The organism is Variovorax sp. V35, assembly GCF_041154465.1.
Lineage (GTDB): Bacteria > Pseudomonadota > Gammaproteobacteria > Burkholderiales > Burkholderiaceae_C > Variovorax > Variovorax boronicumulans.
In genome coordinates, this window is sequence record NZ_AP028666.1 from 56,293 (window position 1) to 110,231 (window position 53,939).

The 53,939-nt window shown below is 69.2% G+C and carries 56 protein-coding genes (2 of these 56 only partly in view); 29 read left to right on the top strand and 27 right to left on the bottom strand.

Annotated features, from left to right (window positions below):
- The 7 genes from mnmG to ACAM42_RS00285 all read left to right on the top strand — a co-directional run.
- Positions 1–448, top strand: partial view of a tRNA uridine-5-carboxymethylaminomethyl(34) synthesis enzyme MnmG gene (gene mnmG / locus ACAM42_RS00255; RefSeq protein ID WP_159279061.1) — the 3' end only. It extends 1,538 nt beyond the left edge of the window; 448 of the gene's 1,986 nt are visible here — the last part of the coding sequence; its start codon lies off the left edge, out of view; its stop codon occupies positions 446–448.
- Complete coding sequence (rsmG, locus tag ACAM42_RS00260; protein WP_369630772.1) at positions 445–1,089, top strand: 16S rRNA (guanine(527)-N(7))-methyltransferase RsmG; 645 nt, start codon at positions 445–447, stop codon at positions 1,087–1,089. Before mnmG ends, rsmG begins: the two co-directional genes overlap by 4 nt.
- A gap of 114 nt (positions 1,090–1,203) precedes the next feature.
- Complete coding sequence (locus ACAM42_RS00265; RefSeq protein WP_095743039.1) at positions 1,204–1,818, top strand: LysE family transporter; 615 nt, start codon at positions 1,204–1,206, stop codon at positions 1,816–1,818.
- A 29-nt stretch (positions 1,819–1,847) separates the two neighbouring features.
- Positions 1,848–2,768 (top strand): ParA family protein, encoded by a 921-nt coding sequence (locus tag ACAM42_RS00270; protein WP_369630773.1) that lies wholly within the window; start codon positions 1,848–1,850, stop codon positions 2,766–2,768.
- A gap of 48 nt (positions 2,769–2,816) precedes the next feature.
- Entirely contained in the window at positions 2,817–3,362 is a 546-nt protein-coding gene (locus ACAM42_RS00275; protein WP_369630774.1) for an RBBP9/YdeN family alpha/beta hydrolase, read from the top strand.
- On the top strand, positions 3,362–4,315 hold the full coding sequence (locus tag ACAM42_RS00280) for a ParB/RepB/Spo0J family partition protein (protein ID WP_062473760.1): 954 nt from the start codon (positions 3,362–3,364) through the stop codon (positions 4,313–4,315). Before ACAM42_RS00275 ends, ACAM42_RS00280 begins: the two co-directional genes overlap by 1 nt.
- A 131-nt stretch (positions 4,316–4,446) precedes the next feature.
- Positions 4,447–5,346 carry a CsgG/HfaB family protein gene (locus tag ACAM42_RS00285; protein ID WP_369630775.1) on the top strand — a complete coding sequence of 300 codons (900 nt, stop codon included), beginning with the start codon at positions 4,447–4,449 and terminating at the stop codon, positions 5,344–5,346.
- An 87-nt stretch (positions 5,347–5,433) separates the two neighbouring features.
- Here ACAM42_RS00285 and ACAM42_RS00290 read toward each other — a convergent pair whose 3' ends face one another.
- A complete protein-coding gene (locus ACAM42_RS00290; RefSeq protein ID WP_070061438.1) occupies positions 5,434–6,858 on the bottom strand; it encodes an FAD-binding oxidoreductase in 1,425 nt (474 codons plus the stop codon).
- A 76-nt stretch (positions 6,859–6,934) separates the two neighbouring features.
- On the opposite strand from ACAM42_RS00290, the gene ACAM42_RS00295 reads away from it, so the two are divergent.
- From ACAM42_RS00295 to ACAM42_RS00310, 4 genes are all read left to right on the top strand, one after another.
- Positions 6,935–7,435, top strand: a complete 501-nt coding sequence (locus ACAM42_RS00295) for a DinB family protein (protein ID WP_369630776.1) — start codon at positions 6,935–6,937, stop codon at positions 7,433–7,435.
- Positions 7,436–7,449: 14 nt separating this feature from the next.
- Positions 7,450–8,049, top strand: a complete 600-nt coding sequence (locus tag ACAM42_RS00300) for a cob(I)yrinic acid a,c-diamide adenosyltransferase (RefSeq protein WP_369630777.1) — start codon at positions 7,450–7,452, stop codon at positions 8,047–8,049.
- Entirely contained in the window at positions 8,046–8,402 is a 357-nt protein-coding gene (locus tag ACAM42_RS00305; RefSeq protein ID WP_307582518.1) for a hypothetical protein, read from the top strand. The genes ACAM42_RS00300 and ACAM42_RS00305 overlap by 4 nt, the downstream gene beginning before the upstream one ends.
- A gap of 303 nt (positions 8,403–8,705) precedes the next feature.
- Positions 8,706–9,230 (top strand): class IV adenylate cyclase, encoded by a 525-nt coding sequence (locus ACAM42_RS00310; RefSeq protein ID WP_369630778.1) that lies wholly within the window; start codon positions 8,706–8,708, stop codon positions 9,228–9,230.
- Here ACAM42_RS00310 and ACAM42_RS00315 read toward each other — a convergent pair.
- Positions 9,197–9,574, bottom strand: coding sequence for a MerR family transcriptional regulator (locus ACAM42_RS00315; RefSeq protein WP_095743046.1), 378 nt, complete (start codon positions 9,572–9,574; stop codon positions 9,197–9,199). The genes ACAM42_RS00310 and ACAM42_RS00315 overlap by 34 nt on opposite strands.
- Before the next feature lie 96 nt (positions 9,575–9,670).
- Between ACAM42_RS00315 and ACAM42_RS00320 the strand changes: the two genes are divergently transcribed.
- Positions 9,671–10,132 carry a hypothetical protein gene (locus ACAM42_RS00320; RefSeq protein WP_369630779.1) on the top strand — a complete coding sequence of 154 codons (462 nt, stop codon included), beginning with the start codon at positions 9,671–9,673 and terminating at the stop codon, positions 10,130–10,132.
- Here ACAM42_RS00320 and ACAM42_RS00325 read toward each other — a convergent pair.
- A complete protein-coding gene (locus ACAM42_RS00325; RefSeq protein ID WP_369630780.1) occupies positions 10,110–10,754 on the bottom strand; it encodes a GDSL-type esterase/lipase family protein in 645 nt (214 codons plus the stop codon). The two genes, ACAM42_RS00320 and ACAM42_RS00325, sit on opposite strands and share 23 nt — an antisense overlap.
- 162 nt (positions 10,755–10,916) lie before the next feature.
- Between ACAM42_RS00325 and ACAM42_RS00330 the strand changes: the two genes are divergently transcribed.
- The 7 genes from ACAM42_RS00330 (at position 10,917) to ACAM42_RS00360 (ending at position 17,793) form a co-directional block, all read left to right on the top strand.
- On the top strand, positions 10,917–12,107 hold the full coding sequence (locus ACAM42_RS00330; protein WP_369630781.1) for an ABC transporter substrate-binding protein: 1,191 nt from the start codon (positions 10,917–10,919) through the stop codon (positions 12,105–12,107).
- The gene (locus tag ACAM42_RS00335) at positions 12,108–13,937 is read left to right on the top strand and encodes an ABC transporter permease (protein WP_369630782.1); all 1,830 of its coding nucleotides are present in this window, start codon (positions 12,108–12,110) and stop codon (positions 13,935–13,937) included.
- 14 nt (positions 13,938–13,951) lie between these two features.
- Positions 13,952–14,527, top strand: coding sequence for an OsmC family protein (locus tag ACAM42_RS00340; protein ID WP_369630783.1), 576 nt, complete (start codon positions 13,952–13,954; stop codon positions 14,525–14,527).
- The gene (locus ACAM42_RS00345) at positions 14,508–15,359 is read left to right on the top strand and encodes an ABC transporter ATP-binding protein (protein ID WP_369630784.1); all 852 of its coding nucleotides are present in this window, start codon (positions 14,508–14,510) and stop codon (positions 15,357–15,359) included. The genes ACAM42_RS00340 and ACAM42_RS00345 overlap by 20 nt, the downstream gene beginning before the upstream one ends.
- On the top strand, positions 15,356–16,201 hold the full coding sequence (locus ACAM42_RS00350; protein WP_369630785.1) for an ABC transporter ATP-binding protein: 846 nt from the start codon (positions 15,356–15,358) through the stop codon (positions 16,199–16,201). The genes ACAM42_RS00345 and ACAM42_RS00350 overlap by 4 nt, the downstream gene beginning before the upstream one ends.
- 37 nt (positions 16,202–16,238) lie before the next feature.
- Positions 16,239–17,132 (top strand): VOC family protein, encoded by an 894-nt coding sequence (locus ACAM42_RS00355; RefSeq protein ID WP_070061427.1) that lies wholly within the window; start codon positions 16,239–16,241, stop codon positions 17,130–17,132.
- A gap of 199 nt (positions 17,133–17,331) precedes the next feature.
- Entirely contained in the window at positions 17,332–17,793 is a 462-nt protein-coding gene (locus tag ACAM42_RS00360) for an RcnB family protein (protein ID WP_369630786.1), read from the top strand.
- A 90-nt stretch (positions 17,794–17,883) separates the two neighbouring features.
- On the opposite strand, the gene ACAM42_RS00365 is transcribed toward ACAM42_RS00360, so the two are convergent.
- Together ACAM42_RS00365 and ACAM42_RS00370 are read right to left on the bottom strand one after the other, a co-directional pair.
- On the bottom strand, positions 17,884–18,150 hold the full coding sequence (locus ACAM42_RS00365; RefSeq protein WP_062473728.1) for a hypothetical protein: 267 nt from the start codon (positions 18,148–18,150) through the stop codon (positions 17,884–17,886).
- Between the two features lie 113 nt (positions 18,151–18,263).
- Entirely contained in the window at positions 18,264–19,208 is a 945-nt protein-coding gene (locus ACAM42_RS00370; protein ID WP_062473726.1) for a CysB family HTH-type transcriptional regulator, read from the bottom strand.
- Positions 19,209–19,386: 178 nt separating this feature from the next.
- On the opposite strand from ACAM42_RS00370, the gene ACAM42_RS00375 reads away from it, so the two are divergent.
- From ACAM42_RS00375 to ACAM42_RS00385, 3 genes are all read left to right on the top strand, one after another.
- The gene (locus tag ACAM42_RS00375) at positions 19,387–19,989 is read left to right on the top strand and encodes a TetR/AcrR family transcriptional regulator (RefSeq protein WP_354346048.1); all 603 of its coding nucleotides are present in this window, start codon (positions 19,387–19,389) and stop codon (positions 19,987–19,989) included.
- A gap of 218 nt (positions 19,990–20,207) precedes the next feature.
- Positions 20,208–21,107 (top strand): alpha/beta fold hydrolase, encoded by a 900-nt coding sequence (locus ACAM42_RS00380; protein ID WP_095948451.1) that lies wholly within the window; start codon positions 20,208–20,210, stop codon positions 21,105–21,107.
- 90 nt (positions 21,108–21,197) lie between these two features.
- Positions 21,198–24,113 carry an SEL1-like repeat protein gene (locus tag ACAM42_RS00385; RefSeq protein WP_369630787.1) on the top strand — a complete coding sequence of 972 codons (2,916 nt, stop codon included), beginning with the start codon at positions 21,198–21,200 and terminating at the stop codon, positions 24,111–24,113.
- Positions 24,114–24,137: 24 nt separating this feature from the next.
- On the opposite strand, the gene minE is transcribed toward ACAM42_RS00385, so the two are convergent.
- The 5 genes from minE to ACAM42_RS00410 form a co-directional block, all read right to left on the bottom strand.
- Positions 24,138–24,410, bottom strand: a complete 273-nt coding sequence (minE, locus tag ACAM42_RS00390; protein WP_056574726.1) for a cell division topological specificity factor MinE — start codon at positions 24,408–24,410, stop codon at positions 24,138–24,140.
- Positions 24,411–24,412: 2 nt separating this feature from the next.
- Complete coding sequence (minD, locus tag ACAM42_RS00395; RefSeq protein ID WP_095747381.1) at positions 24,413–25,228, bottom strand: septum site-determining protein MinD; 816 nt, start codon at positions 25,226–25,228, stop codon at positions 24,413–24,415.
- 68 nt (positions 25,229–25,296) lie between these two features.
- Positions 25,297–26,073, bottom strand: a complete 777-nt coding sequence (gene minC, locus ACAM42_RS00400) for a septum site-determining protein MinC (RefSeq protein ID WP_139704732.1) — start codon at positions 26,071–26,073, stop codon at positions 25,297–25,299.
- A gap of 131 nt (positions 26,074–26,204) precedes the next feature.
- Complete coding sequence (locus ACAM42_RS00405; protein ID WP_062481812.1) at positions 26,205–27,491, bottom strand: solute carrier family 23 protein; 1,287 nt, start codon at positions 27,489–27,491, stop codon at positions 26,205–26,207.
- 159 nt (positions 27,492–27,650) lie between these two features.
- The gene (locus ACAM42_RS00410; protein WP_095948453.1) at positions 27,651–28,073 is read right to left on the bottom strand and encodes a hotdog fold thioesterase; all 423 of its coding nucleotides are present in this window, start codon (positions 28,071–28,073) and stop codon (positions 27,651–27,653) included.
- 87 nt (positions 28,074–28,160) lie between these two features.
- On the opposite strand from ACAM42_RS00410, the gene ACAM42_RS00415 reads away from it, so the two are divergent.
- Positions 28,161–29,495 (top strand): hypothetical protein, encoded by a 1,335-nt coding sequence (locus tag ACAM42_RS00415; RefSeq protein ID WP_369630788.1) that lies wholly within the window; start codon positions 28,161–28,163, stop codon positions 29,493–29,495.
- Positions 29,496–29,651: 156 nt separating this feature from the next.
- Here the strand turns inward: ACAM42_RS00415 and ACAM42_RS00420 are convergent, their stop codons facing one another.
- The 3 genes from ACAM42_RS00420 to ACAM42_RS00430 all read right to left on the bottom strand — a co-directional run bounded on the left by ACAM42_RS00420 (position 29,652) and on the right by ACAM42_RS00430 (position 32,857).
- The gene (locus ACAM42_RS00420; protein ID WP_139140391.1) at positions 29,652–30,995 is read right to left on the bottom strand and encodes a tripartite tricarboxylate transporter permease; all 1,344 of its coding nucleotides are present in this window, start codon (positions 30,993–30,995) and stop codon (positions 29,652–29,654) included.
- A gap of 41 nt (positions 30,996–31,036) precedes the next feature.
- Complete coding sequence (locus tag ACAM42_RS00425; RefSeq protein ID WP_095743059.1) at positions 31,037–31,492, bottom strand: hypothetical protein; 456 nt, start codon at positions 31,490–31,492, stop codon at positions 31,037–31,039.
- 78 nt (positions 31,493–31,570) lie between these two features.
- On the bottom strand, positions 31,571–32,857 hold the full coding sequence (locus tag ACAM42_RS00430) for a hydroxymethylglutaryl-CoA reductase, degradative (protein ID WP_369630789.1): 1,287 nt from the start codon (positions 32,855–32,857) through the stop codon (positions 31,571–31,573).
- A 137-nt stretch (positions 32,858–32,994) separates the two neighbouring features.
- Here ACAM42_RS00430 and ACAM42_RS00435 point away from each other — a divergent pair, with 137 nt between their 5' ends.
- Positions 32,995–34,383: a PLP-dependent aminotransferase family protein gene (locus ACAM42_RS00435; protein WP_062481803.1), complete on the top strand. Its 1,389-nt coding sequence runs from the start codon at positions 32,995–32,997 to the stop codon at positions 34,381–34,383.
- A 1-nt stretch (position 34,384) separates the two neighbouring features.
- On the opposite strand, the gene ACAM42_RS00440 is transcribed toward ACAM42_RS00435, so the two are convergent.
- The 5 genes from ACAM42_RS00440 to ACAM42_RS00460 all read right to left on the bottom strand — a co-directional run bounded on the left by ACAM42_RS00440 (position 34,385) and on the right by ACAM42_RS00460 (position 40,169).
- The gene (locus ACAM42_RS00440) at positions 34,385–35,170 is read right to left on the bottom strand and encodes a crotonase/enoyl-CoA hydratase family protein (RefSeq protein ID WP_369630790.1); all 786 of its coding nucleotides are present in this window, start codon (positions 35,168–35,170) and stop codon (positions 34,385–34,387) included.
- An 82-nt stretch (positions 35,171–35,252) separates the two neighbouring features.
- Entirely contained in the window at positions 35,253–37,061 is a 1,809-nt protein-coding gene (locus ACAM42_RS00445) for a feruloyl-CoA synthase (protein ID WP_369630791.1), read from the bottom strand.
- A 1-nt stretch (position 37,062) separates the two neighbouring features.
- Positions 37,063–38,010, bottom strand: a complete 948-nt coding sequence (locus ACAM42_RS00450; RefSeq protein ID WP_369630792.1) for a 3-hydroxyacyl-CoA dehydrogenase NAD-binding domain-containing protein — start codon at positions 38,008–38,010, stop codon at positions 37,063–37,065.
- Positions 38,007–39,215: an ABC transporter substrate-binding protein gene (locus tag ACAM42_RS00455; RefSeq protein ID WP_369630793.1), complete on the bottom strand. Its 1,209-nt coding sequence runs from the start codon at positions 39,213–39,215 to the stop codon at positions 38,007–38,009. Before ACAM42_RS00455 ends, ACAM42_RS00450 begins: the two co-directional genes overlap by 4 nt.
- 33 nt (positions 39,216–39,248) lie before the next feature.
- Complete coding sequence (locus ACAM42_RS00460) at positions 39,249–40,169, bottom strand: 3-keto-5-aminohexanoate cleavage protein (RefSeq protein WP_070061411.1); 921 nt, start codon at positions 40,167–40,169, stop codon at positions 39,249–39,251.
- A 169-nt stretch (positions 40,170–40,338) separates the two neighbouring features.
- Between ACAM42_RS00460 and ACAM42_RS00465 the strand changes: the two genes are divergently transcribed.
- Positions 40,339–40,719, top strand: a complete 381-nt coding sequence (locus ACAM42_RS00465) for a DUF1090 domain-containing protein (protein WP_307582556.1) — start codon at positions 40,339–40,341, stop codon at positions 40,717–40,719.
- A 14-nt stretch (positions 40,720–40,733) separates the two neighbouring features.
- Positions 40,734–41,444, top strand: a complete 711-nt coding sequence (locus tag ACAM42_RS00470; RefSeq protein ID WP_062470280.1) for a Crp/Fnr family transcriptional regulator — start codon at positions 40,734–40,736, stop codon at positions 41,442–41,444.
- Positions 41,445–41,484: 40 nt separating this feature from the next.
- Here the strand turns inward: ACAM42_RS00470 and ACAM42_RS00475 are convergent, their stop codons facing one another.
- Positions 41,485–43,299 carry an NAD(P)-binding domain-containing protein gene (locus ACAM42_RS00475; RefSeq protein WP_369630794.1) on the bottom strand — a complete coding sequence of 605 codons (1,815 nt, stop codon included), beginning with the start codon at positions 43,297–43,299 and terminating at the stop codon, positions 41,485–41,487.
- Between the two features lie 231 nt (positions 43,300–43,530).
- On the opposite strand from ACAM42_RS00475, the gene ACAM42_RS00480 reads away from it, so the two are divergent.
- Positions 43,531–44,178: a TetR/AcrR family transcriptional regulator gene (locus tag ACAM42_RS00480; protein ID WP_369630795.1), complete on the top strand. Its 648-nt coding sequence runs from the start codon at positions 43,531–43,533 to the stop codon at positions 44,176–44,178.
- Positions 44,175–45,389, top strand: a complete 1,215-nt coding sequence (locus ACAM42_RS00485) for a glycosyltransferase (protein ID WP_369630796.1) — start codon at positions 44,175–44,177, stop codon at positions 45,387–45,389. The genes ACAM42_RS00480 and ACAM42_RS00485 overlap by 4 nt, the downstream gene beginning before the upstream one ends.
- Here ACAM42_RS00485 and ACAM42_RS00490 read toward each other — a convergent pair.
- From ACAM42_RS00490 to ACAM42_RS00500, 3 genes are all read right to left on the bottom strand, one after another.
- Positions 45,386–47,338, bottom strand: coding sequence for a sigma-54-dependent Fis family transcriptional regulator (locus ACAM42_RS00490; RefSeq protein WP_369630797.1), 1,953 nt, complete (start codon positions 47,336–47,338; stop codon positions 45,386–45,388). The genes ACAM42_RS00485 and ACAM42_RS00490 overlap by 4 nt on opposite strands.
- A 161-nt stretch (positions 47,339–47,499) precedes the next feature.
- Positions 47,500–47,724: a 4-oxalocrotonate tautomerase family protein gene (locus tag ACAM42_RS00495; protein WP_139703453.1), complete on the bottom strand. Its 225-nt coding sequence runs from the start codon at positions 47,722–47,724 to the stop codon at positions 47,500–47,502.
- Positions 47,725–47,755: 31 nt separating this feature from the next.
- Positions 47,756–48,496, bottom strand: coding sequence for an SDR family NAD(P)-dependent oxidoreductase (locus tag ACAM42_RS00500; RefSeq protein WP_369630798.1), 741 nt, complete (start codon positions 48,494–48,496; stop codon positions 47,756–47,758).
- A 107-nt stretch (positions 48,497–48,603) separates the two neighbouring features.
- Here ACAM42_RS00500 and ACAM42_RS00505 point away from each other — a divergent pair, with 107 nt between their 5' ends.
- On the top strand, positions 48,604–49,515 hold the full coding sequence (locus tag ACAM42_RS00505) for a LysR substrate-binding domain-containing protein (RefSeq protein ID WP_369630799.1): 912 nt from the start codon (positions 48,604–48,606) through the stop codon (positions 49,513–49,515).
- A gap of 16 nt (positions 49,516–49,531) precedes the next feature.
- Here the strand turns inward: ACAM42_RS00505 and ACAM42_RS00510 are convergent, their stop codons facing one another.
- The 5 genes from ACAM42_RS00510 to ACAM42_RS00530 form a co-directional block, all read right to left on the bottom strand.
- On the bottom strand, positions 49,532–50,233 hold the full coding sequence (locus ACAM42_RS00510; protein ID WP_369630800.1) for an ABC transporter ATP-binding protein: 702 nt from the start codon (positions 50,231–50,233) through the stop codon (positions 49,532–49,534).
- Positions 50,233–50,985 carry an ABC transporter ATP-binding protein gene (locus ACAM42_RS00515; protein WP_369630801.1) on the bottom strand — a complete coding sequence of 251 codons (753 nt, stop codon included), beginning with the start codon at positions 50,983–50,985 and terminating at the stop codon, positions 50,233–50,235. The genes ACAM42_RS00510 and ACAM42_RS00515 overlap by 1 nt, the downstream gene beginning before the upstream one ends.
- Complete coding sequence (locus ACAM42_RS00520) at positions 50,982–51,965, bottom strand: branched-chain amino acid ABC transporter permease (protein ID WP_369630802.1); 984 nt, start codon at positions 51,963–51,965, stop codon at positions 50,982–50,984. Before ACAM42_RS00520 ends, ACAM42_RS00515 begins: the two co-directional genes overlap by 4 nt.
- Positions 51,962–52,834 (bottom strand): branched-chain amino acid ABC transporter permease, encoded by an 873-nt coding sequence (locus tag ACAM42_RS00525; RefSeq protein ID WP_062470301.1) that lies wholly within the window; start codon positions 52,832–52,834, stop codon positions 51,962–51,964. Before ACAM42_RS00525 ends, ACAM42_RS00520 begins: the two co-directional genes overlap by 4 nt.
- Before the next feature lie 106 nt (positions 52,835–52,940).
- Positions 52,941–53,939: the 3' portion of an ABC transporter substrate-binding protein gene (locus ACAM42_RS00530; RefSeq protein ID WP_139703460.1), read on the bottom strand. It continues 177 nt past the right edge of the window; only the last 999 of its 1,176 coding nucleotides appear in the window; its start codon lies off the right edge, out of view — the gene reads right to left on this strand; its stop codon occupies positions 52,941–52,943.

Here is a 53,939-nt window from a genome sequence, read left to right on the forward strand (position 1 = left end):
CAACCTGGCCGACCTGCTGCGCCGGCCCGACGTGAACTACGAAACCCTGATGTCGCTGGACGGCGGCAAGTACGGCCCGTCGTCGGCGCTGAGCGCTTCCGAGATCGAGCAGATCGAGATCTCGGCCAAGTACTCCGGCTACATCGAGCGCCAGCACGACGAAGTGGAGCGCGCCGCCCACTTCGAGAACCTGAAGCTGCCGGCCGACTTCGACTACGGCCAGGTCAAGGCCCTGAGCTTCGAGGTGCGCCAGAAGCTGGACAAGCACCGGCCCGAGACGCTTGGGCTGGCATCGCGCATCTCGGGCGTCACGCCCGCCGCGATCTCGCTGCTGATGATTCACCTGCGCAAGGGCGGGCACAAGGCCTTCGCCCGCGACGCCGCCGATACCGCCACAGCCACAGAAACCACCGAAGCTGCTGCCACCGAGCCGCACACCGCACCATGAGCGCGACGCCCCTCGACACGCTGCGCGCAGGCGCAGCCGCCCTGGGCGTGGCCCTGTCCGACATGCAGGGCGAACAGCTGCTGGCCTACGGCACGCTGATGCTCAAGTGGAACAAGGTCTACAACCTGACGGCCGTGCGCGACCCGGCCGGCGTCATGACGCACCACCTGCTCGACAGCCTCGCGGCCGTCGCACCGCTGCAGCGCGAGTGGGCAGGGAAGGGCAGGCTGCTCGACGTCGGCTCCGGCGGCGGCCTGCCGGGTGTGGTGATCGCCATCATGCGGCCCGACATCGAGGTCAGCTGCCTCGATGCCGTCGCCAAGAAGGCGGCCTTTGTGCAGCAGGTGGCGGCCGAGCTGGAGCTGCCGAACCTGCGTGGCCTGCACGCGCGGGTCGAATCGCTGGCCGGCAGCTACGAGGTGATCAGCTCGCGCGCCTTCGCGTCGCTGCCCGATTTCTTCAACGGCTCGGTGCATCTGTTGGCACCGGGCGGCGTCTGGCTGGCCATGAAGGGCAAGGTGCCGACCGACGAGCTGGCCGTCTTGCCGGCGGGCGTCGCAGTGTTTCACGTGGAACAACTGACGGTGCCGGGCCTGGACGCCGAGCGCTGCATCGTCTGGGCGCGCAAAGAGGCCGCCTGATTTCGTAAAAGATGCGACGGCGCCGGCAAAAGCCGGTGCCGGAGCAATCTTCCCGGCGCTGGCCTGCCTTAGACTCGAAGCCTCCCCCTGGCTCTCTTTTTCGAGGCAAATCCCATGTTCGGCATCGCTGACTACGGCGCATTCGTCGCCGCCATCGTCCTGTTCCTTCTGATTCCCGGTCCGGGCAATCTGGCGCTGATCACCTCGACCAGCAAAGGTGGCATTCGCGGCGGCCTGGCAGCGACCTTCGGCGTGATCCTGGGAGACCAGGTCCTGATGTGGGCAGCGGTGGCGGGTGTGTCGGCCGTGCTGGCCGCCTACCCGGCCGCCTTCAAGGCCGTGCAGTGGCTGGGCGCCGCCTACCTGGCGTGGCTCGGTCTCAAGATGCTCCTGGCCAAGCCCGGCGCGGCACCGATCCTGAACATCCGCCCGAGCCATTTCCTGCGCCAGGCGCTGACGATCACCTTGCTGAACCCCAAGGCGATCGTGTTCTACATGGCCTTCTTCCCGCTGTTCGTCGATCCGGCGCGCCACCAGGGTGTCATCACCTTCGGTGCCATGGCCGTGACCATCGCCGCGCTGACCTTCCTGTACGGCCTGACCTCGACGCTGCTCACGCACTTCCTGGCCGAGCGCATCCGCGCCAATCCCCGCATCTCGGCCACGCTCGAAAAGCTGGCCGGCACCTTCCTGATTGCCTTCGGCATCAAGCTCGCGATCTCGCGCTGACCGACCCCGACGACCCGCACTGACGACACATGGCCAAGATTTTCTGCATCGCCAACCAGAAGGGCGGCGTCGGCAAGACCACCACCACCGTCAATCTCGCCGCCGGCCTGGCCAAGGTGGGCCAGCGGGTGCTGATGATCGACCTCGACCCCCAGGGCAACGCCACCATGGGCTCGGGCATCGACAAGCGCCAGCTGGAGCTCACGGTGTACGACGTGCTGCTCGAATCGGCCTCGGTGGCCGAGGCGCGGGTGAAGTCCGACAAGCTCGTGGAGGCCGAAGCCAGCTACGACGTGCTGGGCGCCAACCGTGAGCTGGCCGGTGCCGAAGTCGAAATGGTGGCGCTCGACCGCCGCGAAAAACGCCTGCGCACCGCGCTGGCCGCGGTCGGTGCCGAGTACGACTTCGTGCTGATCGACTGCCCGCCGAGCCTGAGCCTGCTGACGCTCAACGGCCTGTGCGCGGCCCACGGCGTGATCGTGCCGATGCAGTGCGAGTACTTTGCGCTCGAAGGGCTCACGGACCTGGTCAACACCATCAAGCAGGTGCACGCCAACCTCAACAAGAACCTGCAGATCATCGGCCTGCTGCGCGTGATGTTCGATCCGCGCATCACGCTGCAGCAGCAGGTGAGCGAGCAGCTCAAGTCCCACTTCGGCGACAAGGTGTTCGACACCGTGATCCCGCGCAATGTGCGCCTGGCCGAAGCACCGAGCTACGGCCTGCCGGGCGTGGTGTTCGACCCGTCCGCCCGCGGTAGCCAGGCCTTCATCGCCTTCGCGGAAGAGCTGGTCGCCAAGATGCCGCCCGCGAGCGCCTTTGCCTCGGGTGCGGTGGCACCGCCGGTCACGCCCGCACCACGCGTGGTGCCCGACCTGCCGATTCCCGACGATGTGCTGGCCGCTGCGCCTTCTACCTCTGTCGCCGATACCGACCAAAACCCCGTCTGACGCCCGCCCGAAGGGCGGCAGGCGCTATCAAGTTCGTAGCAATCAGCCATGAGTGAACCCCGCATCCTGCTGCTGCCCGGATGGCAGAACAGCGGCCCCGGCCATTGGCAGACCCGCTGGGAGTCGGTCTACGGCGACCACCGCGTCGACCAGCACGAATGGATGCGCCCGCTGCGCGGCGACTGGTCGATCCGCCTCGAAGAAGAAGTGCTGGCCGCGCCGGGCCAAGTGGTGTTGGCTGCCCACAGCCTCGGCTGCATCCTCACCGCAGCCTGGGCGGCCCACTCGCGCAACACGCACAAGGTGCGCGGCGCGCTGCTGGTGGCGCCCGGCGACCTGGAGCGCGACGACCTGCGCCAATTGATTCCCGGCTGGGCGCCCATCGTGCGCCAGCCGCTGCCGTTTCCGGCCGTGCTCATCGCCGCCAACGACGACCCGTACTGCGAAGCCTCGCGCTCGAAGCAGCTGGCCAGCGACTGGGGCGCACGCTTCATCGATGCCGGCACCGGCGGCCACCTGAACGCCGAATCCGGCCTGGGCGACTGGCCCGAAGGCCGGAAACTCCTGAACGACCTCTCGAAAGACACGCACTGATGGCGACCAAGAAACCCAAGGGCCTGGGCCGCGGCCTCGAAGCGCTGCTCGGCCCGACGGCCGCACCCTCCGCCGATCCGCTCGGCAATGGCGGCGACCGCGCCACGGAAGAGGGCGGCGCCCCGCAGAACCCCAACACCCTGAAGCTCGACCAGATGGTGGCCGGCGTCTACCAGCCGCGCACCCGCATGGACGAGGGCGCGCTGTACGAGCTGGCCGAGAGCATCAAGGTGCAGGGCATCATGCAGCCGATCCTGGTGCGCCGGCTCGATGCCGAATCGGCCGCGGCCAAGAACGCCGAGTACGAAATCATCGCGGGCGAGCGGCGCTTCCGTGCCGCCCGGCTCGCCGGCCTGGACACCGTGCCGGTGCTGGTGCGCGACGTGCCCAACGAGGCCGCGGCGGCCATGTCGCTCATCGAGAACATCCAGCGCGAAGACCTCAACCCGCTGGAAGAGGCCCAAGGCCTGCAACGCCTGGTGACCGAGTTTGGGCTCACTCACGAAATGGCGGCCCAGGCTGTCGGTCGGTCGCGCAGCGCCGCCAGCAACCTGCTGCGCCTGCTGAACCTCGCCGAGCCCGCCCAACTGATGCTGATGGCCGGCGACATCGACATGGGCCATGCGCGTGCGCTGCTGTCGCTCGACCGCGGCACGCAGATCACCGCCGCCAACCAGATCGCCGCCAAGAAGATGTCGGTGCGCGAAGCCGAGGCGCTGGTGAAGAAGCTCGCGGCCGAGTTCACGCTCACGCCCTCGCGGCGCGGCAATGCCGGCGAGAAGTCGCGCGACCTGCAGCGCGTGGAAGAAGAGCTGGCCGACCTGCTGACGGCCGAGGTCGAGGTGCGCATCAAGAAGCGCACGAAGCGCGGCGAAAGCGGGGAGCTGGCGATTCACTTCGGCTCCATCGAAGCACTCAACGGGCTCATCGAGCGCATCCGCCGAACGGCCTAGTTCGGCTTGCGTTGCGAAGACGGACCCCAGCGTTCGTTTGATTGATTCCTGCAATCCTTTGCGCGTATCCTCGATCGCGGTTTTTCTTTCAGCCCTGCAAGACCACCACCATCGAAACGAGGGAGTCGACCATGCCGTTCTTCGCCACCAAGTTCCCGCTCGCCGCAGTCGCCGTCGGCGCACTGCTGCTCACGGGCTGCGCCACCACCGACATGCAGATGGGCAGCCCCTCGGCCAAGACCATGGCCACCGGCAGCGCCGCCGGCGGTGCCACCTCGGGCGAGAGCAGCCAGCTCGAGCGCTGCGAATCGCCGCTCGGGACCGTGTCGCTGGTCGAGAACGTCAACGCCGGCTGGTACACGATCCTCACGGGCGAGTACCGCCTGCCGCCTACTGCAAATCTGTTGCGTTTGCTGGTGCAGCAATCGAACTGCTTCGTGGTGGTCGAGCGCGGTGCAGCCGGCATGAACGCGATGACGCGTGAACGCGCGCTGCAGCAGTCGGGCGAGATGCGCGGCGGCAGCAACTTCGGTCGCGGCCAGATGGTGGCCTCCGACTACGGCCTGTCGCCGGAGATCGTGTTCAGCAACAGCGATGCCGGCGGCATCGGCGGCGCGCTCGGCGGCCTCGTGGGCGGCGGCCGTGGCCGTGCCATCGCAGCCGTCGGCGGCAGCCTGCAGACCAAGGAAGCCAGCGCCTTGCTGACGCTCATCGACAACCGCTCGGGCGTGCAGGTCGCAGCAGCCGAGGGCAGCGCCTCCAAGACCGACTTCGGCGCCTTCGGCGGCCTGGCCGGCCGCAGTGGCGCCGGTGGCCTCGGCGGCTACACCAACACGGCGCAGGGCAAGGTGATTGCGGCCGCCTTCATGGACGCCTTCAACCAGATGGTTCGCTCGCTGCGCAACTACAAGGCGCAGACGGTGCGCGGCCAGGGCCTGGGCGGCGGTGGCCGCTTGGGTGTGGATGGGGGCGCTGCGCCTTCGCAGACCTACGTGCCGCCGGAGCCGGCACCGGCACGTCGCCGCAGGTAGGAACAGGACGCGGGCCTTCGGGCCACGAAAAAGCCCGGTGCTCTTGCGAGCCGCCGGGCTTTTTCATTGATGCGTGATCGCGAGGGATCAGAGGCTGAAGATCTTGCCCGGGTTCATGATGTTCTTCGGATCGAGCGCGCGCTTGATCGTGCGCATCATGTCGATCGCGCCCACGCCGGCTTCGGTCACCAGGAAGTCCATCTTGTGCAGCCCCACGCCGTGCTCGCCCGTGCAGGTGCCTTCGAGCGCCAGCGCACGGCTCACCAGCGCGTGGTTCAGTTCTTCGGCCTTCACGCGCTCTTCGGGGATGTTCGGGTCGAGCAGGTAGCCGAAGTGGAAGTTGCCGTCGCCCACGTGGCCGACGAGGAAGTAGGGGATGCCGCTGGCATCGGCTTCGGCCACCGAGTCGAGCAGGCAGTCGGCCAGGCGCGAGATCGGCACGCAGGTGTCGGTCGAGATCACGCGGCAGCCCGGGCGCGACTGCACGGCTGCGAAGTAGCTGTTGTGCCGCGCGGTCCACAGGCGCGTGCGTTCTTCCGGCGTGCTGGCCCATTCGAAGGCGTTGCCGCCGTGGCCGCTCGCGAGTTCCTGCACCGTCTCGGCCTGCTCTTTCACACCCGCGGGCGAGCCGTGGAATTCCATCAGCAGCATCGGCTCTTCGCGCAGGTTCAACTTGGCGTAGGCGTTCACCATGCGCACCGTGTTCACGTCGATGAGCTCCACGCGCGCGATCGGCACGCCCAGCTGGATCGTCTCGATGGTGGTGCGCACCGCGGCCTCGATGCTCGGGAACGAGCAGATCGCCGCCGACACCGCCTCGGGCAGCGGGTAGATGCGCAGCGTGACCTCGGTGACCACGCCCAGCGTGCCTTCGCTGCCCACCATGAGGCGCGTGAGGTCGTAGCCGGCCGACGACTTCTTGGCGCGCGTGCCGGTGCGGATGATGTCGCCGCTGGCCGTGACCACCTCGAGCGCCAGCACGTTCTCGCGCATCGTGCCGTAGCGCACCGCGTTCGTGCCGCTGGCGCGCGTGGCCGTCATGCCGCCGATGGAGGCGTCGGCGCCCGGGTCGATGGGGAAGAACAGGCCCGTGCTCTTGATCTCTTCGTTGAGCTGCTTGCGCGTGACGCCCGGTTGCACGGTCACCGTGAGGTCGTCGGCGTTGATCGACAGCACCTGGTTCATGCGCGACACGTCGATGCTGATGCCGCCCTGCACCGCGAGCAGGTGGCCTTCGAGCGAAGAGCCCACGCCGAAGGGAATGACCGGCACGCTGTGTTCGCTGGCGAGCTTCACGGCATCGGCAACATCCTGCGTGCTTTCGGCGAACACCACGGCCGCGGGCGGCGGTGCGTCGAACGACGACTCGTCGCGCCCGTGCTGCGTGCGCACCGCCATCGCCGTGGAACAGTTGTCGCCGAAGCGCGCCTTCAGCCCGTCGATCAGGGCTGCGGGGACATCGCGCAGATGAAGCGCCGGCATCAGGTGCGAGGTGGAAGTCGGGGCGTTCATCGGGCGTCTCCTGGAGGGGCTGAGGGGGATCGGTCATTTTACGGAGCGCGCACCATAATGCGCTTCGGTAAAAGACATGAACCCCACGACCCTTGCAGCCCTCGCGGCCTTTCCCTCGCAGCTCGAAGCCCACTACGCGGCCATTCCCAAAGCCTTCCGGCATTGGGCGCCGCCTTCGTGGGAGGGCGTGCCCAGCGAAGCCTTCACCGCCATCGAGCAGCTGTGCCATGTGCGCGACATCGAGATCGAGGGCTACCACGTGCGCTTTCTCCGCACGCTCGCCGAAACCCATCCGACGCTCGCATCGATCGACAGCGAGCCGCTGGCCATCGAGCGCCACTACGGCGCGGCCGACCCTGCAGCGGTGCTCGCCGAGTTCCGCCAGGCGCGCGTGCAGACGATGGAAATCATCTCGCAGCTGAGCGACGCGCAGCTCGCGCGCACGGCCGTGTTCGAGGGCTACGGCCCGCTCACGATGCGCAGTCTCATCCATTACCTGTGCAGCCACGACCATCAGCATCTGGCCGGACTGCAATGGCTGGCCGGCAAGATCGACGCCGCCGGCCTTTCGACCTGAACCGAGGAGCGCCCATGGGCAACCGACTTTCCCAGATCGCCACCCGCACCGGCGACGATGGCACCACCGGCCTGGGCGACAACACCCGCGTGCCCAAGGACCACCTGCGCGTACACGCGATGGGCGACGTGGACGAACTCAACTCGCACATCGGCGTGCTGCTGTGCGAACCGCTGCCAGAGACCGTGCGCGAGTTGCTGGTCGACGTGCAGCACCAGCTCTTCAACCTCGGCGGCGAACTCTCGATGCCCGGTTTCACGCTGCTCAAGCCCGAGGCGCTGCTGCAGATCGACAACGCGCTGGCCGACCACAACGCCGCCTTGCCGCGCCTGGCCGAATTCATCCTGCCCGCCGGCACGCGCGCCGCCTCGCTGGCGCATGTGTGCCGCACCGTGGCGCGGCGTGCCGAGCGCGCCGTGGTGTCGCTGGGCGCCACCACCGAACTCAACGATGCGCCGCGCCAGTACCTCAACCGGCTCAGCGACCTGCTCTTCGTGCTTGCACGCGTGCTCAACCGCATGAACGGCGGCGACGACGTGTACTGGAAGAGCGAGCGCATGGCCCGCGCGGCCGCCGCCGAATCCGAAGACCACTCCCAGGGGACGACGCCATGAAGAAGCTTCACATCACCACCGCATCGCTCGCCGCCATCGCCGCCGCGCTCTGGCTGCCCGTCACCGCGCAGGCGCAGAGCGCCGACAACCCGCCCCAGGCCGAACGCGCCCACACGATCAAGTCGCCCTCGCGCAGCGGCAAGGTGGTGGGTAGCGTGCAGCGCGGCACCAACGCCGCCGGCCGCGGCGTCAACCGTGCCGATGCCGCCACGCGGCGCGGCGTGAGCAACGTGTCGGAAAAAGCCAGCCGGCCCGTGCGCAACGTGGGCGAGTCCTTCGGACGCAAGCTGGCACCGGGCTCGAGTGGCCGCGCGGCACCGCCGCCTGTGGGGCCGCAGGGCAACGCGCCCTGATTCACTGCTGCTGCTGTTCGTTCAGGGCGACGCTCCCGCCGACGCGGTACCTTGCTCCGCGAATGTCCCCCGGCCTGCGGCCTCCTCCTTGATTTCGCTGCGCAAGGCACCGCATCGGCGTGAGCGTTGGGCAGTGCAGTCGTTGATCGGCCGCGCACCACCGCCGCTTCCCGTGCGCAGGACACTGGGTGCTTCCCGCAGCGAAATCAAGGAGGAGGGCGAAGCCCGGGGGACATTCGCGGAGGGAAGTACCCGGTGGCCTGTGCACGCACCCCGAATCCCATCTCACAGAAGCCCACAGACATGGCAAGAAACATAGAGATCAAGGCCCGCATCGACAGCGTGGACCGCATCGCAGAAATCGTTGCAACGCTCGCCGACCAGGGCCCCATCGAGATCGCGCAAGACGACACCTTCTTCCGCTGCGAGCACAGCGCCGACCGCCTCAAGCTGCGCACCTTCGCCCCCGACCGCGCCGAGCTCATCTTCTACCGCCGCGCCGACAGCACCGGCCCGAAGGAATCGTTCTACCTGATCACGCCCACCGCCACGCCCGACGCGCTGCGCGAATCGCTCACGCTCGCCTGGGGCCAGGCCGGCCGCGTGCGCAAGCAGCGCCGCCTGTTTCTCGTGGGCCGCACGCGCGTGCACCTCGACCGCGTCGAAGGGCTCGGTGAATTCCTCGAACTCGAAGTGGTGCTGCAGGACGGTGAGCCCGCCGACGTCGGCGTGGCCGAAGCCCATGCGCTCATGGCCCGACTCGGCGTGGCCGAGAGCCAGCTGGTGCAGGGCGCCTACGTCGACCTGTTGCGCGCACAGGCCGCCTGAGCCATCGGGCAGCCGGCGGGCACACGCGCCAGCAGGTCTTGCCGCAGCGCGTTCAGCTCGGCGATCTTCTGGTCGATGACCGCGACCTTGTCGGCCAGCAGCGCCGCAATGGCATCGTCGGGCGCCGCCGACTCCCACACCGCGGGCAGGTTGTCGCCGATCTCGTGGAGGCTGAAGCCCAGCTTCTGCGCGGTGCGGATGTAGCCCACCATCTGCACGGTTTCCTTCGCATAGACCCGGTAGCCGTTGCTGCCACGTTGCGCGCGGATCAGGCCGCGCTCTTCGTAGAAGCGCAGCGTGTCGCGGCTCAAGCCTGTCGCCGAAGCCAGCTGGCCGATCTGCATGGTCGTGGTTCCTTCGCCGAAGAATGTGCTTGACCCTGGAGCGTACCCGAGGCTTTAGCTTCCGGGGCTTCTTCACTCCCTGCAGGGCTCTTCTTCATGATCGCGCTTCCCACCTACCAACGCATCGTCCGCGCCAGCGCCTGGTACGACCTCGTGGTGACCATCGGCTTCGCCACGCCATGGACCTTCGCCGCAGTGCACACCCTGCTGCTGTGGACCATCCAGACGCTGCAGCTGCCAGGCAGTTTTCCGGCCTTCGACCCCGTGCACATGCTGATGGCCAACCTGCTCGGCTCCGTGGTCACCGTCTGGGCCGTGCTGCGCATCCGCGATCCGCGCCTGCGCTATGGCCGCTACGACGCCGTGGCGCGCTTCCTGTTCGCGACCTGGCAGGTCTACGCCGTGACGCAGGGCGCCAGCCTGATCATCCTCGGCTTCACCGCGATGGAGCTGTTGTTCGGCGTGCTGGAGAGCCTGCCGGTGCGTGGTGCCACGGCGCGCGCATCGATGCGCGCCGACGACCGCGCCACAGGCCTCAGCGCCAGCCCGCAGTCTTGAGCTGCGCGGCGAGCTGCTCCGCCACCTGGGCGTAGCCCTTCGCGTTCGCGTGGATGCGGTCCGAGCGCAGGGCCGCATCCGACAGCACGCTCGAATACACACCCGCGACCAGCAGCGCCTGGCCCGACTTCCCCACGACCTCTTCGTAGAACGGCGCGTCGCTGAGCGAGCCGACCACCGCGCGCATCGCATCGGGCGCCGGCGTGGCCAGCACCGCCACATGCGGCGTGTGCGCACGCGCCTGCTCGATCAGTGCCGTGAGGTTCTCGCGCGTGCTGGCGGGCGACACGCCGCGCAGCATGTCGTTGCCGCCGATGCCGATCAGGATCGCGTCGTAGCTGCCGGCGGACAGCAGCGCGGGCAGGCGCTCCAGTGCACCCGCCGATGTGTCGCCGTTGACGCCCGCGTTCTCGACCTGCCAGCCTGTGAGCTCGCCCAGCTTCGCGGGCCATGCCGTGTCGGGCGATGCACCGTAGCCGAAGGTCAGGCTGTCGCCCAGCGCCAGCACGCGGGCATCGGGCTTCAGCGCGTTGGCTGAGGCCTTTCGTTTGCCGCACGCGGAGAGCAGCAGGGCGGTGGCCGGCACGCCGGCGAGCATCTGGAGGAGGTGGCGTCGCTTCATGTGGCGCGCAGCTTAAACGAGGCCGCGCGGCCGTTGGCGCTTGCCCCTTCGCTTGCTCGGAAAGCGCATAAGCCTCTCCGTTTTCGTTCCTTCCCGGCACGAGGACAGCGGCGAAGAATCGCGGCCCTGCACATCCCTTCACTGCCACCGAGGTCCGACGCCATGCTGCCGCCGCTGTTCACCCGCCATCGTTTCTTGCGCCATGCGGTCGCACTGTCCGCCGCCTTGCTGGCCGCGCCGCTCGCGGCCTGGGCCGCACCCGCCAGCGGCGAGCCCGTGTGGTTCGGCGTGAGCGGTCCGCTCACCGGACAGAACGCGCAGTACGGCGCGCAGTGGAAGGCCGGCTTCGACCTCGCGCTGGAGCACATCAACGCGCAAGGCGGCATCCACGGCCGGCCGCTGGCCTACAACTTCGAGGACAGCCAGAGCGACCCGCGCCAGTCGGTCGCCATTGCGCAGAAGCTCGTGAACGACAAGCGCGTGCTCATCGAGCTGGGCGACTTCTCCAGCCCCGCCTCGATGGCCGCCTCGCCCATCTACCAGCGCGCGGGCCTCGTGCAGCTGGGCTTCACCAACTCGCACCCCGACTTCACCAAGGGCGGCGACTACATCTGGAGCCCCTCGATCAGCCAGGCCGACGCGCAGCCGCTGCTGGCCGACCTGGCCGTGAAGACGCTGGGCTTCAAGCGCATCGCCGTGCTCTTCCTGAACACCGACTGGGGCCGCACCAGCAAGGACGTGCTCGTGAAGGCCGCGCAGGAGCGCGGTGCGCAGCTCGCCATTGCCGAGGGCTACCAGCCCGACGAGAAAGACTTCCGCTCGACCCTGGTGCGTGTGCGCGACGCCAACCCCGACGGGCTGGTGCTCATCTCGTACTACCCCGACGGCGCGCTCATCGCGGGCCAGGTGCGCAGCGTGGGCCTGAAGCAGCCGATCGCGGCCGTGGGCTCGGTCTACTCGCCCAAGTTCATCGAGCTCGGCGGCGCGGCCGTGAACGGCATCCACACCAACACCGCCTTCTATCCCGACGAGCCGCGCGCCGAAGTGCAGGAGTTCGTGAAGACCTTCCGCGTGAAGTACAGCAAGGAGCCCGACGCCTTCAACGCCTACGCGTATGACGCCGTGGTGTACGCCGCCGCCGCGCTGCGCCAGGCCGGCCCGAAGGCCGACCGCAAGGCCGTGCGCGACGCGTTCTACAAGATCAAGGACGTGCCCAGCGTCATTTTCGGCAAGGCCACCTTCGATGCGCAGACGCGCCGCGTGATCGGCGTGAAGAGCGTCAACCTGGTGGTGAAGGATGGCAAGTGGGCGCAGATCGACGAGAAGGCGGCGGCGCTGGCATCGGCCAAGTAGATGAGCTTCACCTCCTTCTTCGACCACACGGTCAACGGCCTGATCATCGGCAACATCTATGCGTTGCTGGCCGTCGGGCTCGCGCTGATCTTCGGCGTCTCGCACCTCATCAACTTCGCGCACGGCTCGGTGTACACCGTGGGCGCGTACATCGGCTGGGCGAGCATCACCTACCTGCACACGCCGTTGCCGATCACCATCGCGCTGGTGGTGCTCGGCTCGGGCGCGCTCGGCATGCTCATCGAGCGCGTGGGCTTGCGGCCATTGCAAGGCGCCGCGCGCATCGCACCGCTGCTGGCCACCATCGGCATCAGCTTCGTGCTCGACATCCTCGTGCAGCTGGTCTTCAGCCCCGACCCGCGCGCACTGCCCACGCAGCTGCCCGACTGGCGCCTGCAGATCGGCACCGGCACCATCGGCGCACTCGACCTGCTGATCGCCGGCATCGGCATCACCAGCGCGGCCGTGCTGTTCGGCTTCCTGCGTTTCACGAAGCTCGGCTGGGCCGTGCGTGCCACCGCGCAAGACCGCGACGCCGCGCAGCAGATGGGCGTGGACGTGAACCGCGTGAACCAGACCGTGTTCGCCATTGCCGCCGCGCTGGGCGGACTCTCGGGCCTGCTGGTGGGCATGTACTACAACAACATCAGCCCGGCGATGAGTTTCCAGGCCACGCTCAAGGGCGTGGTGGCCACGGTGGTCGGTGGTGTGGGCAACGTGCCGGGCGCCATCGTCGGCAGCCTGCTGCTGGGGCTCATCGAAAGCTATGGCGTGGCCATTCTCGGCACGTCGTACCGCAACCTGTTTGCGTTTGCACTGCTGCTCGTCATTCTGGTGTGGAAGCCGAACGGCCTCTTCGGTCGCAAGCGTGCGCTGCCGCCCGAGCCGCTCACCGGCACCTTCATCGCACCGAGCAAGCCGTGGCGCGTGCCGCCGCGCGTGTTGCTCGCGCTGTTCGCCGCGGCCGTGCTGCTGCCGCTGTTCGACCCGTCTCCCTACGTGCTGCAGACGCTCACCAACGCGTGGCTCTACGGTGCGCTCGCATTGAGCCTCACGCTGGTGGCCGGCACCATCGGCCAGATCTCGCTGGGCCATGCGGGGCTGCTGGCCATCGGTGCGTATGCCTCGTCGCTGCTGGTGCTCGACCTGCACCTGCCCGTGGGCACGGGCATCGTGGTCGCGGGCGTGCTCACCTCGCTGATCGGCACGGCGCTCATCTTTCCGGCCTTCCGCCTGCGCGGGCACTACGTGTCGATCGCCACGCTGGGCATCGGCGAGATCGTGGCGCTCACCATCCTCAACTGGGAAAGCCTCACGCGCGGGCCCATCGGCGTGTCGGGCATTCCGCCGCTGTCGCTGTTCGGGCGCGATGCGTCGTCGAACGAGGCGATCTACTGGGCCTCGTTCGGTGCGATGGTGCTGTTGGCTTTGCTGCAATGGCGCCTGTTGCGCTCGCACCTGGGCCGCACCTTCCGCGCGGTGCGCGAAGACGAAGTCGCTGCGCGTGCCTACGGCGTGAGCCCCGACCGCTACAAGGCGCTGGCCTTCGGCTTCGGCGGCTTCGCGGCGGGCGTGAGCGGCGCCTTCACCGCGCACATGTACTCGTACATCAACCACGAGACCTTCGGCTCGCAGATCTCGATCCTCGCGCTCACGATGGTGATCCTTGGCGGGCTCGGAAACATCAGTGGCGCACTGCTGGGTGCGGTCGCGCTCGTGAGCCTGCCCGAGCTGTTCCGCGTGACGGCCGAGTACCGCATGTTGATTTACGGCGTCGCGCTTCTGCTCCTGATTCGCTTCCGTCCCCAAGGCCTGCTCGGCACTGTCTGAAAGAACCACACACCATGAGCCACCTCAACGACTACCTCGCCGAGAAACGCACCGCCGTGCTGGCACGCAACGCCGCTGTCGCGGCCGGCACTGCGCAGCCTTCGCAGCTCAAGGCCAGCGTGCGCGCCGAAGGCCGCAGCGGCGTGCGCCGCCTGCGCATTCGCGAGCACCAGGTCATCAGCGACAGCCCGCCCGATTTCGCGGGCTACAACCTCGGGCCGAGTTCACCCGAGCTGCAGCTGGGCGTGCTCGGCACCTGCGTGACGCACATCTTCCTGATCCAGGCGGCCGAACGCCAGGTGCCGCTCGAAAGCCTCGAGGTCGAGGTGACCGGCGTCATCGACCCGCGCGGCGGCAAGCCGGGGCACGAGCAGACGCCGATCTGGCCGCACGAGATCGGCTACACGGTGCACATCGATTCGCCCGCGAGCCGCGAGGAGATCGACGCGCTGTTCGAAGCGGTGGAGCGCAACTGCCCCATCCTCAACCTGCTGCGCAATCCGCAGGCCATCCGCGCCGAGGTGAAGCTCGTGAACTCGAAGGCCGCCCTCACTTCCGATCGCACCGACGATGCGCTCGCCACTGCTTGAAGTGCGCGGCCTTGTGCGCCGCTTCGGCGGGCTCACGGCCGTCAACGCCGTCGACCTGCACGTGGGCGAGGGCGAACTGCTGAGCGTGATCGGCCCGAACGGTGCGGGCAAGACCACGCTGTTCAACCTCGTCACCGGCCTGGACAAGCCCGACGCCGGGCAGGTGCGCTTCGACGGCCACGACATCACCGGCCTGCCCGCGCAGCAGCTCGCACAGCGCGGCCTCGCGCGCACCTTCCAGCACGGGCGCGTGTTCGCGAACCTCTCGGTGCTCGACAACGTGCTGGTCGGCGCGCACACGCGGCTGCGCGCCGTGAAACCGCGCGTGGGCGGCGTGCCGGGCCTCGGGGCGCTGGCCGAGCTGGCGCTCGCGCTGGTGCAGCCAGGGGCGGTGCGGCGCGAGGAAGAAGCGCTGCGCGACGAGGCGCGCGAGATCATCGCGCTCTTCGGCGAACGCCTCACGCCGCGCACCGACCATCCGGCCTACAGCCTCTCGTACGCCAACCGCCGCCGCGTGGAGATCGCGCGTGCCCTCGCATTGCGACCGCGCCTGCTGCTGCTCGACGAGCCCACGGCCGGCATGAACGAGAGCGAGACGGCCGAGATGCTGGAGATCATTCGCGGCCTCAAGGCGCGCGGCCAGACCATCCTGCTGATCGAGCACAAGCTCGACCTCGTGATGCAGCTGTCCGACCGCGTGGCCGTGCTCGACGATGGCCGCAAGATCGCCGAAGGCCTGCCCGACGACGTGCGCAACGACCCCGCGGTGATCGAGGCCTACCTCGGCCATCGCCACGTGGGCGAAGCGCAGGAAGAAGCGGTGCCCGCATGATCGCCACCGTCGCGCGCACCGGCCTGTCGCCTTCCTCCCTCTGGGGAGAAGGGAGAAACGACGATCTGCCTGAACGCGCCGTCACGCAGGCGCCGGCGAGTGCGGTTGCGCCCCTGCTGCAGCTCCAGAAGGTCAACAGCTTCTACGGCCCCGTGCAGGCGCACTTCGACCTCGACATCGAAGTGCGCAAGGGCCAGATCGTCAGCCTGCTCGGCGGCAATGCGAGCGGCAAGTCGACCACGATGAAGATCGTGCTCGGGCTGCTCAAGCCGCGCTCGGGCGAGGTCAGGTTCAACGGCGAATCGACGCTGGGCCTGAGCACGCCGCAGATCATCCGCAAGGGCATCGGCTCGGTGCCCGAGGCACGTCGCCTGTTCCCCGCGATGACCGTGCGCGAGAACCTGCTCATGGGCGCCTATGCGCGCCGCGACCGCGCGGGCGTGGCCGACGACCTGGAACGCATGCTCGAGCTGTTCCCGCGCGTGGCGCAGCGCCTGGGCTTCCTGGCCGGCACGCTCTCGGGTGGCGAGCAGCAGATGGTGGCCATGGCGCGCGCGCTCATGGGCCGGCCGCAGCTGCTGTGCATGGACGAGCCCACCATGGGCCTGTCGCCGCTGTACGTCGACAAGGTGCTCGAGCTCATCGCGCGCATCAACGCGCAGGGCGTCTCGGTCTTCATGGTCGAGCAGAACGCCAGCCTCGCGCTGCAGATCGCGCACCACGGCTACGTGCTGCAGACGGGCCGCATCGTGCTTTCGGGCCCGGCGCGCGCACTGCTGGCCGACGCGCGCATCCGCGACGCCTACCTGGGCGGCGAGGGCGCCGCCCGCACCGCCTCCTGACCACGACGACCCCTTTGCCGCGAGGAAGACCTTCACCATGCCCCTGACCCTCGACCACGTCGTGATCGCCGTGCACGACCTCGAACGCGCCATCGCCGACTACGCCGCGCTCGGCTTCCACGTACTGCGCGGCGGCGACCATCCGGGCCGCAGCACGCACAACGCGCTCGTCGTGTTCAGCGACGGCAGCTACTTCGAACTCATCGCGTGGCGCGAACCGGCGCCCGCCGAGCGCTGGTGGCAGTTGCTGCAGCGGCACGGCGAAGGCATCGTCGACTTCGCGCTGTTGCCGCGCGACACGGCCGTTACCGTGGCCGATGCGAAGGCGCGCGGCCTCGTGCTCGAAGGCCCGCTCGACGGCGGGCGCGTGCGCCCCGACGGCGAACACCTGCGCTGGCAGACCGCGCGCGCCCCGTCGGCCGACCTGCCGTTCCTGTGCGGCGACCTCACGCGGCGCGCCCTGCGCGTGCCCGAGGGCGCCGCGCGCGTGCATCCCAACGGCGTGCTCGGCGTGGCCAGCCTGGCCATCGCCGTGCGCGACCTCGACGCCACGCTGGCGCGCTACCGCGCCTTGCTGGGCACGGTCTCCGACGACACGAGCACGCACATCGGCGAGCCTGTGGCCGTGCCTGCCAGCCAGGTGCGCGTGGCGGTGATCGCCCTGGGCAGCAGCGTGCTGGTGCTGTCGTCGCCACGCGACCGCGCCCCGGCGGCGGAACTGGGCGGTGACGCGCTCGCGCAGCGCCTCGCCGTGCGCGGCGAGGGCCCCTACGCGCTGGTGCTGCATACCGACCGGCCGCAGTCGACAGGCACCTTCGACCTCGCACGCGCGCACGGCGCGTGGATCGAACTCGACCTGCCGCCGGTGGACGCGCTGGAGGCGCAGGGCCGCGTGCGCGCCGATGCGGCGAACAGCACGGTGGGCGGGTAGGGTGCAGCCTCAGCGGCCGCCCAGGTGCGCCTTGTGCAGCGCGGCTCCAGCGCGGCCGCGGGCGCGCGTGCAGGACAACACGCCGTGGAGATACCTGCGCTTACCGGATTTCATCTGACGGTGACCTGACGCACCCGAAGCAGACACACGCGCTGCACAGAATGGAGGCGTCATCACAGACACACCAAAGGAGTTCCAGATGATCTTCCGTACCAAGCGCTTCACCACTGCCGCCGTTGCGGCGCTCGCAATGTCCCTGGCAGCAGGCAGCGCGCTGGCGCAAGATCGCCGGGGCGACGACCACCGCCCGGGCGGCGGCCGCTACGAGCAGCGCGATGACCACCGTCCTGGCGGCGGTCGTTATGACCAGCGCGACGACCATCGCGGGCATCGCGGCCCTCACGCCGGCTACCGCGGCGACCAGGACTTCCGCGACGGTCGCCAGTTCGACCGCCGGGGCTTCCCGCAGCCGCACAGCGAGTGGCGCCGTGGTGGCCGCGTGCCGACCGAGTACCGGGGCCGGAACTACGTGGTGAATGACTGGCGCGCCTACCGCCTGCAGCAGCCGCCGCGCGGCTACCAGTGGGTGGGCGTGGGCGGCGACTACGTGCTCGCGGCCATTGCCACCGGCCTCATCGCGCAGATCATTGCGGGTCAGTAAGCCTTCGCACCGCGTTCACGTCACGCACATGCAAAAACCGCCACAGGAGACTGTGGCGGTTTTTCTTTGGGGAACTGGGGGAGGGGCTTGTCAGGCCACCGCGGTGGCGGCCGATTGGGCGCACACGTTGCGCCCGGTGATGGTGAGGCGCAAACCGCCGCCATGCCATTCGAGCCAGTTGAGATCGACGTAGGCGTCGATGTCGCGATCGTCGATGCGATCGGCCTGGCGGCTTTGCAGCAGCTCGACCGTGGCGGGCAGGGCACGTTTCAGGCGTTCGCGCTTCTCCGCTGCATCGGCCGCCTTTTGGGCGGCCCGGGTGGCCTGTAGTTGCTGCTGCTGCGAAGTCGATGCCATTGCTGATCCGTTCCGGAAGCCAAGGAATTAACCCGAATGTACGCCGCTTGTGTGAAGCTGCGCGCATTCTTTTCAACCCTGGAGCCGGAAGTGTCGATTTCGTTGCGCTTGAGCTAAATCTCGTAGTGAGACACCTTGACCTCGTCGCCCAAGGCCTTCTCGACAATCGCGCGCGTCAACGTCGGCGCGAACGACTCGATGAACGCGTAGACATATTTGCGCAGATAGGTGCCGCGACGCACCGCGAGCTTGGTGAGGTTGATGCCGAACAGCCGCCCCGCGTCGAGCGCGCGCAGCTGCGTGTCGCGCTCGGCCTCGTAGGCCACGCCGGCCACGATGCCCACGCCCAGGCCCAGCTGCACATAGGTCTTGATGACGTCGGCGTCCATCGCGGCCAGCACGATGTTGGGCTGCAGGCCGCGCTGCTCGAAGGCCTCGTCGATGCGCGAGCGGCCCGTGAAGCCCGTGTCGTAGGTGATCAGCGGATGCTGCGTGAGCGCTTCGAGCGTGAGCGGCGCGTCGAGCAGCGGATGCCCCGGCGGCACGATCACCGAGTGCGTCCAGCGGTAGCAGGGCAGGGCGACCAGCTGCGGGTAGTCGCCCAGCGCCTCGGTGGCAATGCCCACGTCGGCCTCGCCGTCGAGCAGCATCTGCGCGATCTGCTTGGGTGAGCCCTGGTGCAGGTGCAGTTTCACGTTCGGGAATTGCGCGCGGAATTCCTGCACCGCCACCGGCATCGCATAGCGCGCCTGCGAGTGCGTGGCCGCCACCGAGAGCAGGCCGCTTTGCTGCGCCACGAACTCCTGGCCCGCGTGCTTGAGGTTGCTGCTTTCCATCAGCATGCGCTCGATGATCGGCAGCACGTGGCCGCCGGGCTCGGTGAGGCCCGTGAGCCGCTTGCCGGCGCGCACGAAGAGCTCGATGCCGAGTTCTTCCTCGAGTTCGCGGATCTGCCGGCTCACGCCGGGCTGCGAGGTGTGAAGGGTGTGGGCGACCTCGGTCAGGTTGAAGCCGCAACGAACGGCCTCGCGTACCGAGCGCAGTTGTTGAAAGTTCATCGGGCGCGCAGGAGGTGAAAAGAGGTCCGGACCCCGGGTCGGGGCCGACCGGCGATTCTCGGCAGAAGCGCTTATGCAGGGAACGATGCGTTTGTTGGTTCCACATGAGCAAAACATCTATGAGGCCCTTCTGCGTGGGGAGATTGATATTTCGCACGACTGTGCTAAAGTCAGCCGCATGGACGCCAAGACCCAGAAAAGCGAACTCACCCGCGCCGCCATCGTCGGCGCGGCGATGCATCTCGCGCTGGCCGAGGGGCTGGAGGCGATCTCGCTGCAGGCCGTGGCGAGCCGGCTCGGGCTGTCCAAGAGCGGTGTGTTCTCGCGCGTGGGGTCGCGCGAGGCGCTGCAGAAGGCCGTCATCGAGGAGTACGGCCGCGGCTTCCTGGCCGAGGTGTTCGTGCCCGCCATGCAGAAACCCAAGGGCCTGCCCCGCCTGAACGACATCGTCGCGCGCTGGATCGCCCGCACGCGCGACGTCGAAGCGCAGAACGGCTGCCTCTACGTGGCCGGGGCCTTCGAGTTCGACGACCGCGAAGGCGAGCTGCGCGACCTGCTGTTCGACGAGATCACGCGCTGGCGTGCCGCGCTGCGCCGCACGGTGCTGCAGGCGGTCGAAACCGGCGAGCTCCAGGCCGACACCGATCCCGCCCAGCTCGTGAGCGAGATCAGTGGAATCATGATGAATCAGCTGCACGACGCGCGCTTCCTGCGCGACGGGCATGCGGCCGAGCGCGCGGGCCAGACCTGGCAGCGCCTTCTTTCCAGCTACCGCGCCTGAGGCGCACCCGCAGACGACGGCCACCGCCTCTTCGTTTGCCTTAATTTCGCACCACTGTGCGATAAAAAAGGAGAAGCACCATGCTGATCATTGCCCTCTTTCTCGCCGCCTACGCGGTGCTCCTCGGTGTGCGCGGCGTGCAGGACACGCTGCGCAGCCTGCCGCGCAGCAACCAGGACTGGGTCTGGTACTGAGCCCCCCGAACGAAAGCCTTCCCCATGACCACCACCACCCACACCACCGCCCCCGTGGGCTACTACAGCGCCAGCCCGTTGATGCGCGCGATGCGCTTCGGCCTCGGCGCCTCGCAGCGCCTGTGGCCCGCACTGGGTGTGCGCGCGGCCTACCGCGTGTTCGGCACGCCGCTGCCGCCCAAATGGCTGTACCGGGGCCAGCAGCCCGGTGCCGACTGGCGCCGCGAGGCCTGGTCCTTCGAGGACGCGAACCTGGGCATCTACCACCTCGCCGCGCAGGACTCGGGCGCCGAGTCGGCGCCGGTCGTGCTGCTGGTGCACGGCTGGGGCGGCCACGCGGGCCAGATGCTGCCGCTGGCGCAGGCCGTGGCAGCGCAAGGCCTGCGGCCCGTGCTGCTGGAGATGCCGGCCCACGGCCGAAGCGCGGGCACGGCCAGCAACCTGCCGCAGTTCGCGCGCGCCATCGACTACGTGGCGGCGCGGCTCGGTGCCGACGGGCACGTGCTGCGCGCGGCGGTCGCGCATTCGCTGGGGGCCAATGCACTGGCCTATGCGGCGGGGCGCGGGCTGCCGGCGCAGCGGCTGGTGCTGCTGGCGCCGCCCGCGTCGCCGCGCGAGTACACGCGCTACTTCGCGCAGGTGTTCGGCCTCAGCGAGCGCACGCGCGCGGGCATGCAGCGCCTGATCGAGGCGCGCGAGGGCATCCTGATGCAGCAGCTGGAGCCCGCCGCCGTGGGCCCGCGCATCGCGCAGCCGACGCTGATCGTGCATGACCGCGACGACCGCGTGAACCGCTTCGCCGACGCCGAGGCTTTTCGCGACGCGATCGCCGGCGCGCGGCTCTTTCCCACGCAGGGCTGGGGCCATCGCCGCATCCTGAAAGAGCAGGCCGTGCTCGCGCAGGTCACGCAGTTCCTGGCGTAGCGGCCGGCGGTCACGTGCGCGTGAAACGGCGCCCCTAAACTGGGCGCCACCCATGGCCTTCGCCATGGACGACACACGCACCGACCACACATGGGCAATCGTTCCTGGCTCTATCTCGAACACAGTCTTCCCGACACCGAAGAAGCATCGGCCGACGAAATCGCCGAAGCCAACAACAACTTCCCCGTGCTCTGGCAGCTCCTGCTGGCCGATGGCGCGGCCGGCGACGCCATCGACCACCAGCGCGTCTTCGGCGATGCCGGCACCGACAACCTCGCCAGCGACGCGCACGCCGCGCTCGCGCGCATCCGGCAGCTGCACGCCTTTGTCGAGCGGCACCCGATGCTGCACACGCTGCCGCAGATCGCGCTGCAGTTCGAAGCCGTGGCGCAGCACCTGGCAGAGCTGATCGACGACACGCCCGACGACAGCACTCCGCGCTTCTCGGCGAACCTCGACGAGTTGTCCTGGCTGGGCGGCGATGCCGACGGCGAAGGCTTCATCGAACGCAACCGCCGCGAGTGCAATGAACTGTGGGCCGAGGTGCGTCGCTGCATCGACAGCGGCAACCACCCGGGCGTGGACGCGGCGCTCGGCGTCCAACGTTTCGCCGACTGGGAGTCCTGGGCGTGGCAGTTCGGCTTCGGCAGCCTGTCGCATCCGTACTTCGACGGCTACGAGGCGCCGCGCGACGAGCGCTTTGCCGATTTCGAACCCGAGGAAGAAGACGAAGACGACGGCGAACGCCCCGACTACGACAACCACCTGGGCGAGGACCTCTGGCGCTTCGAGGTCGACGGCCGCTGGGGCGTGATGCGCGTGGTGTACGACGACGACGGGCGCAGCCAGCGCACCACCGTGGTCGAGCCCGCGTGGGACGACATCCGCTACGCCGGCGGAAGCGACCGGCGCCTGCTCTGGATCTCGCAGGGCGAGCGCTCCGGCCTGCTGCATGCCGACGCCGAGGCACCGCGCGTGCTGCTCGACCCGCAGCTCGACGAGGTCTGGGCCTTCGAGGGCGACGTTGCCACGGCCCTGGTCGGCGACCACGTCGGCCTGCTGCGCACCGACGGCAGCTGGCTGCTTGCGCCCTCGGTCGACGAGGTCTGGAGCTTTGTCGAAGGCCGGGTGCGTGCCCGCGTGGGCGAGCGCATCGGGTATGTCGACCTGCAGGGCCAATGGACGATTTCGCCCCGGTTCGAAGAAGCCGAAGATTTCACGCCTTTCGGCCTCGCCCCTGCGCGCGGCGACGAGGGCGGCTGGGGGTTGGTGCGCGCGGACGGCGAATGGGCCGTGCCGCCGGATTTCGAAAACCTCCAGTGGCGCCACGACTGGGAGGGCTTCGAAGCCACGCGCGGCGGCAAGAGCGGGCTGCTCGATGCGCAAGGCCGCGTCGCGATCGAGCCGGTGTACGAACAGGTCGACCTGCTCGAGGAATACCCGATCGAGATCCTGACGACCGAAGACAACGATCCGTCGAACGAGCGCGGCACGCCGGCCCGGCCGAAGCGCTTCGCCGTGGAACGCGCCGACGGCCTGTGCGGCCTGATCGACGGGCAGGGCCGCGTGCTCGTGCCCTTCGACTACGGCCGCTTCGAGACCCTGGAGCCGCTGACCGGCGAGGAGCGCGGGCACGCCATGGTCCGGCGCGACCTGGTGCGCGTGGCGTCCAAGGGCGGGCGCACGGCGAAGAACGCGCCGTGGCTGCGCGGCATCTACGACGTGGCCGCCGGCCGCGAGCTGGTGCCGTGCCGGCACCGCACGCTCCAGCCGCTGGCCTGGGGCACGCACGACTTCGGCTGGCTGGTCGCCGATCCGGTGCCGCGCGCCGCGAAGGTCGAGAAGGGGCAACTCGCCGTGGGCGTGCTGCGTGCCGATGGCACCGTGCTGCACCCGCAGGCCTACCCGTGGATCACCGCCGCCTTGTCGGTCGCCGACGGCTGGATGGCCGTCGCGGTCCGCTCGCAGCTGTGCAAGCGCTGGAGCGCGGGCGAGCCGGTGCAGGCCGCGCGCAACGACTCCGGCCTGTACGTCTGGCTGCATGCCGACGGCCGCGAGCAGGCGCACGCCGAGCACATGGCCGCGCGCCATGCCGCCGGCGACCTGCGGGCCGCCTACGAGCTGGCTTGCCACCTGCGCGACGGCGAGGGCATCGAGGCCGACCCGCGCGAAGCCCTGCGCTGGATGGCGCACGCCGCCGGCGTGCGCGCGCCCGGCGACGCTCCCGCGACCGCCTCACCCGATGGCCTGCCCGTGGCGATGTGCGAGCTCTCGAAGATGCTGCGCTGGGACACGGCAGGCCTCGGCGCCGAACCCGCCCTGGCGCGCGCATGGCTGCTGCATGCCATCGCCCACGGCGGCGAGGACGACGCCGCCACGCACGCCCATCTCGGCTACATGCTGAGTGAAGGCGAGGGGGGCGAGCGCGACCTGGAAGGCGGCATGCGGCACTACGAACGGGCCGCCGAGCACAACCACACGATGGCGCTCTACAACCTCGGCCTGGCGCACAAGCTCGGCGAACCCGGGGAGCCCGACCTGGCGCGTGCGATCGGCTACTTCCGCCGTGGCCACGAAGCCGGCGACGTCAGCGCCACGATGCAGCTTGGCCGCACGCTGTGCCGGCACGCCGGGGCGCTGGCCGAACAGGGCCAGGGAGAAGCGGAAGTGAACGTCCTGTACGCCGAAGCCCTCTACGCGCTGCAGAAGGTGGCGGAAGACGGCACCCAACGCCAGCAGGGCTGGGCCTGCTACGAGCTGGGCTGGATGCGCATGCAGGGTCAGGGCGCGCCGGAAGACGCGGCAGCCGCAGAGCGCTGGCTGCTCACCGGCGCCGCGCTCGATGACTGCGAAGAGAACCTGGAGAGCCAGCGCGCCTGCGTGGAATCCCTGGCGGCGCAGTTCTACGGCGACCGCGAAAGTCCGCTCTTCGACGAGGACAAGGCCCGTGAGTGGGCGCAGCGGGTGGAGGCGCTGCCCGCTGCGGCCCCGGATCAACCGGAGTGAGCCGGTCGATCGGGGTTCTGGCGCTCAGCGCGCCGGAACCGGATCGGGCAGTTCGATCTTGATGTCCAGCACTTCGAGGTTGTCCTGGGTTTCCAGGTGCACCTTGATGTCGTCGGCGTTGATCGACACGTACTTGGAAATCACCGCCACCAGCTCGCGCTGGAGCTCGGGCAGGTAATCGGGGCGCTTCTTGCCGCTGAGGCTGGAGCGCTCGTGAGCGAGGATGATCTGCAGGCGCTCCTTGGCGACGCTCGCAGTCTTCTTCTTCTCACCAAGCAGGAACGAAAGAAACGACATGCCTACTTGCTCCCGAAAATCCGTTTGAAGAAGCCGGGCTTCTCGGCGTCGACAAAGCGCATCGGCTTGTCTTCGCCAAGGAAGCGCGCGACCACATCGCTGTACGCCTGGGCCACGTCGGTGTCCTTGTCGTGGATGGCGGGCACGCCCTGGTTGGAGGCGTGCAGCACGCTTTCCGACTCGGGGATCACGCCGATCAGCTTGATGCGCAGGATGTCCTGGATGTCTTCCAGCGAGAGCATCTGGCCGCCGGCCACCCGGTTCGGGTTGTAGCGGGTGATCAGCAGGTGTTCCTTGATCGGCTCGCCGCCGTCCTTGGCGCGCTTGGTCTTGCTGCTGAGCATGCCCAGGATGCGGTCCGAGTCGCGCACCGAAGAGACTTCGGGGTTGGTGACGATCAGCGCCTCGTCGGCGAAGTGCATCGCCATCATGGCGCCGGTCTCGATGCCCGCGGGCGAGTCGCAGATGATGTAGTCGAACTCCATGGCCGACAGGTCGTTCAGGATCTTCTCGACGCCTTCCTGCGACAGGGCTTCCTTGTCGCGCGTCTGCGAGGCGGCCAGCACGAACAGGTTGTCGCACTGCTTGTCCTTGATGAGCGCCTGGCTCAGGTTGGCCTCGCCCTGGATCACGTTGATCAGGTCGTACACCACGCGGCGTTCGCAGCCCATGATCAGGTCGAGATTGCGCAGGCCCACGTCGAAGTCGATCACGGCCGTCTTCTTGCCGGCGAGCGCAAGGCCCGACGCGAAGCTGGCGCTCGTGGTCGTCTTGCCGACGCCGCCCTTGCCCGAGGTCACCACCACAATTTTGGCCATCGCCATTCCTTCTTGTTTCGATTCAGTTGTCGATTGATGCTCAGCGCTGCCGCGTTCCTGGTTTTTCATCAGGGAATCGCGTCGATCGCTATTTTTTTGCCGTCCAGGCGCACCTGGGCGGGCTTGCCCAGCACGGGCTCGGGCAGCGGCACTTCGTTCGTGCGGTAGATGCCCGCAATGGCCACCAGCTGCGCTTCCATGCAGGTCGAGAAGATCCGCGCCTCGGTGTTCCCGCGCGCGCCGGCAATGGCCTTGCCGCGCAGCGGCGCGTACACATGCACGTTGCCGTCGGCGATGACTTCGGCGCCGAAGCTCACGATGGCCGTCACCACCACGTCGCCGCCACGCGCATAGATCTGCTGGCCCGAGCGCAACGGCTTGTCGATCAGCAGCGTGCCGTTGGCCGGCACCGGCAGCTCGCGCACGATCTGCGGGGCTTCCGACGGCGCGGGCGCCTCGGCGGGCGGGGCCGGCGGGCGGGGCGCGGGGGCCGCGGGCATGGCGGCCACCGACAGGCCGGCTTCACGTGCCGCGGCATGCTGCTCGGGGCTGCCGCCGCGCACGGCGATCGGCTGGGTCTGGTGGCGCGCCAGCAGGCTGCGCAGGGCGGCAAAGTCGATTTCGGGGGCGTCGGTGCCGCCCTCGGCCGCCTGTTCCTGCAGCAGCGAGAGGTCGATCACCACCGGCTCCTGCTCGAAGAAGTCGGGCGAATCCGCCAACTGGGCGTCGAGCGCCTCGGCCAGCACGTCGAGGTCGGCTGTCTTGAGGATCACTGCGATCAGCGGCAGTGTGGCGCTCTTGAATTCGAAAACCGCCTTGGTACGAGCGGCGGAAACATCGGCCATTGGAAAACGTGTGTGAACGTCGGTGCGAAAAGCGTTGGAGTCTAACGGGCGCCGGCCAAAGCCCGGTGGCCGGCGCTGTGTTCACTGACCCCGCACAACAGTTATTGCACGAGGTTTCACTTTGTCTGCGCTCAGGCGTTGCGCGAACGGCCCAGCAGGGCGTAGAGGATGATGGCGCCGAAAGTGGCGGTTCCGATGCCGCCGAGGGCGAAGTCGCCGAACTTCAGCGTGAAGTCGCCGGTGCCGATGATCAGCGTGATCGCGGCCACGATCAGGTTCTTGTTCTGCGAGAAATCGACCTTGTTGTCGACCCAGATCTTGGCGCCGGCAATGGCGATCAGGCCGAACACCACGATGCTCACGCCGCCCATCACCGGCAGTGGAATGGCCTGGATCAGCGCGCCGAACTTGGGGCTGAAGCCCAGGATGAGCGCAATGAAGGCCGCCACCACGAACACCGCCGTCGAGTAGATGCGCGTGGCCGCCATCACGCCGATGTTCTCGGCGTAGGTGGTCACGCCCGTGCCGCCCGCGGAACCGCTGATGACCGTGGCGATGCCGTCGCCGATGAAGGCGCGGCCCATGTACGGGTCGAGGTTGCGGCCCGTCATGGCCGTCACCGCCTTCAGGTGGCCGAGGTTTTCCGCCACCAGGATGATCGCCACGGGCGCGATCAGCAGCATCGCGTTGGCCGTGAACACCGGCGCCGTGAAGGTCGGCAGGCCGAACCAGGCCGCGTTGGCGATGCCGCTCAGGTCGACCGGCTTGCCCAGGCCCATGCCGTTGGTGAGCGCGGCGTACACCAGCGTGGCCAGGATCAGGCCGATGAGGATCAACAGGCGCTGCACCATGCCGCGCGTGAACACCGCCACCAGGCCCACGCACAGGAAGGTCACGGCCTGCATCCACGAGTCGAAGTTGCTGGCCGCCATGTTCTTGATGGGAATGCCCGCCAGGTTCAGCCCGATCACCGCCACCACGGCGCCCGTGACCACGGGCGGCATGAAGCGCTCGATCCAGCCCGTGCCCACGGCCTGCACGATGGCCCCGATCAGGATGTAGACCACCCCGCAGGCCACGATGCCGCCCAGCGCCACCGCGATGTTGGCGTTGGCCCCCTTGCCCGCGTAGCCGCTGGCCGCGATCACCACGCCGATGAAGGCGAAGCTCGAGCCCAGGTAGCTGGGCACCTTGCCGCCCGTCACGAGATAGAAGATGAGCGTGCCGATGCCGCTCATCAGGATCGCGATGTTGGGGTTGAAGCCCATCAGGATCGGCGCAAGCACCGTGGCGCCGAACATGGCGATCACGTGCTGGATGCCCATCGCGCCGGTCTGCAGCCAGGGCAGCCGCTCGTCGGGCGCGATGACGGCGCCGTTGGCCAGTGTGGACACCGGCTTTTCAGTCCAGTTGAACATGTGTTTTCTTCTCCTCGGTTGGTGTGTGTTTGGGGGGTCGACGCGCTCCCTGGGGCGAGATTGTGGTCGATCCACCCCGTGCTGAACACGGGTGCCACCCGCAAGAGGCGTACCAGCGGGAGAAGAAAAAGAAGAAGCGCCCGGAAGGCGCGCCCGCGCTCAGCGCGGCTGCAGCACCGCCATGGTGATGCGCGAGACGCAGGTCAGCTCGCCCGCCTCGTTGGTCAGGTCGATCTGCCAGACCTGCGTGGTGCGCCCGCGGTGCACCGGCCGCGCCGTGCCGATGACCCAGCCGCTGGTGGCCGAGCGGATGTGGTTGGCGTTGATGTCCAGGCCCACGGCGCGGTCGCCCTCGGGGGCCGAGTAGTGCGCGCCGCAGGAGCCCAGCGTCTCGGCCAGCACCACCGACACGCCGCCGTGCAGGATGCCGTAGGGCTGGCGGGTGCGCTCGTCCACCGGCACGCGGGCGCGGATGAAGTCGTCGCCCACCTCCAGGAACTCGATGCCCAGGGCGGCCACGGCCGTGCCCACGTGGTTGGCGGTCAGCGATTCGACCGAGATCTCTTTCTTCCAGATACGCATGCAGGGGTCTCCGATACAGGGGGTGCGAGGGCACTATAGCGACGACGGCTGACAACCGCAGTCGCCTTTGCGTGCTACCTTGGGTCGATGACCTTCCCTTCGGTGCGGCGGTGGCTCCTGGGCTCGGCGGCGGTGCTGCTGCTGGGCATCGGCGCGCTGGCGCTCGTGGTGGCCGCACGCCTGCCCGACGACGAGGAGGTGGCGGCCCGCATCGCCGCCGGCTTCTCGCAGCGCTACGGCGTCGAGCTGACGGTGGGCGGTGCCCACTGGTCGCTGTGGCCGGTGCCCGTGCTGGCGCTGTCCGAGCTGGCGACCGACCAGCCCCAGCCCATCACCCTGCGCCGCGTGAGCGTGCGGCTGCACCTGTGGCCGCTGCTGCTGCGCCGCGAGGTGGCCATCGACGAGATCGCGCTCGAGAGCCTGGTGCTGCCGCGCGCCTCGGTGCGTGCCTTCCGCGACAAGGGCCCCGAGCCGCAGGAAAGCGAGCGCATCGTGCCGCTGCCCGCGCCCTGGACCCTGGCGCCCGTGCCGGTGGAGCGCGTGCGCTGGCGCGACGTGGTCTGGATCGACCGCCGCGACATCGCGCTGGCCTACGACGGCGAGGTGACGTTCGACGACCACTGGCGCCCTCGCAACCTGCGTCTGGAGCGCGCCGGCGCGGCCTCGCCCGTGCGGCTGCGGCTGGACCGAGAGGGCACGGAAGACCGCTGGCGCACCCGCATCGACGCCGGGGGCGGCACGTGGAACGGTGAATCGCGGCTCGAGGTGCTGCCTGAAGGGCGGGGCTTGCGCGTGTCGGCCGAGCTCGACCCGCGGCAGGTCGACATCGAAGCGCTGGTACAGGCCTTCGGGCGCCGCTCGGCGGTGGCGGGCAAGGTCTCGGGCCACACCTCGCTGGTGGCCGAGGCCCGCGAGGTGGGCGCGCTGGTGCGCGGCCTGCACACGCGCACCACCTTCTCGGTGCAGCCCGCCACGCTGACCCGCCTCGACCTGGCCAAGGCCGTGACCACCGCCGGCATCAGCCGCGGCGGCACCACGGTGCTGGACGAACTCACCGGCACGCTCGACACCCAGGGCACCGAAGACGGCATCGTGATGCGCTACACGAACCTCAAGGCGCGCTCGGGGGTGCTCACCGCGAGCGGCAACCTGCGGCTGTTCAACCGGCAGATGTCGGGCGAGATGGCGGTGGACCTGGTCGATGGCGTGGTCGGCGTGCCGCTGAAGATCGGCGGCAGCGTGGCCGAGCCCGAGGTGTCGATGACCGGCGGCGCGCTCGCGGGGGCGGCGGTCGGCAGTGCGGTGCTGCCGGGGGTGGGCACGGCGATCGGGGCGCGTGTGGGGCAGCAGGTGGAGAAGCTGTTTGGTGGGGATGAGCCGGCGAAGAAGACGGCGCCGAAGCCGCCTGCATCGCAGCGCTGACTGGCTGGCTGCCGGCGTGTTCAGGGCGTGTGCCCAGGCCACCGGGTACTTCCCTCCGCGAATGTCCCCCGGCCTGCGGCCTCCTCCTTGATTTCGCTGCGGGAAGCACCCAGTGTCCTGGGCACATGGACGCGCTGCTGGTGTGCGGCCGGCCGATCAGGAGAATGCCTTGATCACCGCCGGCACCGTCAACACCGCCGTGTAGTAGCCCATGAACTGCACGCCGGTGTTGAAGCCGATGGCGCGCGACAGCAGGCCGCCCAGCAGGCCCATCGTGAGGATCACCAGGAGGCCGAGCAGTTGGCCTTCCCACACGCTGATCACCACGATCAACCCGACGAAGGTCGCGATGATCGCCTCGTGGCTCACCTTGCGCGAGACGAACAGCGCCGCGCGGCGCGCGAAGTTCATCGTGAAGGGGTAGGCCACCAGCGCCGCGAGCACCACGGCCAGCATGCCGTAGCCCAGGAACTCCCAGTGGTTCAGCAGGTTGTGCAGGTTGTGGGTCTGGCCCGTGGCCGAATCGATGGTGAACACCGGCGGCGCATTGAAGAGCGGCGCAGCGGGGCCGGCCGCCACCGGGCTCAGCGGCAGGCCGATGGCGATCAGCGGGATCAGCGCTTCGGCGATGTAGGTGGCCTCGGTCACGCCGTTGCGCGCGGCCAGCGTGGTGGTGAGGCGGTGGTACGCATGCTTGATGCGCGAACCCACCAGCTCGCCCAGCACCACCGTCATCGCGACCGGGCTGAACACGAAGGTGGCGCTGGAGATCGCGGCGGTCGCGAAGGTCCACTTCACCTGGCCGCGGTCGAGCACCTTGAACGGGTTCGGGAAGTAGCCCGACCAGCCCTTCACGTCCGGCGCGAGCGAGAAGGTGCGGACCTTGTCGCGCTTCATGCGCGCACGCGCCGCTGGCGAGATCACCGAGAACAAATCGGCCACCAGCGGCCCGATCGCAATGCCCAGGAAGTAGCTGATGCTGAGCTTCACGCCGTACTTGCCCGTGAGCGCCTGCAGCGCCACGATCACCATCACGAACGGCACCAGCGTGGCCACCGAGGCCCAGCGTCCGCTCGAGAAGTAGGCAATGGCCACGGCCGCCACCACGAAGATCCATGGTGCCGCCTTGGTGATGGCCGCACCGTACGGTGCCAGCAGCACCGCGAACAGCACGGCCAGCGGCACCGCGAGAAAGGCCGCGATGATCGCGCCCGACACCATCTTGCGCAGCGCGATGTGCGGCACGCCCAGGTTGCGCAGCACGTTGGCGTCCTGCAGCAGCGGCGTGGCCATGGTGTCGCCCGGAATGCCCAGCAGCGCGGTGGGCACCGCGTGCGTCATGTGCTTGGCCACAGCGGCGGCCAGGAAGAAGGTGAACACGCCTTCGGGCGGCACGCCCAGCAGCACCACCAGCAGGGTGAGCGGTGCGAGCGTGGTGGTTTCGTCGGTGCCCGAGACGAGGCCGATGGCCGCGAACACGATGGCGCCCACGAGGCCCATGCCGGTGGCGACGAGGATCTGGTTGAACAGGGCAGCGTCGATCACGAGGCGGCTCCTTCGGCGGCCTTGGCGGCCTGGGGCTTGTACGACGCGAACAGCTCGTAGATCTCGAGCTCCTTCATCTCGCGCACCACCACCGGCGGCAGGTCGTCCACCGAGCCCAGGTCGCCGTGCTCGGCGGCCAGCTCGGCCAGCACCTCCTCGCGCCAGCGCGGATCGGCGGCGGTGCCTTCGACCACTTCGCGCTTGGGCGTGAAGAGCTTCGCGCAGATCACGCCCGAGACCACGCAGCCGCCCAGGCCCGCGAGCATCGCGTAGGCGCGTGCCAGTTCGGGCGTGCTCACCACGCTCGCGAGCACGCGGCTCGCGACGAGATAGCCCGTGAGGCTCACGGCGACGCCGATCGCGATCGACCACGCGAGGTGGCCCAGGTCGGCCGTGTCGCCCCATATCTCCACCAGCCGCCAGCGGGCGGGCGTTGCACTGTCTGCGTTCATTCGAGTTGTCTCCGTCTGTGGTTGTGTGACGGCCGCGTGCGTAGCCGCGGACCGTGGTGCGGGCTGCGCCCGCGTTGCTTACTTCTTGCGCAGCGCGTCGAGCAGCGCCACGGCGCGGTCGGTGCGCACGTCGTGCTCGGCGGCCATCTGTCTGGCGATGGCGTCGATCTCGTCGCCGGTGGCGCCCGCGACGAGCGCGATGTTGCGGGCGTGCAGCGCCATGTGGCCGCGCTGGATGCCTTCGGTGGCCAGCGCGCGCAGGGCGCCGAGGTTCTGCGCGAGGCCCACGGCCACGGCGACTTCGCCAAGCTCCTGCGCCGACTTCACGTCAAGGATCTTCAATGCGAGCCGCGCGAGCGGGTGCGTCTTCGTCGCGCCGCCGACCAGGCCCACGGGCATCGGCATCTCGATAGTGCCGACCAGCGCGCCGCCCGCGTCCTTCTCCCACGTGGTGAGCGAGGTGTAGCGCCCGCTGCGGCAGGCGTACGCATGCGCACCGGCTTCCACCGCGCGCCAGTCGTTGCCGGTCGCGACGATCACCGGGTCGATGCCGTTCATGATCCCCTTGTTGTGCGTCGCCGCGCGGTAAGGGTCGATGGCTGCGAAGGTGTAGGCGTCGATCACGCCCTCGATCACCTCTTCGCCGCTGCGCTCGCGCGTGGCCAGCACGGCGGGTGCGAGCCGCACGCGCGCGCGCGACAGCCGCAGGTCGGCCAGGTTCGACAGGATGCGCAGGCGCACCGTGCCGCCCGTGAGTTTTTCGACCAGCGGCGACACCGCCTCGGCCATCGTGTTGACCGTGTTCGCGCCCATCGCGTCGCGCACGTCGACGATCAGGTGCATCACCACCATCGCGCCGCGCGGCGTGTCGCCGAACACATGCACCTCGATGTCGCGGCAGCCGCCGCCCAGGCCGATCAGCACCTTGTCGCGGCTGTTCGCCACGGCCAGGATCTCGTCGCGCGCACGCAGCAACGCCAACCGCGCACCGTAGGGGTCGGTGATGCCGATCACCTGCACCTGCGCGCGCATCAGCGGCCCGGTGCTCGAGGCCTCGAAGCCGCCGCCTTCGCGCGCCAGCTTGGCCATGAAGGAGGCGGCGGCGACCACCGAGGGTTCTTCGACCGCCATCGGCACGAGGTAGTCGCGCCCGTTCACGGTGAAGTTGCCGGCCACGCCCAGCGGCAGTTCGAAGGTGCCGATCACGTTCTCGACCATGCCGTTGGCGCGCTCCACGCCCAGCGCGCCGGGTTGCGCGAGCAGCGCCACCTCGTCGTCGGTGAGCGCGGCGGCCTGTGCGATGTGGGCCAGGCGTTGGGCGGGCGTGAGTGCGCGGAAATTGGGAATGCGGGAATCGGCGGCCATCGGTGCGTGTCTCTTCGGAAGGTGAATTCGGGAGCAGGCAATTTAGGCCGGCTGTACCGCCCGCGGAAGGCACAGTTTGGCGGGACAGTGCGGACAGTGGTGCGCCGCCACGCCTCGCTGTGTCACAGTCCAAACCCATGACCACGATCGCCGATTCGCTCGCCGACACCCTCGCGCGCCAGATCGCGAGCGGCGCCTACAAGGCCGGCGACAAGCTGCCCTCGCTGCGCGAACTCGCGCAGCTGCACGGCTACGCCAAGAACACCGTGGTGGCCGCCTTCGAGCTGCTGGTGTCGCGCGGCCTCGTCGAGCCGCGGCGCGGTTCGGGCTACTACGTGCTGGCACAGGCCACGGCCACGCCCAAGCCCGCCGAGGACGATGCCGGCAGCCTCGGCCGCGCGATGGACATCGTGTGGCTCATGCGCGAGCAGCTCAAGACCCAGCCCGATGCGGTCGCGGTGGGCGACGGCTTTCCGCCCGTCGAATGGCTGGCCGACGTGCGGCTGGACAAGTACCACCCCAAGGTCGTGCGCACGGGGCTCGGCGCGCTGTTCCGCTACGGCAGCCGCTTCGGCTATGCGCCATTGCGCGATCACCTCGTGCGCAAGCTGGCCGACTTCGGCATCGGCGCCGAGCCGCGGCAGATCGTGCTCACGCACGGCGCCAACGAGGCGATGGACATCGTCATCCGTTATTTCGTGCCGCCCGGCGGCAAGGTGCTGGTGGACGACCCGGGCTACTACCCGCTGTTCGGCAAGCTCAAGCTCGCGGGCGCGCAGATGCTGGCCGTGCCGCGCCTGGCCGACGGGCCCGACCTCGAGGTGCTGGAGCAGCTGCTCATCGCCGAACGGCCGCGCCTGTTCTTCACGCAGTCGCTCGCGCACAACCCCACGGGCTCCGACATCTCGCCGGCCAAGGCGTTTCGCGTGCTGCAGCTGGCGCAGAAGTACGACCTGCTGATCGTCGAGAACGACCCGCTGGCCGACTTCAAGCCCACGGCGCTGCCGCGGCTCTCGGCACTCGACCAGCTCGAACGCACGATCTACATCGGCAGCTTTTCGAAATCGTTCTCGGCCGCGCTGCGCGTGGGCTTCATCGCCTGCGGCGCCGACCTGGCGAGCGACCTCGCCGACCTGAAAGCGCTGATCCACGTGAGCAGCTCGGAGTACAGCGAGCGCACGGTCGACGTCATCCTGAGCGAGGGCCACTACCAGCGGCACCTCAAGCGCCTGCAGCAGCGATTGGGCGAGGCCACGCGCGACGCGCTGAAGCTGTTCGACGCCGTGGACGCCGAGGTCTTCGCGCGCAGCCCGCAGTCGCTCTACATCTGGGCTGCGCTGCCCGGCGTGGACGACTCGCTGGCCTTCGCGAAGGAACTGCTGCCGCGCAAGATCGTGATGGCGCCGGGGCGCATCTTCAGCGTCGACTCGACGCAGGTCTCGCGCTGGTCGCGCTTCAATGTGGGCGCCATGGCCGATCCGCGCTTTGCGAAGGCGCTGCGCACCGCGTTGCGGCGGCGCGCTTGAATCAGCCGGTGAAGGTGCCGTGCCGGCCCGCACCGCCGGCAAAGCGCGCGGCGCCGGCTTCGCCTTCGGCCGCGACGATCGGCACGCCCTGCGCGCCTTCGCGGCGCAGCGCCTCGGCCAACGGCAGGTCCCACTGCTCGAAGGCGGAGCGGCGGTCGGCCAGCATGCATTGCTGCGGAAAGGCGGCGATCTGCCGCGCCAGCTCCTGCGCGGCGGCCAGCGCGCCGCCCGGCGGCGTGGTGCGGTTCACCAGGCCCATCGCCAGCGCCTCGGCGGCGGACACCGACCGGCCCGTGAGGATCAGGTCGAGCGCGCGCCCCATGCCCACGAGGCGCGGCAGCCGCACGGTGCCGCCGTCGATCAGCGGCACGCCCCAGCGGCGGCAGAACACGCCGAACACCGCGTCGTCGTCGGCCACGCGCAGGTCGGCCAGCAGCGCCAGCTCGAGCCCGCCCGCGACCGCGTAACCGTTCACCGCCGCGATCAGCGGCTTGGACAGCGCCATGCGCGTCGGGCCCATCGGGCCGGCGCCGCCGCCGTCGGGGTCGAGCTCGTTGCGGCGCGCCGGATCACCGACCGCGCCCAGGTCGGCACCCGCGCAGAAATGGCCGCCCGCGCCCGTCAGCACGGCCACGCGCAGCGCGTCGTCGGCCTCGAAGCGTTCGAAGGCCGCGCGCAACGCGGCGGCCACCACGCCGTCCACGGCGTTGCGTTTGTCGGGACGGTTCAGCGTGAGCGTGCAGACGGGGCCGTCCGCTTCGAAGGTCACGCAGGGTGGGGTGGACATGGGCGGCGTCTCCGGGAAGTTGAAATGACGGGTGGCCCGGCCATCGTAGAAAACATTCCCGGGTTCTCCAACCCCGCCGCGTTCAGGTGGCGCGGATCACGTCCGCATCGCCCGGCGTCGGCGCATGCAGCCGCGCCACCTCGGCCGCGCGCCGCGTGAGCACCGCGCGCTGGTTGATGTAGCCCTTGTCGGTGATCTCGCCCGCGTCGAGGCTGGGCGGTTCGGCCAGCACCAGCGCGCAGGCCGGGCACTGCGACGAGCCCGCGCCTTCGTCGCGCAGGGCGCGCAGCACTTCGGCGATGCGCGCAGCCAGCGCCTCGGGCGCGAGGGCCGCGCCTTGCGGGCTGGCGAACACCAGCATGCCGATCGCATCGCGGTCGTGGCCCGTGAGCACGATGTCCTGCACATGCGGCGCCAGCAGCGACACCAGCTTCACGCGCAGCGTGCCCACCGACACCCAGGTGCCGGTCGAGAGCTTGAAGTCTTCCGCCACGCGGCCGTTGAAGATCACGCCCCGCGTCGGGTCGCCGGGGTTCGCGAGGTAGCCCGCGTCGCCGATGCGGTAGTAGCCCTCGGCGTCGAAGGCCTCGGCGGTCTCGCGCGGCGCGTCGCGGTAGCCGGGGAACACCGAGACGCCCTTGACGCGCATCTCCAGTTTCTCGCCGTTGGGCACGAACTTCAGCTCCAGCCCCGGCAGCGGCGCGCCGATGCAGCCGGCGCCGTCGAGCTGCCAGTGCGCCGAGGTGATGGCGGGCGAGGTCTCGGTCGCGCCCCACGAGGTCGTGAGCCACAGCGGGCGCGCGGGCCGCACGCGCCGCGCCACGGCTTCGAGCCGTTGCCAGGTCGAAGGCGCGAGCGCGGCCGCCGCGTAGAAGGCCAGGCGCAGCCGCGAGAGCACTTCGGTGGCGAGCGTGTCGTCGGCTTCGAGAAAAGGCAGCAGCATGTCGAAGCCGCGCGGCACGTTGAACAGCAGCGTGGGTTTCACCTCGCGCAGGTTGCGCACGGTCTTCTCGATGAGGCCCGGCGCGGGCCGGCCTTCGTCGATATAGAGCGCGCCGCCATGGCACAGCACCATGTGCAGGTTGTGGTTCGCGCCGAAGGTGTGGCTCCATGGCAGCCAGTCGACGAGCACCGGTTTTTCTTGCGCGAGGAAGCGCCAGGTCTGCGCCATCATCTGCTGGTTGGCGCACAGCATGCGGTGCGTGTTGATCACCACCTTGGGCTGGCCGGTGGAGCCGGAGGTCAGCAGGTACTTGGCGTGCGTGTCGGGGCCCACGGCGGCGAAGGCCTGCATGACGGCGGGCGTTTCCTTCGTCGCGCGCAACCGGTCGAAGGGCATCGCGCCGGGATGCGCTTCGGCGTTGCGACTGAACACGGTGACCGCGTCGACGCCGCAGCCGGCGAGCGATGCGCCGTACACCTTCGCGTCGGAAGCGTAGATCAGCCCGGGTTGCAGCGCCTTCAACATGCCGTGCAGCCGCGACGGGTCTTTCGCCATGCGCGAGTAGGCGCTGGACAGCGAACAGGCCGTGCGGCCGATGTGCATCGTCGCGAGCATCAGCACGGCATGGTCGATGGCGTTGTCCGAGAGGATCACGACCGGTCGGCCTGGTGGCAGGTCCAGGTCGAGCAGGCCCTGCGCCACCGCGCCGACGGCGGCGCGCAGCGCGCGGTAGTCGAGCCTGCGCCAGCCTTCGCCCGTCTCATCGCGCTCGGCAAAGGCCAGCGCGTCGGGCGTCTCGCGCGCCCAGCGCTCGATCCATTCGCCGATGCAGCGCGCATGCGGCTGCAGCGCCGTCGGCGAGCGCAGCACGAACGAGCCGTCGTCGAAGTCGATGCGCACCGTGCGGGGCGGCGCGACCAGGGTGTCGTCGAGAAGGAAGTCGGTCATGTCAATCCAGCGTACCCGTCTCGGCCTTGGCGCGAATCAGGTTCAACAGCAGGGTGTCGCGCGCGGCTTCGAGGTCGGCGGTGTGGCGCGTGCCCAGGGCTTCGTCCACGCCTTGCACCACCTGCTGCTTCAACGCGTCCGTCATCGACGGCGCGCCCAGGTCCTTCCACCAGTCTTCGATGGGCCCGCCCAGGTGCGCGAGCAGGTGCTCGATGCCGCCCGCACCACCCGAGAGGTGCAGGTTCATGAACGGCCCCATCACGGCCCAGCGCAGGCCGGGGCCGTGCGCGATGGCGGTGTCGATGTCGGCCACGCTCGCCACGCCTTCGTTGACGAGGTGGAAGGCTTCGCGCCACAGCGCGGCCTGCAGGCGGTTCGCGATGTGGCCTTTCACCTCGCGCTTCACGTGGATCGGCCGCTTGCCGATGGCCGCATAGAAGGCCATCGTGCGGGCGATGGTGTCGGGCGAGGTCTGCTCGCCGCCGATCACCTCGACCAGCGGAATCAGGTGCGGCGGGTTGAACGGATGCCCCAGCACCACGCGCTGCGGGTGCGCGCAGCCCGACTGCACGCCGCTGATCGCCAGGCCCGACGAGCTCGACGCGAGGATAGTCTCCGGCGGCGCGGCCGCGTCCATGCGGCGGAACAGGTCGATCTTGAAGTCCATGCGCTCGGGGCCGTTCTCCTGCACGAAGTCGGCCACGGCCACGGCGTCTTCCAGGCTGTCGTGAAAGCGCAGGCGGTCGACCGAGGCGCCCTCGGCGAGGCCGAAGCGTTCCAGCGTCGGCCAGTGCTGCGCCACGGCGGCGCGCAGCCGGTCTTCGGCGCCGGGCGAGGGGTCGGTCGCGTTCACGTCGAGCCCGTGCGCGAGGAAGTGCGCGGCCCAGCTGGCGCCGATCACGCCGGTGCCGACGACGGCGACGCGCTTCACGTCGGTGGTGAGGTTCATGCCGATTTCCACCGCGCGCAGCGGCTCTCCGTCTTGGTGGTCCACGCGGCTTCGCCGGGGATGTTCTCGATCACCTTGTAATAGTCCCACGGCTCCTTCGATTCGGCCGGCGCCTTCACCTGCATGAGGTGCATGTCGTGCACCATGAGGCCGTCGTCGCGCAGCCAGCCGCCCTTGACGAACATGTCGTTGAACTTCGTCTTGCGCAGCTGAGCCATCACCTTGTCGGCGTCGTCGCTGCCCGCGGCCTTCACGGCCTGCAGGTACTGCAGCGCGGCCGAGTAGTCGCCGGCATGGAAGGAGGAGGGCATGCGCTTGTGCTTGTCGAAGAAGCGCCGCGCCCAGGCGCGCGACTCGGGGCTCTGGTTCCAGTACCAGCTGTCGGTGAGGTACATGCCCTGCGAGGCCTTCAGGCCCAGCGCGTGCACGTCGTTGATGGTGATGATCATGCCGGCGAGTTTCATGTTCTTGCTGATGCCGAACTCCGCCGCCGACTTGATGGCGTTCACCGTGTCGCCGCCCGCGTTGGCCAGGGCCAGCACCTGCGCCTTCGAGCTTTGCGCCTGCAGCATGAACGACGAGAAGTCGCTCGCGCCCAGCGGGTGCTTCACCGAACCCGCCACCGTGCCGCCGCTGGCCTGCACGGTCTTGGTGGCGTCGCTTTGCAGCGCGGCGCCGAAGGCGTAGTCGGCCGCCACGAAGTACCAGCTCTTGCCGCCGGCCTTGACCACCGCGCTCGCGGTGCCGCGCGCCATGGCCACCGTGTCGTAGGCGTAGTGCACGGTGTAGGGCGAGCAGTACTCGTTGGTGAGGCTCGACGCGCCCGAGCCCACCACGAAGTACGGCCTCTTCTTGTCGGCCGCCACGCCCGCCATGGCAATGGCCGCGCCCGAGTTCACGCCGCCGATCAGCATGTCGACCTTGTTCACGTCGAACCATTCGCGCGCCTTGGCGGCGGCGATGTCGGGCTTGTTCTGGTGGTCGGCCGTGACCAGCTCGATCTTCTTGCCATTGATGGCGCCGCCCATGTCGGCGATGGCCATGCGGATGGCTTCGGCGCCGGCCGGGCCGTCGTAGTCGCGGTACAGGCCCGACATGTCGCTGATGAAGCCGATGCGGATGGTGTCGTCGGACACCTGGGCGAAGGCGCTCGATGCAAAGAGGGCGCCGAGCGCGAGGGCCAGGGCGGTGCGGGGAATGTTCATGTGGGTGTCTCCGTTCGTTGTTCTCGTGCGTCTTCAGCCCAGCGCGAACTCGGGCCGCGGGCCGCCCACGCGCGGCAGGCCCATGATCTGGCGCGCCTCGGCCGGCGTGGCCACTTCCATGTCGAGCTCTCGGATCACGCGCACGATGCGCTCGGTGAGCTGCACGTTGGTGGCCAGCTCGCCGTGGCGGAAGTAGAGGTTGTCTTCCAGGCCCACGCGCGCATGCCCGCCCAGCAGCAGCGCAGCCACGTTGGCTTCGAGCTGCGACATGCCGATGCCGCTCACGCCGAAGATGGCGCCCTTGGGCAGCGTGTCGACCATCATCTGCAGGTTGCGCGGCGAGTACGGCATCGCGTTCTGGAAGTTGCGGTGCACGTTCATCACCAGGTTGATGAAGTAGGGCTCGTCGTCATGGCCTTCCTCGATCAGCGTGGTCGTGTCCTGCAGGATGTGCGTGGGGCTGAACACCTCCCACTCGGGCTTGATGCCGCGCGCCTTCATGCCGGCGGCCAGTTCGCGCCCGCGCGTGATCGGCGTGTCCATCAGGATCTGCTTGCCTTCGAAGCTCAGGTTGAGCGTGGTGGCGTCCAGCGTGCACATCTCGGCGCCGGCGTCCATGCCCTTGATGCGCTCTTCCCACGCGATCTCCCAGCGATCGCCCGCCAGCGGCTTCACCATGTCGCCGTGCACGCCGCCGCCGGTGGAATTGTTCAGCACGATGTCGCAGCCGGCCGCGCGGATGCGGCTGTTGATGTCGCGGTACACCTCGGCATTGCAGGTGGCACCGTCGTCGGGGCGGCGCGCGTGGATGGCCACCACGCTGGCGCCGGCGTTCCAGCAGCGCAGCACGTCGGCGGCGATCTCGGCGGGCTGGGTGGGGAGGTGGGGGTTCTGCGACTTGTGCGCCATGCCGCCGGTGGGGGCGATGGTCACGATCACTTTGCGCTTCGACATGCTCGGGGCTCCTGGGGTCGGTCGGTCATTCAGTCAGTCAGGGGGGCGCGCCATTATTTTTTGTGATGCGTTCGTACTCAGTCATCGCGACGACATTCAGGGGCAGGGTTTACGCGGCGCCAGCCGCTAAAGTTGCCCCTGCGCCGTTGCGCACACAAGGAACCTCTCCATGAAATTTCTGCCCCTCGTGCTGGCCGCCGCGGCCGCGTTCACCACCCTCGGCGCCGCCGCGCAACCCGCCGGCCCCGCCACCTGCGACGCCAAGCGCGAGGCCATCGGCCGCGACATCGAGATGGCCAAGTCCAAGGGCCAGAAGCAGCGGGTTCGCGGGCTCGAAACCGCGTTGGCGGAAGTGAACCGCCATTGCACCGACGCCAAGCTGGCGGCCGAGCACCAGAAGCGCATCCGCGCCCAGGAGCGCAAGGTGGCCGAGCGCGAACGCGACCTGCGCGCGGCCCAGGAGAAGGGACGCGCCAGCAAGATCGCGGACCGCGAGAAGAAGCTGCACGAGGCGCAGGCCGAGCTGCAGCAGCTCAAGGGCGCGCAGTAAACAAAAAAGACAGCATGCCCTCGACCAAGCCGGCGATCCCCGCGGCCTCCCTGACCATTCCCCAGCTGCTGCAGGGCTCGGCCTGGTTCCCGCTGCTCGACGTGGGCGCGGGCGAGCGCGTGCTCGACGAGATGCGCGAGGTCGAGGTGGCCGCCGGTGCCGCGCTGTGCCGGCGCGGCGACACGCCGCTGCACTGGTACGGCACGCTCGAAGGGCTGCTCAAGTGGTCGATCACCTCCAGCGACGGCCGCTCGGTCACGCTGGGCGGGCTGTCGGTGGGCAGCTGGTTCGGCGAGGGCACGCTGCTGCGCGCCGTGCCGCGCTCGGCCGACATCATCGCGTTGCGGCCCAGCCGCGTGGCGCAGCTGCCGCTGGAGACCTTCGAGTGGCTGCACCGCACGCAGCGCGGCTTCGATCACTTTTTGCTGCAGCAGATCAACGAGCGGCTGCACTGGTTCATGGGCAGCTACGCCGCGCACCGCCTGCTCGACGCCGACAGCCAGGTGGCGCGCGCGCTGGCCGGCCTGTTCCACCCCTGGCTGCACCCGGGCAGCGAGCCGCACCTGCAGACCTCGCAGGAAGAGATCGCCAACCTGTCGGGCGTGTCGCGCCAGCGCTGCAACGCGGCGCTCAACCGGCTGAAGGAGGCCGGGTTCCTGCACATCGAGTACGGCGGCATCACCGTGACCGACCTCGAAGGCTTGCGCCGCTTCATCCAGGAGTGAATGACTCCCTCTCCCCGAGGGGAGAGGAAGCGCCAGCCGCTCAGCGCTTGTGGTGCGACGCCGCCAGCTCGTACACCGGCGTGTCGATCCCTTCCATGCGCGCCTTCAGCTGCAGCGCCAAAAACTGCGAGTAGTGGCGCGACTGGTGCAGGTTGCCGCCGTGGAACCACAGCTGGGGCACCTGCGTCGGCTTCCACATGTTGCGCAGCTCGCCCTCCCACGGCCCCGGGTCCTTCGGCGTGTCGGAGCCCAGGCCCCAGCACTTGCCGACCTTGTCGGCGGTCTCGGGCGAGATCAGGTCGGCCAGCCAGCCGTTCATCGAGCCGTAGCCCGTGGCGTACACCAGCAGGTCGGCCGGCAGCTCGGTGCCGTCGGTGAGCGTGACCGAGCGCGCGTTCACGCGCTCGATGTTCACGCCGCTCTTGAGGTGGATGCTGCCGTTGGCCACCAGCTCCGAGGCGCCCACGTCGATGTAGTAGCCCGAGCCGCGCCGCAGGTACTTCATGAACAGGCCCGAGCCGTCCACGCCGAAGTCGAGCAGGAAGCCGGCCTTTTCCAGCCGCGCATACAGGTCGGCGTCGCGCTTCTTCATCTCCTCGTACACCGGGATGTGGAAGGTGTGCATGATCTTGTAGGGCACCGAAGCGAAGATGAGGTCGCCCTTGTGGTGGTCGATGCCGCTCTTCACCGCCTGCTCGGAATACAGCCCGCCCAGTGCCAGCTCCATGAGCGACTGCGAGGGCGCGATGTGCGTGGACGAGCGCTGCACCATCGTCACGTCGGCGCCGTGCTCCCACAGCGCCGCGCAGATGTCGTGCGCCGAGTTGTTCGAGCCCAGCACCACGCACTTCTTTCCCGCGTAGGCCTCGGGCCCCGGGTGCTGGCTGGAGTGGTGCTGGTCGCCCAGGAAGTTCTCGGCACCCGCCACCTTCGGCACGTTCGGGTAGCCCGACACGCCGAGCGCGAACACCAGCTGCTTCGGGCGCAGCGTCACGGGCTTGCCCTCGCGCTCCACCTGCACCTCCCAACGCTGCGTGGCTTCGTCGAAGCGCGCCTTGGTCGCGTTCGTGGAGCTCCAGTAGTTGAGCTCCATGATCTTGGTGTACATCTCGAGCCAGTCGCCGATCTTGTCCTTGGGCGCGAACACCGGCCAGTCGTCGGGGAAGGGCATGTAGGGCAGGTGGTCGTACCAGACCGGGTCGTGCAGGCACAGCGACTTGTAGCGCTTGCGCCAGGAGTCGCCGGCCTTGGCGTTGCGCTCCACGATGATCGTCGGCACGCCCAGCCGTCGCAGCCGCGCCCCCAGCGCGATGCCGCCCTGGCCGCCGCCGATGATCACCACCTCGGGCTGCTCGGTGTAGCCCAGCGCGGCCTCTTCGTCGCGGCGCTTCTCGAGCCAGTTCTTGCGGCCCTTGTGCACGCCGTGCTCGGCGCCCTTGATGCGGTTGTCGCCGGTCTTTTCCTCGAAGCCCTTCAGCTCGGTCATGGTGGTGAGCAGCGTCCAGGCCTTGCCACCGCCGTCATGTGAACGCAAGCGCAGGTGGCCGCGTCCGCGCGCCACGCGCGTCTCGAAGCCGAACCACGCATCGACCACGCCGTCGGCCTCGGTCGCTTCGCCCTCGAGCGCGAAGGCCGTGGGCTGCGTGTCGGCCAGGCGCGCCTGCAGCATCGCGCGGATGGCGCCCGCGCCTTCCTGCGTGCGGAGGTTCCAGGTGAAGGCGACGAGGTCGCGCCAGTAGCTGTCGGCCTCGAACAGCGAGACGGCCGCATCGATGTCGCCGCGTGCGAGCGCGGCGGCGAAGTCGGCCAGCCATTGGGCGGCGGCCCGGGTGGGGCCGGTGGTCGGGTCTGTCATTGCATGTCTCCGTTGTGTCGTTGAACGAATCGAATCGAATCGCGGCGCGGCAAGGCGCACGCGAAGGGCGTGGCGCAGCTTTCGTGCCGTGCGGAGGGCGACGAAGAATCAAGGGGTTGGTGGTGGTTTTGTCGCAGGCACCTGTCGCTGTCTCACCGAGACTGAGACGATGCATGAGAATTTGAACGACGTATAAAATTGGACGACGTTCAAATTCAAGGGCCCCGAACCGTGACCGAACCAGAACCGCCAGGCCGCCGCGAGCGCCGCCGCACCCAGACGCTCGACCACGTCGCGTCCACCGCCATGCGCCTGTTCGAAACCCAGGGCTACGACGCGACGACCATGGAGCAGATCGCGCAGCAGTCCGACGTGGCCAAGGGCACGCTCTACAACCACTTCCCGACCAAGGAAGCGATCCTGGCGCACTGGGTGCACCTCGAGCTCGTGGTCGATGCGCAGCGCCTGCACGAGGCCATCGACCCGAAGGCCGGTTTCACGGCGCAGCTCACCGGCCTGCTCGACGCCTCGGCCGAATGGTCCGAGCGCTACCGGGCCTACCTGCTCGACTACTTCCGCTTTCGTTTTCTCAACATCGAGAGCGAGCTCGGCGGCGGCGACCGCAGCACGCCGCGCGACCTGTCGGGGCTGTTCGAGGCGCTCATCGCCGCTGCCCAGCAGGCCGGCACGCTGCGCACCGACGTGTCGGCCGCGCACCTCGCGAGCCTGCTGCACCACCTGTACTTCGGCGCGCTGATGCGTTGGCTCACGCTGCCCGGCCTCGTGCTGCGCGACGAGTTCGCTGTGGTCGTCGACCTCTTCGTCGGCGGCGCGCGCATGGCCCCGAAGCCACCCGCTGCAAGGAGGCGCACCCCATGAAACTCGCCGTGCTCACCTACGGCACCGAGGGCGACGCCCGCCCGCTCGCCGCGCTGTGCCGCGCGCTGGACGACGCGGGCCATGCGTCGGTGCTGCTGGCGGACGCGACCACGCTCGGCGCGGCCGAACGGCTCGGCGTGCGCTCGCAGCCACTGGCCGGCGACATCCGTCAGGCGCTCGGCGGCGTCATCGCGCAGGGCGACAAGCCGGCCGCCGCCGCGAAGGCGCTGGCGGACATCGCCAATGCCAACGCCACGCCCTGGCTGCGCCAGACCGTCGAGGCCGCGCAGGGCTGCGACGCGATCGTCTGCGCGGGGCTCGCGGCCTTCGTGGGCCTGTCGGCGGCCGAGGCGCTGGGCGTGCCGGCCATCGGCGCGGGCATGTTCCCGCTCACGCCGACGGCCGCGTTCGCCTCGCCCTTCCTGCCGCCCGCCCGCGTGCCGCGCTTCTTGAACCGCGCGAGCCACCACCTCGTCAACGGGCTGCTCTGGCGCGCCTTCCGGCCGGCCGTGAATGCCGCGCGCGCCGAGGTCTGCGGCCTGCCGCCGCGCCGCCGCCTGTGGACCACGCACCCCGCGCTCTACGGCTATTCGCCGAGCCTGCTGCCGCGCCCCGTCGACTGGCCCGCCAACGCCGCCGTGTGCGGGCAGTGGCTCGCGCCCGCGCCCGACTGGCAGCCGCCGGCGGCGCTGCGCGACTTCCTCGCGGCCGGCGAGGCGCCCGTCTACATCGGCTTCGGCAGCATGACGGGCTTCGACAAGGCACGGCTGCTCGCGGCCCTCGTCGACGGCATGGCCGGCCGGCGCGCGGTGCTGCACCCCGGATGGAGCGGACTCGAAGTAGGGCAGCTGCCGCCGAACTTCCACGTCATCGGCGACACGCCACACGACTGGCTGTTTCCGCAGATGGCGCTGGTGGTGCACCACGGCGGCTCGGGCACCAGCCACTCGGCCGCGCGCGCGGGCGTGCCCTCGGTGGTCGTGCCCTTCGCGGGCGACCAGGCGTTCTGGGCGCACCACCTCGCGCAGGCGGGCGTGGCGCCGCCTGCGGTGGCCGGCGGCCGGTTCGGTGCCGACGACCTGGCGCGCGGCATCGCCTTCGCGCACGACCCGCAGGTGCGCACGCGGGCACGGGCATTGGGCGAACGCATGCGCGCGGAAGACGGCCTGGGCACGGCCGTGCGCGCGATCGAGCGAATCCTGAGGCGTTAGCCGCGCTGCGGCGCCACGATGCCGAAGCGCTTCATGTGGCGGTACGCCGTGGCGCGGCTGATGCCGAGCGCCTGCGCGGCCCGCGCCACATGCCAGCGGTGGCGCTGCAGCGCATCGAGCAGGCGCGTGGCGTCGGCGGCGCTGTCTTCAGCGTCGACCGTGGAAGGCATGGCGTCGCGGTGATCGAGTGACGGCCGATGCGGCGCCAGACGCAACTCCTCGGGCGTGATGCTCGCCCCTGTGCAGAGCGCCAACGCCAGCCGCAGCACATTGCGTAACTCGCGCAGGTTGCCCGGCCAGTCATGCGCCATCAGCCGCAGCATCGCCGCCTCCGACAGCCGCGCCGTCGAGCCCATCGCCGCCGCCTCTTCATGGAACATCGCCTCGATCAGGTAGCGCCGGTCGCGCCGCGCGCGCAGCGGCGGCAGCTTCAGCACCGCGCCGCACAGGCGGTAGTACAGGTCCTCGCGAAAGCGCCCGGCCGCGACCAGCGCCGACAGGTCGCGGTGCGTGGCCGCCACCACCGCAAGGTCCACGCGCTGCGGCGATTCTGCGCCCAGCGGCAGCACCTCGCCTTCGGACAGCACGCGCAGCAGACGCGTCTGCAGCGCCATCGGCATGTCGCCGATCTCGTCGAGAAACAGCGTGCCGCGGTCGGCCTGCGCGATCAGCCCTTTCATGCCCTTGGCGCGGCCGCCCGTGAAGCTGCCGGGCGTGTAGCCGAAGAGCTCGCTCTCGATCAGCGAATCGGGAATGGCCGCGCAGTTCACCGCCACGAAGGGCAGCGCCGCGCGCCGGCTCGCGCCGTGCAGCGCGCGCGCCAGCACCTCCTTGCCGCTGCCGGTCTCGCCCTCGACCAGCACATGGATGCCGCGGTCCACCAGCCGGCGTGCCTGCGCGATCAGCTGCTGCATCGCGGGGTCGTCGTCGCCCGCGATGCGTTCGAGCGGTGGCAGGCGGTCCGAAGGCTGGGGCGCCGGCGATGAGGGCGCGGTGGCCGGCGAGCGCCGCAGGCGCGGTGCGATCAGCGAGGCGTGGTATTCGCCGCCGCCGGGCAGCAGCACCGTGTGCGCGAACGGAAGGGCCGACGCGCCGCCGTTGCCCAGGCGCCAGATCGCATCCATCGGCAGGTGCAGCAACTCCGACACCGCGCTGCCCAGCAGTGGCTGCTGGCGTCCCGAGAGGACTTCGCGCGCACCGCCGTTGGCACCCACCACCGTGCCGCCCTCGTCGAAGGCCAGCATCACTTCGCCCGCCACGTCGACCAGCCCGAAGGCGCTGCCCAGCCGCAGGATCCAGTGGCCGCGAAAGTGCCGCAGGAAGTCGGCGTCCTCGATCATCCGCGCGTAGATCGACACCAGGTGCCGCACCAGGTGCTGGCTCTCGCGCGCCTCGGGCGAGCGCAGGGCCGACACGTCGAGGATGGCCGTGAGCTTGCCGCTGTGGTCGAACAGCGGCGCCGTCGTGCAGGTGAGCGCGATGTGCGTGGCGTCGAAGTGCTCGGTCTGGTGGCAGGTCATCGGCTGGCGCTCGACGAGGCAGGTGCCCACGCCGCAGGTGCCGGCGTGCGCCTCGTTCCAGTCGGCGCCCAGGTACAGGCCGGCGCGGCGCAGCTGGTCGTCCCAGGCCGGGTTGCCGATGTAGTCGACCGTGATGCCCTCGGCATCGGTCAGCAGCACCATGTAGCCCAGCTCGGCCACGCGGCGGTAGATGTCTTCCATGCCCGCGCGCGCGGCGCGCAGGAAGTGCTCGAGCTGCTGCTGGTGCACGCGCACCTCCTGCGCCGGCAGGATGCGCGCGGGCGTCGGCCGCGACGGATCGAGCCCGTGGTCGCGCACGCAGCGCGCCCACGACTTGTGCACCAGGCTCGCTGCCGGATCGGCCCGCAACGCCGTGCCGGTGGCGATCGAATAGACGTTGTCGATGTGGCGCGATTGCAGGGACGTCATGCGCAGCCTCGTGCGTGGGTGGGCGCGGCACGGGGAGGGGCTGCGCAGCCGGACATGATTCGGCTGTCGCGCTGTCGCAGGACAGAGGTGAAACCCGGTGGAACGGACGTGTTACTCCCCCTCACATCGAGGGAAATGCGGCCCGATCCGGCGCCATTCCGTCACTGCGGCGGCTTCGCACGGTCGGCCAGCCGCTTGCGGTACTCGGTGGTCGTCAGGCCCGCGAAGCCCCAGTCGTCGGTGTCGATTTCCTCGATCACGATGTGCGTCCATTCCGGCGGCTTCTTCAGCACCCGTTCGAGCGTTTCCGTGAACTCGGCAATGACCTGGGTTTTCTGTTCGCGCGTGACGCCGTCGCGGGTGATCTTCAGGTTGATGAAAGGCATGGTGTGCTCCTTGGGTGAATGACTGAGGTGATTACCACTTGCCGGTGCTCATGCCGCCATCCACGGGCAGCACGACGCCGGTCGTGAAATCGGCGCTCGTGAGGTAGAGCACCGCATCGGCGATCTCCTGCACGGTCGCGATGCGGCCGGCGGGCGCCAGGCCGTTGAGGAAGCCGTGCTGCTCGGGCGTGTACAGCGGCGTGTCCACGATGCCGGGTGCCACCGCATTCACCTTGACGTTGTGCGGTGCGAGTTCGAGCGCCAGCGCGCGCGTCGCGGCATTGATGCCGCCCTTGATCAGCACCGGCAACACGGCCGGCACCTGCTGGTTCGGCTGCAGCGCGATGCTCGCCGTGATGTTGACGATGTGTCCCTGGCGGCGCGCGACCATGTGCTTTGCCGCGGCCTGCGAGGCGTAGACGAAGCCCTTGAGGTTGGTGGCGACCATTTGCTCGAGGTCGTCTTCGGTGTAGTCGACGAAAGGCTTCGCGTTGAAGATGCCCGCGTTGTTGACGAGCACGTCGACCTGGCCGAAGCGCGCCACGGTGCGGTCGACGAGCTGCTGCGCGGTGTCGCGGCGGCCGATGTCGCCCGCGACGCCGAGAAGACGCGCCGGATTGCCGAGCTGCTTCGCGGCGGCTGCGAGCCGCTCTTCGGTGCGCGCATTCGCGACCACGTTGAAGCCGCGCGCGAGGTACGCCTGCGCAAGGCCCAGGCCGATGCCGCTCGAGGCGCCGGTGATGACCACGGTGGGGGATGTGTCGTCCTGCATGTCGGTTCTCCAGGGAAGTTGATGACGTGGGGAGAACTGTATTGATGACGAATCAATAGATAAATCACTAGACTCGCACTTCACTTGATACACAAGGTAATCAATCCATGCAGCGGCAGTTCGGCGACATCCTCCTGGGCAGCATCGAGTTGTTCTGCCTCGCGGCGGAGAGCGGCGGCTTCACCTCGGCGGCACTCGCGGCCGGCGTGACGCCCGCGGCCGTGAGCCGATCGATCTCCCGGCTCGAGAAGCGGCTGGGATTGCGGCTTTTCGTGCGCACCACGCGCAGCGTGCGGCTCACCGACGCGGGCCGCTCCTACTTTGCACAGTGCCAACAGGCGCTGGCGCAGCTCGCCGAGGCCGAGCGCGAGGTGATGGGCCAGCAGGTGCTGCCTTCGGGCACGCTGCGCATCAGCGTGCCGACCACCTACGGCCACCACCGCATCCTGCCCTTGCTGCCGGCGTTTCGCGAACGCTTTCCCGACATCCGGCTGCACGTGCACCTGAGCAACCGCAACATCGATTTCGTGGAAGAGGGCTACGACATGGCGGTGCGCGTGCGGGCCCAGCCCGACTCCACGCTGATCGCGCGGCACCTCGAGGATGCGGACCTGGTCGTGGTCGCCACGCGCAAATACCTGAGGAAGGCCGGCACGCCGCGCACGCTGGACGAGCTCGCCGCGCACGAGTGCATCCAGTTCGAGCTGCCCAGTAGCGGCCGCCGCATTTCGTGGCTCTTCAAGGAGAACGGCAAGGACCGCGAAGTGTTCGCGGACGGCGCCTACAGCTGCTCCGACGACGTGCTCGGAGGCGTCACGCTCGCGAAAAGCGGCGCTGGGCTGTTCCAGACCTACCGCTTCGTCGTGGAGAAGGAACTGGCGGACGGCTCGCTCGTCGAGGTGCTGAAGCCCTTTGCGGGCCGTTCGCGGCCCTACACGCTGCTGTACCCGGACGGGCGCCACGTGCCGCTGCGCATGCGGGTGTTCATCGATTTCCTGATGGCGCAGCGGACCGGGTGACGCACGCCACGCATGCTCACACGCCCAGCAGTTCCTCCAGCACCGTCGGCTCCGCCAGCAGATCGGCCGACGCTCCATGCCGCACGATCTGCCCCTTCTCCATTACCACCGCCAGGTCCGTGTGCGCGAGCACCTTGCGGTAGTCGCGGTCGACGATCAGCGTGGCGATGCCCGTCGCACGGATTTCGCTGATCACGCGCCAGATCTCGGCCACGATCAGCGGCGCAAGGCCTTCGGTGGCTTCGTCGAGGATCAGCAGGCGCGGGTTGGTCATGAGCGCGCGGCCGATGGAGAGCATCTGCTGCTCGCCGCCCGACAGCTGCTGGCCGCCGTGCGTGAGCCGTTCCGACAGGCGCGGGAAGGTGGCCATCACGCGGTCGAAGGTCCAGGCGCGCTGGCCGTCGATGCCGGCGCGTTCGCTCATCACGAGGTTCTCGCGCACCGACAGGTTCGGGAAGATGCCGCGCCCCTCGGGCACGTAGCCGATGCCCAGGCGTGCCATCTTCTCGGGCGGCAGGCCGGTGACGGTGCGGCCGTCGACCTGCACCTCGCCTGACGCGGGGCGCACGTAGCCCATGATGGTGCGGATCAGCGTGGTCTTGCCCATGCCGTTGCGCCCGAGCAGGCCGACGGAGGTCGCCGCCGGAATGCCGGCGTGCACGCCGCGCAGGATGTGGCTGTTGCCGTAGTAGGTGTTGAGGTCGCGAACGATCAGCATCAGTGTTGCTCCTCGCCGAGGTAGGCCGTGCGGACCTCGGGGTTCTCGCGGATCGACGTCGGGTCGCCCGTGGCGATGACGGTGCCGTTCACCATCACGGTGATGCGGTCGGCGATGCGGAACACGGCGTCCATGTCGTGCTCCACCAGCAGGATGGCGTGCGTGGCTTTCAGCCGCGCGAGCAGCGTGAGCATGCGGTCGGTTTCTTCCGCGCCCATGCCGGCGAGCGGTTCGTCCAGCAGCAGCACGCGCGGGTGGGTGGCCAGGCACATCGCCACTTCGAGCTGGCGCTGCGCGCCGTGGCTCAGCGTGCTGGCGACGCGCCGGGCTTCGGCCGCGAGGCCCGCCGCTTCGAGCGCGGCGTCGGCCGAGGCGTTGCTGGTGGCGCAGCGCTGCGACGACTGCCAGATCGCCCACGGTTTTGCCGTGGCGGCCTGCGCGGCGAGGCGGCAGTTCTCGTGCACCGTGAACTCCGGGAAGATGGTGGTGCGCTGGTAGCTGCGGCCCACACCGTCGCGGGCGCGGCGCGACTGCGCGCGCGCGGTGATGTCCACGCCGTCCAGGGCGATGCGGCCTTCGGAGGCCTCGATCTCGCCCGAGAGCATATTGATGAGCGTCGACTTGCCGGCGCCGTTGGTGCCGATCACCGCATGGACTTCGCCGATGTGCAGGTCGAGCGTGACGGCGTTGACGGCCGTGAGGCCGCCGAAGCGGCGCGTGAGCTTGTCCACGGACAGCAGTGCGGTGGTCATGCGCCTCCCTTCGGCGACAGGCGCTGCACCAGGCCGATCAGGCCCTTGGGCAGCAGCGCCACGAACACGATGATGGCGATGCCCAGCGTGAGCTGCCAGTGGTCGGCCAGCGGGCCCATCACGGCGTGGGTGGAGAAGATTTCCTTGAGCAGCGTGAAGGCCACGGCGCCGATCACCGCGCCGCGCAGGTGGCCGAGGCCGCCCAGGATCACCATCAGCAGCACCTCGCCGGAGTTGTGCCAGGCCATCAGCTCGGGGTTGACCACGCCGTCGCGCGAGGCCAGCAGAAAGCCCGCGAGCCCGGCCAGCGCGCCCGCGAGCACGAAGGCCGCGAGCTTGTAGCCGTACACCGCGAAGCCCGCCGCGCGCATGCGCTGCTCGTTCACGCGGATGCCCGCGAGCGCGGCGCCGAAGCGCGAGCGGCGGATGAGCGCCAGCAGGCCGTAGGTGAACACCAGCGCCGCCAGCACCACGTAGAACAGCACCGTGCGGTTCTCCATGTCGAGCGCGCCGAGGGCCGGTCGCACGTACAGGTAGATGCCGTCGCTGCCGCCGCCGACCTTGGTGTCGTGGAACACGAAGAAGGCCATCTGCGCAAAGGCCAGCGTGACCATGATGAAGTACACGCCGCGCGTGCGCAGGCTCAGCGCGCCCACGAACAGCGCATACAGCGCCGCCGCGCCCATCGACAGCACCAGCAGCAGCGCGAAGTTGCCGCCGTCGTTGCCCGAGGCCAGCACGGTGACGTAGGCGCCGATGCCGTAGAAGGCCGCATGGCCCAGGCTCACGAGCCCGGTCATGCCCACCAGCAACTCCAGGCTGAGCGCGAAGATCGACAAAATCATCACCTTGACGATGAAGTCCGACGCGTAGTTGCCCAGCAGCGGGCCGGCCACGGCGAGCGCGATGGCGCACAGCACGGGCACGATGAAGGCACCACGCCGCGGCGACGAAGGTGCGGACGCAACCACGGGGCTCATGGCCGCCTCCCCATCAAGCCTTCGGGCTTCCAGATCAGCACGATGGCCATCAGCAGGTAGATGCCGATGCCCGCCAGGTCGGCGAAGAACACCTTGCCGAAGGTGTCGACGAAGCCCACCAGCAGCGAGGCCACGAGCGCCCCCGTGATCGAGCCGATGCCGCCGATCACCACCAGCACGAAGCAGATGATGAGCACGCTGGCGCCCATGTTCGGGTACACCGAGGACATCGGCGCGGCGATCATGCCGGCCAGCGCCGCCAGCGCCACGCCGGCCGCGAACACGATGCGGTACAGCCGCTTCACGTCGATGCCCAGGCCGCGCACCATGTCGCGGTTGCTGGCGCCGGCGCGGATCATCATGCCCAGGCGCGTGCGGTTCACCACGTAGTACAGGCCCACGGCCAGCACGATGCAGGCGGCCGAGGCAAACAGGCGATACCACGGGTAGCTCATGACATTGCCCAGCGCGAAGCTGCCGTCCAGCCACGCGGGCACCTTCACGCCGTGCACGTCGTTGCCCACGAAGATGGAGCGCAGTTCCTCGAACACCAGGATGAGCCCGTAGGTCATGAGCACCTGCTGCAGGTGGTCGCGCTGGTAGAGGTAGCTGAAGAAGGCCCACTCCAGCACGTAGCCGAAGATCGCGGCCAGCACCACGCCGGCCACCAGCATCAGCAGGAACTGGTCGCCGAACAGCGGCGCCAGCGAGAACGCCATGTAGGCGCCGATCATGTAGAAGCTCCCGTGGGCGAGGTTGATGACGCCCATGATCCCGAAGATCAGCGTCAGCCCCGAGGCCACGAGAAAGAGCAGCAGGCCGTACTGAACGGAGTTCAGGCACTGCACCAAGAAGGTTCCGAAATCCACCGTGTGATCCCAGTTGGTTGTGGTTGCCGCAAGGCGGCTCGCAGCCCCGTGAACTTGATCGGGGGCCGCGAGGGAACGAGAGAGAACCGAAGGCCCGTGGCCCTGCTTACATCCGGCAGCCGCGAGCCGGATCGGACAGGCCCTTGATCGCGGTGCTCACCAGCTTGTTTTCCTTGCCCTCGACCTTGCGCAGGTAGATGTCCTGCACCGGGTTGTGCGACTTGCTCACCGTGAAGGTGCCGCGCGGGCTGTCGATCTTCGCCTTCTCGATCGCGCCCGTGAACTCGGCCTTCTTCGAGATGTCGCCCTTGGTGGCATTCAGGCCCACGCCCAGCATCTGCGCGGCGTCGTAGCCCTGCACCGCGTACACGTCGGGCTGCAGCTTGAACGACTTGGCATACGCCACGCGGAAGGCGTTGTCGCGCGGGGTGTTCAGGCCGTCGGCGTAGTGCAGCGTGGTGAGCATGCCTTGCGCCGACTCGCCCTGCGCGTCGAGCGTGCCGTCGGTCAGGAAGCCGGGGCCGTACAGCGGGATGGTCTTGTTCAGGCCGGCGGCCTGGTAGTCCTTGACGAACTTCACCGCGCCGCCGCCCGCGAAGAAGGCGTACACCGCATCGGGCTTGGCCGCGGCGATCTCGGTCAGCAGGGCCTGGAACTCCACGTTGGGGAAGGGCAGGGTGAGCTGCTTGTCGACCTTGCCGCCGTTCTTCTCGAAGCCTTCCTTGAAGCCGTTGACCGACTCTTCACCGGCCGCGTACTTCCAGGTGATGGTCATGACCTTCTTCTTGCCCTGCTGCTTGGCCGCCACTTCGCCCATGGCGAACGCCGGCTGCCAGTTGCTGAAGGAGCTGCGGAAGATGTTGGGCGCGCACATGGGGCCCGTCACCGCGTCGGCGCCGGCGTTCGGCACGATGAGCACGGTGCCGCTTTCCTTGGCGGCCTTGGCCATGGCCATGGCGACGCCCGAGTGCACGGTACCCACGATCACGTCGACGTTGTCGCGCTTGATGAGCTTGTTGACGTTGTCGGTGGCCTTGGCCGGGTCGGACTCGTCGTCGACCTTGAAGTATTCGATCTCGCGGCCGGCGAGCTTGCCGCCCTGCTG

What these genes read in the sequence shown, in the direction of transcription:
- rsmG (WP_369630772.1), top strand. Translation starts at nt 445, where the DNA reads ATGAGCGCGACGCCCCTCGACACGCTGCGCGCAGGCGCAGCCGCCCTG.
- ACAM42_RS00265 (WP_095743039.1), top strand. Translation starts at nt 1,204, where the DNA reads ATGTTCGGCATCGCTGACTACGGCGCATTCGTCGCCGCCATCGTCCTG.
- ACAM42_RS00270 (WP_369630773.1), top strand. Translation starts at nt 1,848, where the DNA reads ATGGCCAAGATTTTCTGCATCGCCAACCAGAAGGGCGGCGTCGGCAAG.
- ACAM42_RS00275 (WP_369630774.1), top strand. Translation starts at nt 2,817, where the DNA reads ATGAGTGAACCCCGCATCCTGCTGCTGCCCGGATGGCAGAACAGCGGC.
- ACAM42_RS00280 (WP_062473760.1), top strand. Translation starts at nt 3,362, where the DNA reads ATGGCGACCAAGAAACCCAAGGGCCTGGGCCGCGGCCTCGAAGCGCTG.
- ACAM42_RS00285 (WP_369630775.1), top strand. Translation starts at nt 4,447, where the DNA reads ATGCCGTTCTTCGCCACCAAGTTCCCGCTCGCCGCAGTCGCCGTCGGC.
- ACAM42_RS00290 (WP_070061438.1), bottom strand. Translation starts at nt 6,858, where the DNA reads ATGAACGCCCCGACTTCCACCTCGCACCTGATGCCGGCGCTTCATCTG.
- ACAM42_RS00295 (WP_369630776.1), top strand. Translation starts at nt 6,935, where the DNA reads ATGAACCCCACGACCCTTGCAGCCCTCGCGGCCTTTCCCTCGCAGCTC.
- ACAM42_RS00300 (WP_369630777.1), top strand. Translation starts at nt 7,450, where the DNA reads ATGGGCAACCGACTTTCCCAGATCGCCACCCGCACCGGCGACGATGGC.
- ACAM42_RS00305 (WP_307582518.1), top strand. Translation starts at nt 8,046, where the DNA reads ATGAAGAAGCTTCACATCACCACCGCATCGCTCGCCGCCATCGCCGCC.
- ACAM42_RS00310 (WP_369630778.1), top strand. Translation starts at nt 8,706, where the DNA reads ATGGCAAGAAACATAGAGATCAAGGCCCGCATCGACAGCGTGGACCGC.
- ACAM42_RS00315 (WP_095743046.1), bottom strand. Translation starts at nt 9,574, where the DNA reads ATGCAGATCGGCCAGCTGGCTTCGGCGACAGGCTTGAGCCGCGACACG.
- ACAM42_RS00320 (WP_369630779.1), top strand. Translation starts at nt 9,671, where the DNA reads ATGATCGCGCTTCCCACCTACCAACGCATCGTCCGCGCCAGCGCCTGG.
- ACAM42_RS00325 (WP_369630780.1), bottom strand. Translation starts at nt 10,754, where the DNA reads ATGAAGCGACGCCACCTCCTCCAGATGCTCGCCGGCGTGCCGGCCACC.
- ACAM42_RS00330 (WP_369630781.1), top strand. Translation starts at nt 10,917, where the DNA reads ATGCTGCCGCCGCTGTTCACCCGCCATCGTTTCTTGCGCCATGCGGTC.
- ACAM42_RS00335 (WP_369630782.1), top strand. Translation starts at nt 12,108, where the DNA reads ATGAGCTTCACCTCCTTCTTCGACCACACGGTCAACGGCCTGATCATC.
- ACAM42_RS00340 (WP_369630783.1), top strand. Translation starts at nt 13,952, where the DNA reads ATGAGCCACCTCAACGACTACCTCGCCGAGAAACGCACCGCCGTGCTG.
- ACAM42_RS00345 (WP_369630784.1), top strand. Translation starts at nt 14,508, where the DNA reads ATGCGCTCGCCACTGCTTGAAGTGCGCGGCCTTGTGCGCCGCTTCGGC.
- ACAM42_RS00350 (WP_369630785.1), top strand. Translation starts at nt 15,356, where the DNA reads ATGATCGCCACCGTCGCGCGCACCGGCCTGTCGCCTTCCTCCCTCTGG.
- ACAM42_RS00355 (WP_070061427.1), top strand. Translation starts at nt 16,239, where the DNA reads ATGCCCCTGACCCTCGACCACGTCGTGATCGCCGTGCACGACCTCGAA.
- ACAM42_RS00360 (WP_369630786.1), top strand. Translation starts at nt 17,332, where the DNA reads ATGATCTTCCGTACCAAGCGCTTCACCACTGCCGCCGTTGCGGCGCTC.
- ACAM42_RS00365 (WP_062473728.1), bottom strand. Translation starts at nt 18,150, where the DNA reads ATGGCATCGACTTCGCAGCAGCAGCAACTACAGGCCACCCGGGCCGCC.
- ACAM42_RS00370 (WP_062473726.1), bottom strand. Translation starts at nt 19,208, where the DNA reads ATGAACTTTCAACAACTGCGCTCGGTACGCGAGGCCGTTCGTTGCGGC.
- ACAM42_RS00375 (WP_354346048.1), top strand. Translation starts at nt 19,387, where the DNA reads ATGGACGCCAAGACCCAGAAAAGCGAACTCACCCGCGCCGCCATCGTC.
- ACAM42_RS00380 (WP_095948451.1), top strand. Translation starts at nt 20,208, where the DNA reads ATGACCACCACCACCCACACCACCGCCCCCGTGGGCTACTACAGCGCC.
- ACAM42_RS00385 (WP_369630787.1), top strand. Translation starts at nt 21,198, where the DNA reads ATGGGCAATCGTTCCTGGCTCTATCTCGAACACAGTCTTCCCGACACC.
- minE (WP_056574726.1), bottom strand. Translation starts at nt 24,410, where the DNA reads ATGTCGTTTCTTTCGTTCCTGCTTGGTGAGAAGAAGAAGACTGCGAGC.
- minD (WP_095747381.1), bottom strand. Translation starts at nt 25,228, where the DNA reads ATGGCCAAAATTGTGGTGGTGACCTCGGGCAAGGGCGGCGTCGGCAAG.
- minC (WP_139704732.1), bottom strand. Translation starts at nt 26,073, where the DNA reads ATGGCCGATGTTTCCGCCGCTCGTACCAAGGCGGTTTTCGAATTCAAG.
- ACAM42_RS00405 (WP_062481812.1), bottom strand. Translation starts at nt 27,491, where the DNA reads ATGTTCAACTGGACTGAAAAGCCGGTGTCCACACTGGCCAACGGCGCC.
- ACAM42_RS00410 (WP_095948453.1), bottom strand. Translation starts at nt 28,073, where the DNA reads ATGCGTATCTGGAAGAAAGAGATCTCGGTCGAATCGCTGACCGCCAAC.
- ACAM42_RS00415 (WP_369630788.1), top strand. Translation starts at nt 28,161, where the DNA reads ATGACCTTCCCTTCGGTGCGGCGGTGGCTCCTGGGCTCGGCGGCGGTG.
- ACAM42_RS00420 (WP_139140391.1), bottom strand. Translation starts at nt 30,995, where the DNA reads ATGGGCCTCGTGGGCGCCATCGTGTTCGCGGCCATCGGCCTCGTCTCG.
- ACAM42_RS00425 (WP_095743059.1), bottom strand. Translation starts at nt 31,492, where the DNA reads ATGAACGCAGACAGTGCAACGCCCGCCCGCTGGCGGCTGGTGGAGATA.
- ACAM42_RS00430 (WP_369630789.1), bottom strand. Translation starts at nt 32,857, where the DNA reads ATGGCCGCCGATTCCCGCATTCCCAATTTCCGCGCACTCACGCCCGCC.
- ACAM42_RS00435 (WP_062481803.1), top strand. Translation starts at nt 32,995, where the DNA reads ATGACCACGATCGCCGATTCGCTCGCCGACACCCTCGCGCGCCAGATC.
- ACAM42_RS00440 (WP_369630790.1), bottom strand. Translation starts at nt 35,170, where the DNA reads ATGTCCACCCCACCCTGCGTGACCTTCGAAGCGGACGGCCCCGTCTGC.
- ACAM42_RS00445 (WP_369630791.1), bottom strand. Translation starts at nt 37,061, where the DNA reads ATGACCGACTTCCTTCTCGACGACACCCTGGTCGCGCCGCCCCGCACG.
- ACAM42_RS00450 (WP_369630792.1), bottom strand. Translation starts at nt 38,010, where the DNA reads ATGAACCTCACCACCGACGTGAAGCGCGTCGCCGTCGTCGGCACCGGC.
- ACAM42_RS00455 (WP_369630793.1), bottom strand. Translation starts at nt 39,215, where the DNA reads ATGAACATTCCCCGCACCGCCCTGGCCCTCGCGCTCGGCGCCCTCTTT.
- ACAM42_RS00460 (WP_070061411.1), bottom strand. Translation starts at nt 40,169, where the DNA reads ATGTCGAAGCGCAAAGTGATCGTGACCATCGCCCCCACCGGCGGCATG.
- ACAM42_RS00465 (WP_307582556.1), top strand. Translation starts at nt 40,339, where the DNA reads ATGAAATTTCTGCCCCTCGTGCTGGCCGCCGCGGCCGCGTTCACCACC.
- ACAM42_RS00470 (WP_062470280.1), top strand. Translation starts at nt 40,734, where the DNA reads ATGCCCTCGACCAAGCCGGCGATCCCCGCGGCCTCCCTGACCATTCCC.
- ACAM42_RS00475 (WP_369630794.1), bottom strand. Translation starts at nt 43,299, where the DNA reads ATGACAGACCCGACCACCGGCCCCACCCGGGCCGCCGCCCAATGGCTG.
- ACAM42_RS00485 (WP_369630796.1), top strand. Translation starts at nt 44,175, where the DNA reads ATGAAACTCGCCGTGCTCACCTACGGCACCGAGGGCGACGCCCGCCCG.
- ACAM42_RS00490 (WP_369630797.1), bottom strand. Translation starts at nt 47,338, where the DNA reads ATGACGTCCCTGCAATCGCGCCACATCGACAACGTCTATTCGATCGCC.
- ACAM42_RS00495 (WP_139703453.1), bottom strand. Translation starts at nt 47,724, where the DNA reads ATGCCTTTCATCAACCTGAAGATCACCCGCGACGGCGTCACGCGCGAA.
- ACAM42_RS00500 (WP_369630798.1), bottom strand. Translation starts at nt 48,496, where the DNA reads ATGCAGGACGACACATCCCCCACCGTGGTCATCACCGGCGCCTCGAGC.
- ACAM42_RS00505 (WP_369630799.1), top strand. Translation starts at nt 48,604, where the DNA reads ATGCAGCGGCAGTTCGGCGACATCCTCCTGGGCAGCATCGAGTTGTTC.
- ACAM42_RS00510 (WP_369630800.1), bottom strand. Translation starts at nt 50,233, where the DNA reads ATGCTGATCGTTCGCGACCTCAACACCTACTACGGCAACAGCCACATC.
- ACAM42_RS00515 (WP_369630801.1), bottom strand. Translation starts at nt 50,985, where the DNA reads ATGACCACCGCACTGCTGTCCGTGGACAAGCTCACGCGCCGCTTCGGC.
- ACAM42_RS00520 (WP_369630802.1), bottom strand. Translation starts at nt 51,965, where the DNA reads ATGAGCCCCGTGGTTGCGTCCGCACCTTCGTCGCCGCGGCGTGGTGCC.